This window comes from Streptomyces tendae (assembly GCF_014650435.1).
Classification (GTDB): domain Bacteria; phylum Actinomycetota; class Actinomycetes; order Streptomycetales; family Streptomycetaceae; genus Streptomyces; species Streptomyces tendae.
The window spans coordinates 1-56448 of the sequence record NZ_BMUY01000007.1; the positions used below are offsets into that span (position 1 = coordinate 1).

Annotated in this window: 55 protein-coding genes and 1 pseudogene (1 of these 56 only partly in view); 30 read left to right on the forward strand and 26 right to left on the reverse strand. The window is 72.2% G+C overall.

The window, feature by feature from the left end:
* Window positions 1-273, reverse strand: a 273-nt coding sequence (locus IE258_RS19125) for a glycerophosphodiester phosphodiesterase (protein WP_268256332.1), incomplete at its 3' end; no start/stop codon positions are given.
* A gap of 170 nt (window positions 274-443) precedes the next feature.
* Window positions 444-647: a hypothetical protein gene (locus tag IE258_RS19130; protein ID WP_159330721.1), complete on the reverse strand. Its 204-nt coding sequence runs from the start codon at window positions 645-647 to the stop codon at window positions 444-446.
* A gap of 293 nt (window positions 648-940) precedes the next feature.
* On the opposite strand from IE258_RS19130, the gene IE258_RS19135 reads away from it, so the two are divergent.
* Entirely contained in the window at window positions 941-1903 is a 963-nt protein-coding gene (locus tag IE258_RS19135; RefSeq protein WP_189745074.1) for a zinc-binding dehydrogenase, read from the forward strand.
* Window positions 1904-1953: 50 nt separating this feature from the next.
* On the opposite strand, the gene IE258_RS19140 is transcribed toward IE258_RS19135, so the two are convergent.
* Complete coding sequence (locus IE258_RS19140) at window positions 1954-2796, reverse strand: class I SAM-dependent methyltransferase (RefSeq protein ID WP_189745076.1); 843 nt, start codon at window positions 2794-2796, stop codon at window positions 1954-1956.
* Between the two features lie 45 nt (window positions 2797-2841).
* Between IE258_RS19140 and IE258_RS19145 the strand changes: the two genes are divergently transcribed.
* Window positions 2842-3237: a YunG family protein gene (locus IE258_RS19145; RefSeq protein WP_189745078.1), complete on the forward strand. Its 396-nt coding sequence runs from the start codon at window positions 2842-2844 to the stop codon at window positions 3235-3237.
* A gap of 72 nt (window positions 3238-3309) precedes the next feature.
* Here the strand turns inward: IE258_RS19145 and IE258_RS19150 are convergent, their stop codons facing one another.
* Window positions 3310-4323, reverse strand: a complete 1014-nt coding sequence (locus tag IE258_RS19150; RefSeq protein WP_189745080.1) for a LacI family DNA-binding transcriptional regulator — start codon at window positions 4321-4323, stop codon at window positions 3310-3312.
* Window positions 4324-4650: 327 nt separating this feature from the next.
* On the opposite strand from IE258_RS19150, the gene IE258_RS19155 reads away from it, so the two are divergent.
* The 4 genes from IE258_RS19155 (at window position 4651) to IE258_RS19170 (ending at window position 9493) form a co-directional block, all read left to right on the forward strand.
* Complete coding sequence (locus IE258_RS19155; RefSeq protein ID WP_159330725.1) at window positions 4651-5961, forward strand: ABC transporter substrate-binding protein; 1311 nt, start codon at window positions 4651-4653, stop codon at window positions 5959-5961.
* Window positions 5962-6065: 104 nt separating this feature from the next.
* Window positions 6066-7061, forward strand: coding sequence for a carbohydrate ABC transporter permease (locus IE258_RS19160; protein ID WP_127895067.1), 996 nt, complete (start codon window positions 6066-6068; stop codon window positions 7059-7061).
* Between the two features lie 22 nt (window positions 7062-7083).
* Window positions 7084-8007, forward strand: coding sequence for a carbohydrate ABC transporter permease (locus IE258_RS19165; RefSeq protein ID WP_189745082.1), 924 nt, complete (start codon window positions 7084-7086; stop codon window positions 8005-8007).
* A 46-nt stretch (window positions 8008-8053) separates the two neighbouring features.
* Window positions 8054-9493 carry a GH1 family beta-glucosidase gene (locus IE258_RS19170; RefSeq protein ID WP_189745084.1) on the forward strand — a complete coding sequence of 480 codons (1440 nt, stop codon included), beginning with the start codon at window positions 8054-8056 and terminating at the stop codon, window positions 9491-9493.
* 77 nt (window positions 9494-9570) lie between these two features.
* On the opposite strand, the gene IE258_RS19175 is transcribed toward IE258_RS19170, so the two are convergent.
* Window positions 9571-10767, reverse strand: a complete 1197-nt coding sequence (locus IE258_RS19175; protein WP_189745086.1) for a glycoside hydrolase family 64 protein — start codon at window positions 10765-10767, stop codon at window positions 9571-9573.
* Between the two features lie 217 nt (window positions 10768-10984).
* The gene (locus tag IE258_RS19180) at window positions 10985-11404 is read right to left on the reverse strand and encodes a hypothetical protein (RefSeq protein ID WP_229892243.1); all 420 of its coding nucleotides are present in this window, start codon (window positions 11402-11404) and stop codon (window positions 10985-10987) included.
* Between IE258_RS19180 and IE258_RS19185 the strand changes: the two genes are divergently transcribed.
* Together IE258_RS19185 and IE258_RS19190 are read left to right on the forward strand one after the other, a co-directional pair.
* Window positions 11391-12029, forward strand: coding sequence for an MBL fold metallo-hydrolase (locus tag IE258_RS19185; protein ID WP_229892245.1), 639 nt, complete (start codon window positions 11391-11393; stop codon window positions 12027-12029). The genes IE258_RS19180 and IE258_RS19185 overlap by 14 nt on opposite strands.
* Window positions 12026-12844: a CocE/NonD family hydrolase C-terminal non-catalytic domain-containing protein gene (locus IE258_RS19190; protein ID WP_229892247.1), complete on the forward strand. Its 819-nt coding sequence runs from the start codon at window positions 12026-12028 to the stop codon at window positions 12842-12844. Before IE258_RS19185 ends, IE258_RS19190 begins: the two co-directional genes overlap by 4 nt.
* Here the strand turns inward: IE258_RS19190 and IE258_RS19195 are convergent.
* From IE258_RS19195 to IE258_RS19205, 3 genes are read right to left on the reverse strand one after another with little or no spacing between them, the layout of a single operon-like run.
* Window positions 12778-13311, reverse strand: coding sequence for a nucleotide triphosphate diphosphatase NUDT15 (locus IE258_RS19195; protein WP_189745088.1), 534 nt, complete (start codon window positions 13309-13311; stop codon window positions 12778-12780). The two genes, IE258_RS19190 and IE258_RS19195, sit on opposite strands and share 67 nt — an antisense overlap.
* 4 nt (window positions 13312-13315) lie before the next feature.
* Window positions 13316-14377: a serine hydrolase domain-containing protein gene (locus IE258_RS19200; protein ID WP_189745090.1), complete on the reverse strand. Its 1062-nt coding sequence runs from the start codon at window positions 14375-14377 to the stop codon at window positions 13316-13318.
* On the reverse strand, window positions 14374-15210 hold the full coding sequence (locus IE258_RS19205) for an IclR family transcriptional regulator (protein ID WP_189745092.1): 837 nt from the start codon (window positions 15208-15210) through the stop codon (window positions 14374-14376). The genes IE258_RS19200 and IE258_RS19205 overlap by 4 nt, the downstream gene beginning before the upstream one ends.
* Window positions 15211-15264: 54 nt before the next feature.
* Here IE258_RS19205 and IE258_RS19210 point away from each other — a divergent pair, with 54 nt between their 5' ends.
* Genes IE258_RS19210 through IE258_RS19230 form a run of 5 tightly spaced genes read left to right on the forward strand, consistent with a single transcriptional unit; the run spans window position 15265 to window position 20555 of the window.
* Window positions 15265-16842 (forward strand): ABC transporter substrate-binding protein, encoded by a 1578-nt coding sequence (locus IE258_RS19210; protein ID WP_189745094.1) that lies wholly within the window; start codon window positions 15265-15267, stop codon window positions 16840-16842.
* Window positions 16839-17831: an ABC transporter permease gene (locus tag IE258_RS19215; RefSeq protein WP_159330690.1), complete on the forward strand. Its 993-nt coding sequence runs from the start codon at window positions 16839-16841 to the stop codon at window positions 17829-17831. The genes IE258_RS19210 and IE258_RS19215 overlap by 4 nt, the downstream gene beginning before the upstream one ends.
* Window positions 17828-18742: an ABC transporter permease gene (locus IE258_RS19220; RefSeq protein WP_189745096.1), complete on the forward strand. Its 915-nt coding sequence runs from the start codon at window positions 17828-17830 to the stop codon at window positions 18740-18742. The genes IE258_RS19215 and IE258_RS19220 overlap by 4 nt, the downstream gene beginning before the upstream one ends.
* Window positions 18739-19605 carry an ATP-binding cassette domain-containing protein gene (locus tag IE258_RS19225; RefSeq protein WP_189745098.1) on the forward strand — a complete coding sequence of 289 codons (867 nt, stop codon included), beginning with the start codon at window positions 18739-18741 and terminating at the stop codon, window positions 19603-19605. Before IE258_RS19220 ends, IE258_RS19225 begins: the two co-directional genes overlap by 4 nt.
* On the forward strand, window positions 19602-20555 hold the full coding sequence (locus IE258_RS19230; RefSeq protein WP_229892249.1) for an ATP-binding cassette domain-containing protein: 954 nt from the start codon (window positions 19602-19604) through the stop codon (window positions 20553-20555). The genes IE258_RS19225 and IE258_RS19230 overlap by 4 nt, the downstream gene beginning before the upstream one ends.
* Window positions 20556-20566: 11 nt before the next feature.
* On the opposite strand, the gene IE258_RS19235 is transcribed toward IE258_RS19230, so the two are convergent.
* Window positions 20567-21505 (reverse strand): ROK family protein, encoded by a 939-nt coding sequence (locus IE258_RS19235; RefSeq protein ID WP_189745750.1) that lies wholly within the window; start codon window positions 21503-21505, stop codon window positions 20567-20569.
* Window positions 21506-21567: 62 nt separating this feature from the next.
* Between IE258_RS19235 and IE258_RS19240 the strand changes: the two genes are divergently transcribed.
* The 4 genes from IE258_RS19240 (at window position 21568) to IE258_RS19255 (ending at window position 26917) form a co-directional block, all read left to right on the forward strand.
* On the forward strand, window positions 21568-22344 hold the full coding sequence (locus IE258_RS19240) for a creatininase family protein (RefSeq protein ID WP_189745100.1): 777 nt from the start codon (window positions 21568-21570) through the stop codon (window positions 22342-22344).
* A gap of 23 nt (window positions 22345-22367) precedes the next feature.
* Window positions 22368-23495: a mandelate racemase/muconate lactonizing enzyme family protein gene (locus IE258_RS19245; protein ID WP_189745102.1), complete on the forward strand. Its 1128-nt coding sequence runs from the start codon at window positions 22368-22370 to the stop codon at window positions 23493-23495.
* Window positions 23492-23899, forward strand: coding sequence for a RidA family protein (locus IE258_RS19250; protein WP_189745104.1), 408 nt, complete (start codon window positions 23492-23494; stop codon window positions 23897-23899). Before IE258_RS19245 ends, IE258_RS19250 begins: the two co-directional genes overlap by 4 nt.
* Window positions 23900-23992: 93 nt before the next feature.
* Window positions 23993-26917: an FAD-binding and (Fe-S)-binding domain-containing protein gene (locus IE258_RS19255; protein WP_189745106.1), complete on the forward strand. Its 2925-nt coding sequence runs from the start codon at window positions 23993-23995 to the stop codon at window positions 26915-26917.
* A 4-nt stretch (window positions 26918-26921) separates the two neighbouring features.
* On the opposite strand, the gene IE258_RS19260 is transcribed toward IE258_RS19255, so the two are convergent.
* The 3 genes from IE258_RS19260 to IE258_RS19270 form a co-directional block, all read right to left on the reverse strand.
* Window positions 26922-27779, reverse strand: a complete 858-nt coding sequence (locus tag IE258_RS19260; protein WP_189745108.1) for a glycerophosphodiester phosphodiesterase — start codon at window positions 27777-27779, stop codon at window positions 26922-26924.
* A complete protein-coding gene (locus IE258_RS19265) occupies window positions 27776-30016 on the reverse strand; it encodes an alpha-N-acetylglucosaminidase (RefSeq protein ID WP_189745110.1) in 2241 nt (746 codons plus the stop codon). The genes IE258_RS19260 and IE258_RS19265 overlap by 4 nt, the downstream gene beginning before the upstream one ends.
* A 91-nt stretch (window positions 30017-30107) precedes the next feature.
* Window positions 30108-30452: an STAS domain-containing protein gene (locus IE258_RS19270; RefSeq protein ID WP_127894647.1), complete on the reverse strand. Its 345-nt coding sequence runs from the start codon at window positions 30450-30452 to the stop codon at window positions 30108-30110.
* Window positions 30453-30566: 114 nt separating this feature from the next.
* Here IE258_RS19270 and IE258_RS19275 point away from each other — a divergent pair, with 114 nt between their 5' ends.
* Both IE258_RS19275 and IE258_RS19280 read left to right on the forward strand, forming a co-directional pair.
* The gene (locus IE258_RS19275; protein ID WP_127894649.1) at window positions 30567-31118 is read left to right on the forward strand and encodes a YciI family protein; all 552 of its coding nucleotides are present in this window, start codon (window positions 30567-30569) and stop codon (window positions 31116-31118) included.
* A gap of 150 nt (window positions 31119-31268) precedes the next feature.
* Complete coding sequence (locus tag IE258_RS19280) at window positions 31269-31415, forward strand: hypothetical protein (RefSeq protein ID WP_189745112.1); 147 nt, start codon at window positions 31269-31271, stop codon at window positions 31413-31415.
* 101 nt (window positions 31416-31516) lie between these two features.
* Here IE258_RS19280 and IE258_RS19285 read toward each other — a convergent pair whose 3' ends face one another.
* On the reverse strand, window positions 31517-32374 hold the full coding sequence (locus IE258_RS19285) for a glycoside hydrolase family 16 protein (protein ID WP_189745115.1): 858 nt from the start codon (window positions 32372-32374) through the stop codon (window positions 31517-31519).
* A 100-nt stretch (window positions 32375-32474) separates the two neighbouring features.
* Window positions 32475-33668, reverse strand: a complete 1194-nt coding sequence (locus IE258_RS19290; protein WP_189745117.1) for a glycoside hydrolase family 64 protein — start codon at window positions 33666-33668, stop codon at window positions 32475-32477.
* 254 nt (window positions 33669-33922) lie between these two features.
* Here IE258_RS19290 and IE258_RS19295 point away from each other — a divergent pair, with 254 nt between their 5' ends.
* Entirely contained in the window at window positions 33923-35032 is a 1110-nt protein-coding gene (locus IE258_RS19295) for a glycoside hydrolase family 43 protein (RefSeq protein WP_189745119.1), read from the forward strand.
* A 31-nt stretch (window positions 35033-35063) separates the two neighbouring features.
* On the opposite strand, the gene IE258_RS19300 is transcribed toward IE258_RS19295, so the two are convergent.
* Window positions 35064-35534, reverse strand: a complete 471-nt coding sequence (locus tag IE258_RS19300; RefSeq protein WP_189745121.1) for a hypothetical protein — start codon at window positions 35532-35534, stop codon at window positions 35064-35066.
* 290 nt (window positions 35535-35824) lie between these two features.
* On the opposite strand from IE258_RS19300, the gene IE258_RS19305 reads away from it, so the two are divergent.
* The gene (locus tag IE258_RS19305; protein ID WP_189745123.1) at window positions 35825-36700 is read left to right on the forward strand and encodes a Sco1979 family transcriptional regulator; all 876 of its coding nucleotides are present in this window, start codon (window positions 35825-35827) and stop codon (window positions 36698-36700) included.
* A gap of 44 nt (window positions 36701-36744) precedes the next feature.
* Window positions 36745-37560, forward strand: coding sequence for an SAM-dependent methyltransferase (locus IE258_RS19310; protein ID WP_189745124.1), 816 nt, complete (start codon window positions 36745-36747; stop codon window positions 37558-37560).
* A gap of 30 nt (window positions 37561-37590) precedes the next feature.
* Here the strand turns inward: IE258_RS19310 and IE258_RS19315 are convergent, their stop codons facing one another.
* The 4 genes from IE258_RS19315 to IE258_RS19330 form a co-directional block, all read right to left on the reverse strand.
* Window positions 37591-39225, reverse strand: a complete 1635-nt coding sequence (locus IE258_RS19315) for a VWA domain-containing protein (protein WP_373309779.1) — start codon at window positions 39223-39225, stop codon at window positions 37591-37593.
* Between the two features lie 20 nt (window positions 39226-39245).
* Window positions 39246-40463, reverse strand: a complete 1218-nt coding sequence (locus IE258_RS19320) for an AAA family ATPase (protein ID WP_189745126.1) — start codon at window positions 40461-40463, stop codon at window positions 39246-39248.
* Window positions 40464-40542: 79 nt separating this feature from the next.
* Complete coding sequence (locus IE258_RS19325; RefSeq protein ID WP_159326711.1) at window positions 40543-41115, reverse strand: TetR/AcrR family transcriptional regulator; 573 nt, start codon at window positions 41113-41115, stop codon at window positions 40543-40545.
* An 82-nt stretch (window positions 41116-41197) separates the two neighbouring features.
* Window positions 41198-41563: a MerR family transcriptional regulator gene (locus IE258_RS19330; protein ID WP_189745129.1), complete on the reverse strand. Its 366-nt coding sequence runs from the start codon at window positions 41561-41563 to the stop codon at window positions 41198-41200.
* 93 nt (window positions 41564-41656) lie between these two features.
* Between IE258_RS19330 and IE258_RS19335 the strand changes: the two are divergent.
* Window positions 41657-41992, forward strand: a pseudogene (locus IE258_RS19335) (alkene reductase); the annotation flags it as partial.
* Between the two features lie 177 nt (window positions 41993-42169).
* A complete protein-coding gene (locus tag IE258_RS19340) occupies window positions 42170-43459 on the forward strand; it encodes a phosphatase PAP2 family protein (RefSeq protein WP_189745754.1) in 1290 nt (429 codons plus the stop codon).
* A 14-nt stretch (window positions 43460-43473) separates the two neighbouring features.
* Here IE258_RS19340 and IE258_RS19345 read toward each other — a convergent pair whose 3' ends face one another.
* The 3 genes from IE258_RS19345 to IE258_RS19355 form a co-directional block, all read right to left on the reverse strand.
* A complete protein-coding gene (locus IE258_RS19345) occupies window positions 43474-44394 on the reverse strand; it encodes an SDR family oxidoreductase (protein WP_189745131.1) in 921 nt (306 codons plus the stop codon).
* 145 nt (window positions 44395-44539) lie between these two features.
* Window positions 44540-45289 (reverse strand): hypothetical protein, encoded by a 750-nt coding sequence (locus IE258_RS19350; RefSeq protein WP_189745132.1) that lies wholly within the window; start codon window positions 45287-45289, stop codon window positions 44540-44542.
* A 188-nt stretch (window positions 45290-45477) separates the two neighbouring features.
* A complete protein-coding gene (locus IE258_RS19355; RefSeq protein ID WP_189745135.1) occupies window positions 45478-46998 on the reverse strand; it encodes a catalase in 1521 nt (506 codons plus the stop codon).
* Between the two features lie 714 nt (window positions 46999-47712).
* On the opposite strand from IE258_RS19355, the gene IE258_RS19360 reads away from it, so the two are divergent.
* Complete coding sequence (locus IE258_RS19360; RefSeq protein WP_189745137.1) at window positions 47713-48672, forward strand: DUF1152 domain-containing protein; 960 nt, start codon at window positions 47713-47715, stop codon at window positions 48670-48672.
* A 15-nt stretch (window positions 48673-48687) separates the two neighbouring features.
* On the opposite strand, the gene IE258_RS19365 is transcribed toward IE258_RS19360, so the two are convergent.
* A complete protein-coding gene (locus tag IE258_RS19365) occupies window positions 48688-49650 on the reverse strand; it encodes a LysR family transcriptional regulator (RefSeq protein ID WP_189745139.1) in 963 nt (320 codons plus the stop codon).
* A gap of 112 nt (window positions 49651-49762) precedes the next feature.
* On the opposite strand from IE258_RS19365, the gene IE258_RS19370 reads away from it, so the two are divergent.
* Both IE258_RS19370 and IE258_RS19375 read left to right on the forward strand, forming a co-directional pair.
* A complete protein-coding gene (locus tag IE258_RS19370; protein ID WP_189745141.1) occupies window positions 49763-50656 on the forward strand; it encodes an NAD(P)H-binding protein in 894 nt (297 codons plus the stop codon).
* Between the two features lie 68 nt (window positions 50657-50724).
* Complete coding sequence (locus tag IE258_RS19375; protein ID WP_189745143.1) at window positions 50725-51090, forward strand: darcynin family protein; 366 nt, start codon at window positions 50725-50727, stop codon at window positions 51088-51090.
* 2 nt (window positions 51091-51092) lie between these two features.
* On the opposite strand, the gene IE258_RS19380 is transcribed toward IE258_RS19375, so the two are convergent.
* Both IE258_RS19380 and otnK read right to left on the reverse strand, forming a co-directional pair.
* Window positions 51093-51737, reverse strand: a complete 645-nt coding sequence (locus tag IE258_RS19380) for a class II aldolase/adducin family protein (RefSeq protein WP_189745144.1) — start codon at window positions 51735-51737, stop codon at window positions 51093-51095.
* On the reverse strand, window positions 51734-53044 hold the full coding sequence (gene otnK / locus IE258_RS19385; protein WP_189745145.1) for a 3-oxo-tetronate kinase: 1311 nt from the start codon (window positions 53042-53044) through the stop codon (window positions 51734-51736). The genes IE258_RS19380 and otnK overlap by 4 nt, the downstream gene beginning before the upstream one ends.
* Before the next feature lie 218 nt (window positions 53045-53262).
* On the opposite strand from otnK, the gene IE258_RS19390 reads away from it, so the two are divergent.
* The 3 genes from IE258_RS19390 to IE258_RS19400 form a co-directional block, all read left to right on the forward strand.
* Complete coding sequence (locus IE258_RS19390; protein WP_189745146.1) at window positions 53263-54675, forward strand: homoserine dehydrogenase; 1413 nt, start codon at window positions 53263-53265, stop codon at window positions 54673-54675.
* Window positions 54672-56030 carry a GntT/GntP/DsdX family permease gene (locus IE258_RS19395; protein ID WP_189745147.1) on the forward strand — a complete coding sequence of 453 codons (1359 nt, stop codon included), beginning with the start codon at window positions 54672-54674 and terminating at the stop codon, window positions 56028-56030. The genes IE258_RS19390 and IE258_RS19395 overlap by 4 nt, the downstream gene beginning before the upstream one ends.
* Window positions 56031-56111: 81 nt before the next feature.
* On the forward strand, window positions 56112-56448 hold the 5' portion of the coding sequence (locus IE258_RS19400; RefSeq protein ID WP_030400431.1) for a DeoR/GlpR family DNA-binding transcription regulator. 458 nt of this gene lie beyond the right edge of the window; the window shows 337 of its 795 coding nt (coding positions 1-337); the start codon lies at window positions 56112-56114; its stop codon lies beyond the right edge, outside the window.

The following is a 56448-nucleotide window of genomic DNA, read 5'->3' on the forward strand; positions in this document are numbered from 1 at the left end:
GATGTCGGTGGTGCGTTGCATGGTGCAGTCGTGGAAGTTGACGAGTTTGCCGTCCTTGGTGCGTTGGACGTCGATTTCGACGTAGTCGGCGCGTTGGCGGACGGCGAGGTCGATGGCGGCGGCGGTGTTCTCGGGTGCCATGCCCGAGGAGCCGCGGTGGGCGATGACGTCGGGGCCGGTGGCGGCGTGTGCCGTCGTGGAGGTCGCGGCCAGTGCCAGACCACTGAGCACCGCCACGACCACACCGGCACGCCTCTTGCTCGCGAACTTCACTGGAGCCTCCCGCGTTTCGAATGACTTCCTGGAGGCTCCCGGACCGCGGTTACGGGAAGCCTGCCGCGGTCTGGCGGGCCCGGGAGGCGCCGGTGGAGCGGAACGCCGAACCGGTCATCGCAGGCGCAGGGGGTGATTGCGCGCAATCACCCCCTCCCGCCCCGTGCGTTTCACCTGCCGAGGAGGCCCTGGGGGAGGAGCGACTGCGGAGAGGTGGCCGGATGCCCCACCTCCAGCGATCCGAGGAGACCGTCCAGGAGCGGACCACCGGGGACACCGGCGGACGGGCCGGGCTCGGGGGCCGCCTCGGCGACGGGAGCGGAGAGCAGCAGAGCGGTGGCCATGACGGAGACACAGGCGAGCTTCTTGATCATGCCCGTCCCAACGAACGGGGACCAGGGGGGAAACGCTCGCCGGGCCCGGACTGGGCCAGTCGGGTTCACCCGGGCGCCAACCGTGGTACCGACGGCAGCGGAGCGTGCTCGGACGACGCGCGAAGCCGGCGCGCAGGCCGTCGGCGGGGAACAGCGCGCGAGGAGTGAGGCAAATGATCGGTCACCACTCTCACTTTGCCGAAGCGGACGGGGGCGTCCGTTAGCGTCCGAGGAGCACGGCCCCGGATCGCGGAGGCGCGACGGCACGGGCTTCGGCGAGCGAGGAGTGGCACATGAAGGCAGTGGTGATCCGGAGGTTCGGCGGACCCGAGGGACTGGAGGTCGTCGACCTTCCGGCCCCCACGCCCGCCGCGGGACAGGTGCTGGTCGCGACGGAGGCGATCGGCGTGAGCGGTGCCGACGTCGCCATCCGCAGCGGTGCGCTCGCCTCCTACGGCTTCCAGGAGGGCCATGTCCCCGGCGGCGAGGTGGTGGGCACCGTGACGGCGGTCGGCGAGGGCGTCGACGCCTCCTGGACCGGCCGGCGCGTGTGGGCGCAGACCGGCGTGGGAGGAGGTTGCGCCGAACAGGCGATCGCCCCTGCCGACGACATCCTCCCGCTTCCGGCGGGGTTGTCCGCCCCGGACGCGGTGACGCTCGGCAGCGCCGGGGTGGTGGCGCACTTCGGGCTCGCCCACGCCCGCTTCGCCGCCGGCGAGAACGTGCTGGTGCGGGGCGCGTCCGGCAGCATCGGCATCATGACGGTCCAGCTCGCGTCGCGTGGCGGTGCCGCGGCGGTGGCGGTCACGACGTCGTCGGCCGCGCGTGGCGAGCGCCTGCGCGCGCTCGGCGCGACCCACGTCCTGGACCGTTCCGGCGAGGGCGGCCCGGACACTCCCGGGGACTTCGACGTCATCGTGGACGTCGTCGCCGGAGCCGGACTGCCCTCCTTCTTCACCAGGCTCGCGCCGAACGGCAGGATGGTGGTCGTCGGCGCCGTGGCGGGACAGCCACCCGCGGACTTCGGCACGCACCTGATGGCGTCCTTCCAGAAGTCGATGTCGTTCGCCACCTTCAGTGCCGCCACCGTCCCGGCAGCCGACCTGCGGGCCGTGCGGGCCGAGCAGTTCGCTGCCGCGGGCCGCGGGGAGATCGAGACCGTCGTGCACGAGGTGCTGCCCCTGGAGCAGGCGGCCACGGCGCACCGGAAGATGGACGCGGGTGAGGTCTTCGGACGGATCGTGCTGAGCCCGTAGGCCCAGGGCCGTGCCGTCCCCGGCGCCCGGAGCGGCGCCGGGCCACCCGCTCAGTCCGCCCCGCGCGGCCAGACGAACACCTCGGTGCCCGGTTGGCGCTCGGAGAAGCGGCCGGACGGCGAGGCGTCCCGCAGCAGCCGGCGGAGATCCGCCTCGAAGGCGGCGAGCCGGTCGCCGAACAGGTGCGGGGCCGAGAACGACATGGAGAACACTTCGGCGACGACGTCGTCCCAGGTGCGCACCATCGCCTGCCCACCGGGCACGACATGGCGGTACGGGCCGGCGAACCCCACGCCTGCCAGTACCGCGTCCTCACCGGAGGGCGTCCCGCGCGGCAGCAGCCCCCGGCCCGCCCGGCGGACCGGGCCCAGACAGCCCCTGACGAGCCCGTCGATCGCCGCCCGCGGAACCGGCGGGTACGGCAGCCCGTCGACGGCCCGGGACTCTCCCTTGAGGTCCGAGATGTGCACCAGTGCGCCACCCGGCCGCAGCATGCCCCGGACCGTCGCCGCCACCCGCTCGCGGTCCATCCAGTGGAACGACTGGGCGAGCGTGACGACCGTGAAGCCACCGAGCCCGGCGGGGAGTTCCTCGGCCCGGGCCCGCACCCACCGCACCTTGTCCGCCACCTCCAGCTCGGCGGCCCCGCGAGCCGCCTCCGCGAGCATCCCCGGGTCCGGATCCACTCCGACCACTTCGTCGAAGAGCCCGGCCAGCCGCAGGGCGACCGTCCCCGGTCCGCAGCCCAGGTCGAGCAGCCGGCCCCGCCCGTCCAGGTCCAGCACCCCGGCGAGCAGGTCCGCCAGGCCGGGAGCGTACGGGAGCCTCCCGCGCCGGTAGAAGGCCGCGGTGCCGGAGAACAGCGTCTCGTCCCACTCCCAGCCGGCTTCCATGCCGTCCGCCACCTCCTGTCAGTGCCCGCCGACACAATGGACCGCATGAGACCCTTGCTTCTCGCCGACATCGAGTATGCCGTCCGCAGCAGCTGGAGCGCCGAGACGGCGACCCCCGAGTTCCGGCAGCAGTGGACCGAGGAAAACCCCGCCAGGGACCAGTGCGGTGTGACCGCCATGGTGCTCAACGACCTGCTGGGTGGCGAGCTGATCCGTGGAGAGGTGCACGTCGCGGGCGAGCGGGTCGACTACCACTGGTGGAACCGGCTGGGCGCGGGCCTGGAGATCGACCTCACCCGGGAGCAGTTCGGCCCGCACGAGACCGTCGTCGGCGGCACCGTCGTCCCCCGGCCGTCCGAGATACGCCGACTGCGTGCGGAGTACGAACTGCTGCGCCGACGCGTCCTGGAGCGGCTGGAGCGGCAGCGGGCCGCCTCGTGACCGGCCGATAGGGGGCCGATCGGGGCTCCGGCCGCCGGCCGCCCGGTCGCGCACCCGGCGGAGGGATCGGCGCTACGACGACTCGCGCACCACCAGCTCCGTCGGCAGCGTCAGCTGCTGCCGGGGCGCGCCGTGCTGCGTGATGTCGGTGAGGATGCGGGCCATGGTCCGGCCCAGTTCCTCCACGGGCTGACGCACCGTCGTCAGCGGCGGGTTGGTGTGGCGGGCCAGGACGGAGTCCTCGAAACCCACGACGGCGACATCCTTGGGCACCTGCCGTTTCTGCCGCCGCAGTTCGGCCAGGGCGCCGACCGCCATGAGGTCGGACGCGGCGAAGACGGCGTCCAGATCGGGGGCGCGTTCAAGAAGCAAACGCATGGCGCACGACCCGCCCTCCTCGGTGAAGTCCCCTGCCTCGACGAGCATTTCCTCCGCGGGCACCCCCGCCTCCCGGTGCGCGGCGTGCCAGCCGGCGAGCCTGCTGCGGCCGACGTCCATGTCCAGCGGCCCGGTGATGGTGGCGACCCGGCGCCGTCCGCCGCCCAGCAGATGCCGCACCGCGGCGGCCGCCCCGCCGGCGTTGTCGGAGTTGACGTAGCTCAGCCGCTCGCCCGCGTCGCGGCGGCCGGCGAGCACCGTGGGCAGGCCCATCTCCTCGAGCATGCCGGGCAGCCGGTCCTCGGAGTGCACCGAGACCAGCAGCACGCCGTCCACCCGGCGGGTCGCGACCGACTCGGTCAGCTGGTCCCGCTCGGCCTGGTCGCGGACCAGCATCAGCTGCAACTGGGTGCGGCTCTCGGCCAGGGCGCCGCTGACCCCGCGGATGAGCGCGGCGAAGAACGGCTCCGAGCCGAGCCGGCTCTCCGACTCCGGGATCACCAGGGCCACGGCGTTGGTGCGGTTGGTCACCAGGCCGCGGGCGACCGAGTTGGGAACGTAGTTCAGTTCTTTGATCGCCGCAAGCACCCTCTCCCGTGCATCGGCGCTGACCAGCTCCGAGCCGTTGACGACACGGGAGACCGTGGTGCGGCCGACGCCGGCGCGGGCGGCGACCGTTTTGATCGTTGGACGGCGGTTGCCGGTCATGAACTCCCCCCTCGGCGGCCGCGGCGGCGCTGCCTGCCGCGGAGGTGACCTGCGGCAATTCTTGCAGACACCGCCGTCGGCGCAGCACCCCCCGGCCCGCGCGGGGCGAACGCCGGGCACGGCCGTGCGCGACAAGTTGCTTTCAAGTTATTGACAGACCGGCCCCGTTCCCACGAGTCTTCGATGCGCCGGTGGGAACGTGCCCACCAAATTGGGCACGTTCCCAACTCACGTTCGAGCCGCTGTCTTTCATCGCTGTAGCCATCGCAGTAGTCATCGCAGAACTCGTCACTCCGATGTGTCAGCGCCGTCGCTAGGAGGAGATCCATGGGCACTCTCGGTTCGTTGCGCAGAAAGACGGTGGCGACGGCCGCGGCCGTCGGCGCGCTCGCGCTCGTCGTCGGCTGCAGCAGCGGTGACGACTCGGCCACCGGCGGTGGCAAGAAGGACGGCAAGGTCACCATCACCATGGGCATGTACGGGGTGATGGGCATCAAGGAGACCGGCCTTCTCGAGCAGTACGAGAAGGAGAACCCCAATGTCGACATCAAGGCCGAGATAGCCGGTGACGAGCAGACCTACTACACCGCCCTGCAGACCAGGCTCGCCGCGGGCAAGGGCCTGAAGGACATCCAGGGCATCGAGATCGGCCGGGCCAAGGAGATCACCGAGACCCAGGCGGACAAGTTCGCGGACTTCTCCGACGTGCCGGGCACCGACCACTTCCTGCCGTGGAAGGAGTCCCAGATCAGCACCAAGGACGGCAAGGTGCTGGGCCTGGGCACCGACATCGGCCCGATGGCCGTCTGCTACCGCAAGGACTACTTCGAGAAGGCGGGCCTGCCCACCGACCGCGAAGAGGTCGCCAAGCTGTGGGCGGACGACTGGAAGAAGTACGTCGAGGTCGGCCGCGACTTCAAGAAGGGCTTCAAGGGCGGTGACGTGGCCTACATGGACGCGGCCAGCGGCCTGTTCAACGCCATGGTCTACGGCTACCCCGAGCAGTACTACGACGAGAACGGCGAGCTGATCTACAACACCAACCCCGCCGTCAAGGAGGCGTGGAACCTCTCCGCCGACGCGGCGGAGGACGGGCTGACCGCCAAGCTCCGCCAGTTCCAGCCGGGTTGGGACCCGGGCCTGGCCAACGGCACCTTCGCCACCGCGGTGTGCCCGGCGTGGATGCTCAGCCACATCAGTGAGAAGGCCGGCGACGCCAACAAGGGCAAATGGGACGTGGCCAAGGCCCCCAAGGGCGCGAACTGGGGTGGTTCCTTCCTCGGCGTGGTCGAGCAGAGCCCGGTGAAGGAGGAGGCCAAGAAGCTCGTCGCCTGGCTCACCGCGCCCGAGCAGCAGGCCCACATCTTCAAGGAGATCGGGAACATCCCCTCCTCCCGTACGGCGCTGGACAGCCCCGACGTGAAGAACGCCAAGTCCGAGTACTTCAGCGGCGCCCCGATCGGCCAGATCTTCGGCGCGGCCGCCCAGGAGATCCCGGACAAGCAGGTCCTCGGCCGTAAGGACGGGACGATCAAGGACACCTTCTCCCAGGGCCTGGCCCTGATCGAGCAGGGAGACGCCACGCGCGACGAGGCGTGGAAGACCACCGGGGAGCGCATCGAGAAGGCGGTCGGCTGACCGCACGCTCCCGAGGCCGACCGGGCCCGCCCGCGTCCAGGATCAGGTCCTGGCCGGCGGGCCCGGCGCCAGGCCCACACATCCGCTCTCAGGAAGGAAGACCGGTGGCCACCTCCACCACCAAGGCGCTGACCGGGGACGAGCCTCCGCGTCCGACCCCCCGGCCGGGCGGCGAGGGCACCGCCCGGCGGCGCGGCGCGCTCTGGCACCGGCTCGACATCAAGGGCGCCCCGTACGCGTTCGTCGCGCCGTTCTTCATCATCTTCGCCGCGTTCAGCTTCTACCCCCTGATCTACACCTCGTGGATCTCCCTGCACGACGTGGAGCTGGCCACCCTCGATGTCATGGAGTGGGTGGCGTTCGACAACTACGTCGAGCTGTGGGGCGATTCGCGGTTCTGGAACGCCCTGCAGAACACGATCACCATCGGCGTCATCTCCACGGTGCCGCAGCTGATGATGGCGCTCGGCATGGCCCACCTGCTCAACTACCGGATGCGCGCCTCGCTGTTCTTCCGGGTCGCCTCCCTGGTGCCCTACGCCACCTCGGTCGCCGCGGCCGCCCTCGTCTTCACCATGATCTTCGAGCGCGACTTCGGCATGATCAACTGGGCGCTCGGCTCGGTCGGGATCGACCCGGTGGACTGGGAGGCCGACAAGTGGCCCGCCCAGGTCGCGATCTCCACCATCGTGATCTGGCGCTGGACCGGTTACAACGCGCTGCTCTACCTGGCCGCGATGCAGGCCATCCCCGCCGACCGGTACGAGGCGGCCTCCCTCGACGGCGCCTCCCGGTGGCAGCAGTTCATCCACGTCACCGTCCCCGGGATCCGCTCCACCATCGTCTTCACCATCGTGCTCTCCACGATCGGGGCCACCCAGCTCTTCGGTGAGCCGCTGATCTTCGGCCAGGGGCCCAACGGGGTCACCGGCGGCGCGGACAACCAGTACCAGACGCTGGGCCTGCTGCTGTACGAGGAGGGCTGGAAGAACTACCAGATGGGCCGCTCGGCGACCGTCGCGTGGGCGATGTTCATGCTGCTGGTCCTCGTCTTCGTCGTGCAGCGCGTCATCAAGCGCCTGCGCTCCCGCACGTCCTGACACGTCCTGACCTGGAGCCGTCATGACCACCCAAAGTCTCCCGGCCCGGACCGACGCCCCGGCCCGGACCCCCGGCGCGAAGGCGAGCGGCCGCGGCGGCCGCCGGCTGCTGCGTCAGCGCGCCGGCCGCCAGCACCACGCCGGTCCCCTCGCCTACGTACTGCTCGCCATCATGGCGATCCTGTCGATCTTCCCGCTGTACTGGACCATGGTGGCCGCGTCCACCGACAACACCCGGGTCAGCCAGACGCCGCCCCCGTTCCTGCCCGGCCCGAACCTGTTCAGCAACCTCGCCCGGGCCTGGGACGAGGCGGCGATGGGCAAGGCCATGGTCAACAGTCTCATCGTGGCCGGGGTGATCGCCCTGTCCACGGTGCTGTTCGCCACCCTCGCCGGGTTCGCCTTCGCCAAGCTGCGGTTCAAGGGACGCAACGCCCTGCTCATGCTGGTGATCGGCACCATGATGGTGCCGCCGCAGCTCGCCGTCGTACCGCTGTTCATGATGATGGCCGACCTGGGCTGGTCGCAGCAGCTGCCCGCCGTCATCTTCCCGACGCTGGTGAGCGCGGTCGGCGTGTTCTTCATGCGGCAGTACCTGACCGAGGCGCTGCCGGACGAGCTCGTCGAGGCCGGGCGCGTGGACGGGGCGCACTCGCTGCGGATCTTCTTCAGCATCGTGCTGCCCATCGCGCGGCCCGCGATGGCCGTCCTGTTCATGATCACGTTCGTGCACGCCTGGAACGACTTCTTCTGGCCGTTCGTGGTCCTCGACATGACCAACCCGACCGTCCCCGTCGCGCTCACCCAGCTCAGCGCGGGCTACGTCCGCGACCAGTCGCTCATCATGGCCGGCGCGCTGCTCGGCACGCTGCCGCTGCTGGCGATGTTCATCGTCTTCGGCCGCCAGATCGTCAGCGGCATCATGGCGGGCGCCGTCAAGGGCTGACCCACCACCTCCGCCGTACCAAGCACCCCCACCCGAAAGGACTTACGTGGTCACCGCAGCACACCAGACCGCCTCCGCCCCGGACGCCGCCCGCACCTTCCCCAAGGGCTTCCTCTGGGGTTCGGCGACCGCCTCCTACCAGATCGAGGGGGCCGCGGCGGAGGACGGCCGCACGCCGTCCATCTGGGACACCTACGCCCGTACCCCCGGCCGGGTCCGCAACGGCGACACCGGTGACGTCGCCACCGACCACTACCACCGGCGGAGCGAGGACGTCGCCCTCATGGCCGAACTCGGTCTGGGCGCCTACCGCTTCTCCCTCGCCTGGCCCCGGATCCAGCCGACCGGCCGCGGCCCTGCCGTACAGAAGGGCCTGGACTTCTACCGGCGGCTGGTGGACGAGCTGCTGGAGAAGGGCATCCAGCCCGTCGCCACCCTCTACCACTGGGACCTGCCCCAGGAGTTGGAGGACGCCGGCGGCTGGCCCGAGCGTGCCACGGCCGAACGCTTCGCCGAGTACGCGGCCCTGGCCGCCGACGCCCTGGGCGACCGGGTGAAGACCTGGACCACCCTGAACGAGCCCTGGTGCAGCGCCTTCCTCGGCTACGGCTCCGGTGTGCACGCCCCGGGCCGCACCGACCCGGTCGCCGCCCTGCGCGCCGCCCACCACCTCAACCTGGCGCACGGCCTGGCCGTCCAGGCGCTGCGCGAACGGGTCCGCGCAGACTCCCAGGTGTCCGTCACCCTCAACGTCCACCACGTCCGTCCGCTCACCGGCAGCGACGGCGACGCGGACGCGGCCCGCCGGATCGACGCGCTGGCCAACCGGGTCTTCACCGGCCCGATGCTGACCGGCGCCTACCCGGAGGACCTGCTCAAGGACACCGCCGAGCTGACCGACTGGTCCTTCGTCCGGGACGGCGACCTGCGCCAGGCCCACCAGCCGCTGGACTTCCTCGGCGTCAACTACTACACGCCCACCGTCGTCTCCGAGACCGACGGCAGCGGCGCCCACACCTCCGACGGGCACGGCAACAGTGCCCACAGCCCCTGGCCGGGAGCCGACCGGGTCGCCTTCCACCAGCCGCCCGGCGACACCACGGCCATGGGCTGGGCCGTGGACCCCACCGGCCTGTACGACCTGCTGCGCCGGCTGGCCGCCGACTTCCCGAGGCTGCCGCTGGTCATCACCGAGAACGGCGCCGCCTTCGACGACTACGCCGACCCCCAGGGTCGGGTCGAGGACCCCGCGCGGATCGCCTATGTGCGCGGCCACCTGGCCGCCGTCCACCAGGCCATCCTGGACGGCGCGGACGTACGCGGCTACTTCCTGTGGTCCCTGCTGGACAACTTCGAGTGGGCCCACGGCTACAGCAAGCGCTTCGGCGCCGTCTACGTCGACTACCCGACCGGCACCCGCATCCCCAAGGCGAGTGCCCGCTGGTACTCCGAGGTCGCCCGCACCGGCGTACTCCCCGGCGCCTGACCAGGCATCCGCCCCCGTCCTCCACCGCGCCGACGGCAGCGGCGGGGGACGGGGGCGGACACGTGCCCGCCGCCGGTTCAGTCGAGCGGGGCGAGGGTGAGCCTGGCCTCGGCCGGGTTGCCGTCGTGCACCAGCGACTCGTGGTTGCCGACGTCGTCGAAGGCGAACGCGTACGCCTTCCCGTCCGCCATGCGCTCGTGGATGATCCGGGCGTAGTGGTTGGTCACGGAGTCCCGGTAGAAGTTCGCCGCCGAGGGATCGGGCTGGTTGGGGTTGCTCAGCAGCGTGGAGCGGTTGAAGCCGGCGCACAGCGTGCGCGAGATCGGCCCGCGCACCTGGTCGTTGGGCGCGTCCAGGAGCCGGTGGCAGCCGAAGACGCTGGAGGCGTCGGGCTTCTGGAAGCTGGTGACGACCGCGCCGGAGGTGTTGGTGAAGTTCATGACGTTGCCCGAGACGCGGCCGAAGTACTTGGTGTCCGGCCGGTCCCCGAAGGGCGTGACGGTCAGCGTGGTCGTCGCGTACTTCTGCCAGACCCGGTTGATGTAGTCGTCCATGACCGACGCGGGCAGCGCGCCGGTCTCCACCCCGTACAGCGGCGCCAGCGCCCGCAGTACGGTGCCGTCGGGCCGGGTCTGGATCAGCCCGCCCCAGCCCGGCTGGGCCCGTAGCGCGTCGAACACCCCGCGGTAGCCACCGGACTTGAGCTGTCCGGCGCTGGTGACGCCGCCGTCGGCCCGCTGCACGCCGACGGAGTAGGGCGCGGAGAACATGTCGACCTGGGTGCTGTTCAGCCACAGCCCGCCGTCGTTGAGCGTGTACTCGGACCAGTTGAAGAGGATGTTGCGGTTGGGGTCGCTCGGGTTCTGGACGGCGGGCTGGACCAGGCCGCCGGTGGTCAGCCGGAAGTCGAGCTTCTGGCCGTAGGAGAAGTAGATGCGTCCCGACAGCTTCGGGATCCGGATGGTCTTGGTCTGTCCCGCGGCCGGTCCGGGGATGGACGCGTCCGGTGCGGGAGTGGGGGGATTGCCGCCGGCGGGCCAGGCGTGGAAGGTGCCGTCGGCGTCGGCCCAGCCCTGCTGGCCGGTCGTCAGCGAGGTGCCCAGGTTGTAGATGTGGACGGCGTCGCCGCGGGCGGAGTTGTTGGTGATCTTCAGGGGGATGGTGGCGGGCACCGCGGCGTCCGCGGGCGGTGCGGCACCGAACGTGAGCAGGGCGCCGGTCAGGCCTGCGGCCGCGGCCACGGCGAGCAGACGGTGTCTGAGTCGGGAGAGCACTCTCCACCTCCGTGCGAGTGTGGGGGAATTGGTCCGTACCGATTCTGAGAGCGCTCTCAGCGTTGCGCCGGGGCGCGTTCATGTCAATGCATGTGGAGCGACACGGCCAGCCCGTTCCCGTCCCGGACGCCGCGGGCGGGCACCGGTCGTGGTGACCGGTGCCCGCCCGTGCGGAGCCGCCCGAGGGCTTCCGCGGCTGCTGCGGTGCCCGCGTCGGCTACCCGGCGAGCGCCGACTCCGGGCTGCCGTCGCGGTCCGGCGGCACCGGCGCGGCACCACCGCTCGGCGCGGAACGGTGCGAGCGGATGCCGATCATGCCGAAGGCGGTCAGTGCCGCGGCGACCGCAGCCGCCACCCCGCAGACGAGGAACGCGGTGCCGAAGCCGCTGCCCAGGGCGTCCAGGGCCAGTCCGTGCGCCGCGGAGCCCGGGGCCCCGGGCGGCAGGCTGTTGACGGCGACGGGCCCGCCGGCCTCGGCGACCGCGCGGGCGGCCGCCGCCTGGCCGGCCGGCAGATCGGCGCCGGACAGGCTCACCGTGAAGTCCGACCCCGCGTTGCTCAGGGCGACCGCGCCGACGACGACCGGTCCGAGGGCGAAGCCGAGGTCGCGCAGCATGTTGGTGGTGGCGCTCGCCACCGATCCCGAGGGCGCGGCGAAGGTGACCGGCGCCGCGAACGCCGTCATCTCCGGCGAGATGGAACCCAGCCTGCTCGTCCGGGGCGGCGAGACCCTCTCCCTCGGCGGCGGTGTCACCGTCTCGGTGCACGCGATACCGGGCCACACACCCGGGTCGGTCGCCTACGTCGTGGACGGACAGTGCTCGGTGTTCGTCGGCGACTCCGTCCAGGTCCACGGCGCCGCCAACCACTTCCCCGGGTACACGGACCCGGTCGCCTACCGCGCGAGCCTCAAGCGCCTGCGCGACGAGATCCGCCCGCGCCGCCTCTACCTGGGCCACCCCTACCGCCGCGCCGACGGCACACCGTACGGCGTCGAACTGGACGAGACGCAGGCCGAGGAGGCCATCGCCCAGAGCCTCGACATCGAGGCGCGCGTCGCCTCGGCCGCCCGCGGCTGCCTGGAGGCGGGCCCGCGCGAGACGGAGTCGCCGTACTCCCCGTTCGCCCGCGTGGCCGAGGAGCTCGGCTACACCGGCGATCCCGCACTGGAGCCGTCGCCGTTCTTCACCACCATGGCCGGCTACCGCACGCACTTCGCACAGCACGTGCGGACACAGGAGCACAGGAGCCACCCCTCATGACCGACCTTCGTACGATCCGTGCGGGCGAGCAGTCCATCGCCGTCCGCAAGGATCTCCGTGTGCCGATGCGCGACGGCGTCACGCTGGCCGCCGACACCTACAGCGGCGCCGCCGACGAGCCGCGCCCCGCGCTGGTGGCCCTCAGCCCGTACGGCAAGGAACTGCAGGCCCTCGCGCAGTGGCCGCCGAAGGACGTCGAGCACCGCTCCCTCTACCTCCGTCCGCGCCGGGCGCTCTCCTTCGAGCCGGAGCTGATGGGAGCGGAGCACGCCGCCCCCGACGGCTTCTACCAGGCGCCGCTGACGGTCACCGACAAGGTGGAGATCCTCAGCTGGAGCACCGCCCCGTTCACCGAACCCACCGAGATGATCGGCCAGGGTGCCGCCCATCTCTTCGCCGAGATCGACCAGAGCGACACCAACTTCATCCTGCGCCTGTGGGACGAGGCGCCGGGCGGGAAGCGGCAGCTCATCACGACCGCCTACCTCAAGGCATCGCACCGCGAGCTGGACGAGGAGCGCACCACCGAGGGCGACCCGCACCACCCGCACACCCGGGCGGTGCCCGTGGAACCGGGGCGGATCGAGGAGTACGTGCTGCGCGTCTACCCGTTCGCGGCGACCTTCCTGCCGGGGCACCGGCTGGTCGCGGAACTCTCCAACGACGAGCCGCTCGCCGACGAGCACAACGCGCTGCTGCCGCCGGACGCCTTCCACCTGCCGGTGGGCCGCCCGGTCACGCACAAGATCTACCGCGACGCGGCGCACCCGTCCCGGCTCGTGCTGCCGTTCACGACGGGCCCGGCCACCGCGTAGCGCCGGACCCCGTCCGCGCCCCGCCGCTTCGCCCCGGGCCACAGGCAGTCCAGGACCGAGGCGGACGGCGGGAAGAGCGCGGCCGGGACCGCCTCGCGGGTGAACCACTCCCAGCGCTCGATCTTGTCGGGCTCGGTGACCCGGGGCGTCCCGGCCGCCTGCTCGGTGACGGCCGCGGCGGTCACCCGGGTCAGCCCGGCCACGCCGTCGACGAGCACGGCCAGCACCCGCACGTGGGCGGGGACCGCCACGAGCCCGGTCTCCTCCGCCAGCTCCCGGACGGCGGCCGCCTCGAAGTCCTCGCCCGCGTCGACCTTGCCGCCGGGCAGCTCCCAGCGTCCGTCGTGACCCAGCCCGAGCAGGACGCGGCCCGCGGGATCGAGGACGGCGAGGCCGACACCGGTGAGGCTCTGAGCGGCGGGGCGGGCGCGTTCGGGGCGCTCGGCGCCCGGTGCGGAGGAGTTCACCGGCTCATTCCACACCGTGGGGAGCCTCGGCGGCCACCGGGGGCATCGCGGCGGCCGCGTCGTGGAACGCCCGGCGCAGGGCGACGATCCCGTCGCCCGTCCTCGTCGGGTGCACCCGGTTGGTGAGCAGCACGGCGTACCGTCGCGTGGCCGGGTCGACCCACAGGCTGGTGCCGGTGAAGCCCGTGTGCCCGTACGAGTCCGGGCCGAACACCTCCCCGGCGGGGGAGCCGACCGGGTCGCGTCCCTGCCAGGCCAGAGCGCGCCGCAGCTCCAGGTCGTCCGTGTGGGCCGCCGTCATCAGGGCGAAGGTGTCGGGGCGCAGCAGGCCCCGGCCGCCGGCGGCGAGGGTGGCGCCCAGCCGTTCCATGTCCGCGAGCGTGGAGAACAGCCCGGCGTGGCCGCCGACCCCGCCGAGCACCACCGCGTTCTCGTCGTGGACCTCGCCCACGACCGGGCGGCCGCGCCAGGGGCAGTCCTCGGTGGCGACCGCGCGCGCCCGGCGGTCGGCGTCCGGGCAAAAGACGGTGTCGCGCAGGCCGAGCGGCGCGCACACCAGCCGCTCCACCAGCGCGTCCAGCGGCTCCCCGGCCGCCGCCTCGGCGAGCAGACCGAGGACGATGAACCCCTGCGAGGAGTACTGGACGCGGGTGCCGGGCTCCGCGGTCAACGGCAGCAGCCGCACCGCCTCCAGCAGCGCCGCACGGGTGGGGTGATCGCGGTACAGCGGGACCTGGCCGGGTATCCCCGAGGTGTGCGTGAGCAGTTGGCGCACCGTCAGCTCCGCCTTGTCGCCGCCCCGGTAGTCCGGGAGGTACGCGCCCACGGTGTCGTCGAGCCCGAGTGCGCCGCGCTCGACGAGCGCCATGACCGCGAGCCCGGCGATCGGTTTGGTCACCGAGGCGAGGTCCCACACGTCGTCGCCGTCCAGCGCCGCTCCACCCCGGCTGCGGGTGCCGGTCCAGCCCCGCTCCAGCGGCCCCGCCGGGCCCCCGACGGACCAGGCGGCGCCGGAGTAGATCCGCTGCTCCCGTCCCCCGGCGAGCAGTTCGGCCAGGGCGCTCACGCCTCCTCACCCCCGCGAGCCGTGTCCACCACGCCGAGGCCGGGCGCGGGTGCGCCGAGTCCGGCGGAGACCGTGCGCGCGGCGGCCCGCACCATCGGCCCGAACACCTCCACACTGCCGGGGTCGAGGGTGAAGGTCAGTCCGGCGATGCCGATCGCACCCACCGGCCGGCCCTCCGCGTCCAGCACCGGAGCCGCCACCGACCTGACGTCCGGCTCGTCGTACTCGTCGTCCACGGCGTAGCCGCACAGCGCCGCCCGCGCGAGCACCGCCCGCAGCGCGGCCGGGTCGGTGGGGGTGTTCGGCGTGCGCGCCTCCAGGTCCGGTGCGTCCAGGACCGCCGCGACCTCCTCGGCGGGCAGCGCGGAGAGCATGGCGAGCCCCACGCCGCAGGTGTACAGCGGCGACCGGTGGCCGGGCCGGGTGCTCATCCGGTACTCACGGGCCGGTTCCGACTGCTCCAGGTACACGGCGTCGGACGCGTGGCGCACCGCGTAGAACGCCACGTGACCGGTGCGCCGGCGCAGGTCGGCGAGGGCGGGCCCGGCCAGTTCCAGAACCCGGTTGTCGTTCAGGGCGGCCGCCGCCAGGCCCAGCAGCCGGGGCCCCGGACGGTAGCTGCCGCCCTCGGCGGGTTCGGCGAAGCCGTACTCCGCCATGGTCCGCAGATGCCGGTGGACGGTGGGCTTGGTCAGCCCCGTGCGGCGCGCGATCTCCCCCAACCGGTGGGGGCCACCGGGCTGGACGAGCGCATCGAGCACCTCCATCGCCTTGTCGACGGGGCCCTTCACGAGTTCCTGGTCGACCGACCGGGTGTTGACCGCTTTCACCATGTCGCTTAGCTTAACCCAACCGCATTCCATCTGACGGAACGGAGGTGTTGTTCAATGGAACGAATTCTTCAGGGGCGCACGATGGACCGCAGCCGTCCCAGCCGACGCCACGTTCTGCGGACCGGCGGTCTGCTGCTCGGAGCCCTCAGCGCTCCCGCGCTCCTGAGCGCGTGCGGCACGACGGCCGCCGCGGACCGGGCCGGCAACGTCCTGCGGGTCTCCCAGCCTGGCGACCCGAAGACCCTGGACCCGCAGAAGCAGGGCGACATGGTCTCCATGAACGTCCTGATCAACATGTTCGACACCCTCACCACCCGCGGCCGGGACAACCGGCTGCACCCGAGGCTCGCCCTGACCTGGAAGGCCACCGACGCGCGGACCTGGCGCTTCACCCTCCGCCCCGGTGTGACCTTCCACAACGGCGAGGTGTGCGACGCGCGGGCCGTCGCCTTCAGCATCGAGCGCCTGCTCGACCCCGCCACCAAGTCACCCATCGTCGAGCTGCGTTTCGTCAAGGGCGTCACCGTCGTCGACCGGCTCACCGTCGACTTCCACACCACCGTGCACGACCCCATCCTGCCCGCCAAACTCTCCCTGTTCGGCGGCGTCGTCGTACCGCCCCGCCACCTCGCCGAGGTGGGCGACGCGGCCTTCGCCGACCACCCCGTCGGCACCGGCCCCTTCACCTTCGAGAGCTGGCAGCGCGACCACGAACTGCGGATGCGCGCCTACGCCGACCACTGGAACGGACGCCCGGCCGTCGACGGCCTCGTCTTCAGCCCCGCCCCCAACGCCTCGTCCTCCCTGGCCGCCCTGCAGAGCGGCGGCGTCGACCTCGTCGCCGGACTCACCCCCGACGCCGCCCAGCAACTGGAGGGCTACGGCGGCGTCAGCATCGACGGCCACACCGGCATCCGCACCGCCTACCTGTCCCTGAACACCCTGGAACGCGGCCCGCTCCAGGACCGCCGGGTACGCCAGGCGCTCAACCACGCCATCGACGTGCCGCTGCTCATCAAGGCCGTGCTCGGCGGCAAGGCCACCGAGACACCCGCACTCGTCCCGCGCGGCTCCTTCGGCTTCGACCCCACCGTCAAGCCCTTCACCCGCTCCGTCGACACCGCACGGCGGCTGCTCGCCGAAGCCGGTCACCCCCACGGCTTCTCCACCACGCTCACCGCCTCCAACGTCGACGCCAACGTCGCCGAGGCCCTGTCCGGGCTCCTCGCCAGGGCCGGAGTGGACGCCCGCGTCAATCTGCTCGACCCCGGTACCTACTCCGCCCGCCTCACCTCCGACAACCGCGGTGCGCTCGGCCCCATCTACCTCGCGGCCAGCACCGTGTGGACGATGGACGGCGCGAGCATCGTCCAGTCCAACGTGCGCAGCGACCGCCGCCAGAGCCGCTGGCACTCCGCCGAGGCCGACCGCCTCATCGACGCCGAGGAACTCTCCGAGGACCCCGCGCGGCGCGAAGCGGCCTTCTCGGACCTGCAACGGCTGATGCGCCGGGAAGCACCCTTCGTCTTCCTCTACCAGATCGACAACATCTACGCCCGCAACGACCGGCCCCGCTGGACGCCGGGAGCCGCGGGGGTCCTCGCCATGGAGAGCGCGGAGGTGTCCCGATGAGCGCCCTCACCCTCGACGAACCACCCGTCCCCACGGCCGCCCCGTCGCGTCGGCCGGACCGGACGGGACTGCTCCTCGGGGTGGCCAAGCGCCTGGCCACCGCAGTGTTCGTACTGCTGTGCACGGCGACCGTCGCCTTCTTCCTCGTCCGCCTGTCCGGCGACCCGGTGAAGATCCTGCTGCCGCCGGACGCCACCGCCGAACAGGAACAGGTGCTGCGCCACTCACTGGGCCTGGACCAGTCCCTGTTCGCCCAGTACCTCGACTACCTCCGGGGACTGCTGCACCTCGACTTCGGCGACTCCCTCGTCTACGGCCAGCCCGTGAGCGAGATCCTCGCCGACCGGCTGCCGGCCACGCTCGAACTGGCCGCCGCCGCCCTCGCGGTGACCCTCGTCATCGCGATCCCGGCCGGCATCGTCGCCGCCATGCGCCGGGGCCGGGGCACCGACAACACCGTGATGACCGGCGTCCTGCTCGGCCAGTCCACCCCGCCGTTCTGGGTCGGCATCCTGCTCATCCTCGTCTTCGCCGTCTGGCTGCGCGCCCTGCCAGCCTCCGGCTACGGCACCCTCGCCAACCTGGTCCTGCCCGCCGTCACCCTCGCGGTGTACTCCGTCGCCGTCGTCGCCCGCCTGCTGCGTTCCTCGCTGATCGACGTCCTGTCCTCCGACCACATCCGCAGCGCCCGCGCCAAGGGATTCGGGCCGCTGCAGGTGGTGCTCAGGCACGGACTGCGCAACGCCTCGCTGCCGGTGGTGACCGTCGTCGGCCTGGAGGTCGGCAACCTGCTCGGCGGTGCCATCCTCACCGAACGGGTCTTCTCCTGGCCCGGGGTGGGCCAGCTGACCGTCGAGGCGATCTCCAACCGCGACTTCCCGCTCGTCCAGGCCACCGTCCTGTTCTTCGCCGCCACCTTCGTCGTGGTGAACCTGCTCGTCGACCTCTCCTACAGCTTCCTCGACCCGAGGGTGAGGACGTCCCGATGACCGTCATGTCACCGGCCGCGACCGACGCGGGCCCGCAGCCCAAGCCGTCCGGCGGCTCCGGCTCCGTCGTCCTGCGCGGCCTGCTGCGCAACAAGCTCGCCGCAGTGGCCCTCGCCGTGCTCGTACTGCTGCTGGTCGCCGCGGTGTTCGCGCCCCTGCTCGCTCCCTACGACCCCAACACCCAGAACCTCCTGCTGCGACTGCGGCCGCCCGCCTGGCAGGACGGCGGCAGCGGCGCCCACCTCCTCGGCACTGACCAGCTCGGCCGCGACATGCTCTCGCGCGTCGTCTACGGCACCCGGGTCTCCCTGCTCGTCGGCGCCGGCGCCGCGCTGCTGGCCGGCGTCATCGGCACCGTCGTGGGCCTCGCCTCCGGATACTTCGGCGGCTGGGCCGACCGCACCCTCATGCGGCTCGCCGACGTCCAACTCGCCTTCCCCTCGCTGCTGCTGGCCCTCGCCGTCGTCGGCTTCCTCGGCTCCGGCCTGTGGGTCGTGATCGTGGTGCTCGGCTTCACCGGCTGGGTCTCCTACGCCCGCGTCGTGCGCTCCGAGGTGATGTCGCTGCGCACCCGGGACTTCGTCACCGAAGCCCGCGCGATCGGCGTCACCGACGTCACCATCATGCGCCGCCACCTGCTGCCCAACGTGATGGCGCCGCTGGCCACCATCGGCACCCTGCACGTGGCCGCCGCCATCGTCGCCGAGGCATCCCTCAGCTACCTCGGCCTGGGCGTCCCCAAGGAGACGGTCACCTGGGGCGGCATGCTCTCCGACGGCCAGCTCTACCTGGGAACCTCCTGGTGGGTCGCCGTCTTCCCCGGCATCGCGCTGATGCTGACCTCCCTCGCCATCAACATCACCGGCGACGCCCTGCGGGACGTCGCGGACCCGAAGGCATACCGCCGATGAGCAACGACCGACCGACCACCGGCCCCGACCGACCGACGGCCGACACGCCTCCGCGGCCCGCCGACCGGCAACCGCTCCTCGAGATCGACGGCCTCAGCGTCGACTTCCGCCTGGCGGACTCCGTCGTCCACGCCGTCCAGGACGTCTCCCTCCACGTCCGGGCCGGCGAGACCCTCGCCGTGGTGGGGGAGTCCGGCAGCGGCAAGAGCGCCACCGCGCTGTCCGTGCTCCGCCTCAACCCGAGCCCGCCGTGCGTCTACGCGAGCGGCGAGATCCGCTTCGACGGACGCGACCTGCTGCGCCTGTCCGAGAAGGAACTCGGCCGGGTCCGGGGCCGCGACATCGCCATGGTCTTCCAGGACCCGATGACCTGCCTCGACCCGCTCCAGCGCGTCGGCGCCCAGGTGGCCGAGGTGCTCAGGCACCACACCGGCATGTCCCGCGCCGAGGCCAAGGAGGCCGCGCTGGCGGCCCTCGACGAGGTCGGCATCCCCGACCCGGCCCTGCGCTACCGCCAGTACCCGCACGAACTCTCCGGCGGCCTGCGCCAGCGCGTGATGATCGCGACGGCCCTGGTGGCCCGGCCCCGCGTCCTCATCGCCGACGAGCCGACCACCGCCCTGGACGTCACCGTGCAGCGCCAGATCCTCGACCTGCTGGTCACCCTCCAGCACAAGCACGACATGGCCGTCGTGCTGATCACCCACGACCTCGCGGTCGTCGCGGAGACCGCCGACCGCGTCGTGGTCATGAACAAGGGCAAGGTCGTCGAGACCGGCGACGTCCTCGACGTGTTCGACCGCCCGGCCGACCCCTACACCCGCAAGCTGCTGGCGGCCACCCCGCGACTGGAGGCGGCATGAGCACCGACGCGACCGACACCACCCCCGCCACCACGCCCACGCCCACGCACGCCGGGCCCCTCCTCGAACTGGACGGCCTGCGCAAGGAGTTCGGCGGGCGGCGCCCGAACGTCGCCGTCGACGACGTGTCGCTCGACGTCCACGAGGGCGAGACCCTGGCCCTGGTCGGCGAGTCCGGCTGTGGCAAGACCACCCTCACCCGGCTGCTCCTCGGACTCCTCGAACCCACCGCCGGCAGCGTGCGCTTCGACGGACGTGACCTCGCCGCCCTCACCGCGTCCGAACTGCGCGGCGTACGACGGCAGATGCAGGTAGTCCTCCAGGACCCCTACTCCAGCATGAACCCGCGCATGCGCATCACCGACATCGTCGCCGAACCCCTGGTCACCCACGACCCCGAGGCCCGCGGACGGCGCGCACGAGCCCGCAACCGGGAACGGGTCGGGGAACTCCTCGAAGCGGTCGGCCTGGACGCCGGCATCCAGGACCGCTACCCGCACGAGTTCTCCGGCGGCCAGCGCCAGCGCGTCTCCATCGCCCGGGCCCTGGCGCTCCACCCCCGGCTGCTGGTGCTCGACGAGCCGACCAGCGCCCTGGACGTCTCCGTGCAGGCGACCGTCCTCGACCTCCTGGCGGACCTGCAACGGCGGCTGGGCCTCACCTACGTCTTCGTCTCGCACAACCTCGCCGTGGTGGCGCAGGTGGCCGACCGGGTCGCCGTGATGAGCCGCGGGAGGCTGGTCGAGGTCGGTGAGGCGGCGTCGGTCCTGCGCACCCCACGGCACCCCTACACCCGACAGCTGCTCGACGCCGTACCGGTCCTCGACCCGCGCCGGGGCCGCCGGGCCGCGGCACGCACGTCCGCCCAGACGGACGCCCCGACGGACGCCCCGGCGGGCGAAGCGGCGGGCGAACCGACGGCCGAACCCACGGACGAAGCGGGCCGATGAACCGCCCCACGCTAGAGGTGCGACAGCACCAGACCCGCCCCGCCGAGCAGCGCCACGTCGTCGACCGCGGCGGCGCCGACCAGCACCCGTGGCTGCTCGGCCCCCGCGAAGGCGACCGCGTCCCGCAGCCGCTCCTCCACCACGGTGCGGAAGCGCTCACCGCCGTCACGCGCCTCACCGTGCAGGATGAACAGGCCCGGGGCGAAGAGCTGCTGCACGTTCACCAGCCCCAGGGCGAGGTTGTGCGCGTACTCCTCCACCACCCGCCCGGCGAGCGCGTCCCCACTGCCGACCAGCTCGGCCAGCGACACCGCAGCCCCGAGCCCCGCGGCACGCGCCCGGGACCGCAGCCAGCCGGTCGTGGCCAGGGTCTTCCAGCAGCCCCGGTTCCCGCACGTGCAGCGCTCGCCGCTGGCCGACACGGTCATGTGCGCGCCGCTGCGGCCGCCGGGCGGCGCCATCACCTCACCGTCGTAGAGGACACCCACTCCGAGCACCTCGCCGGTCGAGACCGAGGCGAAGGTGCGCCGCCCGCGGCCCGCGCCGAACCAGCGGTCGCCCAGCACCTGCAGCCGCGCCCGGTGCTCCAGGTGCACCCCGGCCCCGGTGAGGGCGCCCAGCCGCTCCGTCACCGGGTAGCCGTGCAGCGCCGGTACGTCGTTGACCTCGAGGATCAGTCCGGTGAGGGGGTCCACGAGGCCCGCGGCGGCCACCCCGATCCCCTGGACCTCCCCGTCGGCGAAGACCCCGGCCACCCCGGCCAGCGCCGCGTCGATGTCCGCGGGGGTCGCGGTGGCCGCGTCGTACGAGGACTCGGTGCGGTCGAGCACCTGCCCGGCCATGGACAGCACGGCCGCCCTGACCCGGCCGGGGACCAGCTCGACGGCCCCCAGCCGCCGCGGTGCCGCGGGAGCGAGCGGTTGCTCCGCGGCATCCGGGACCAGTCGCAACGGAGAACTTTTGTGGACCATGCGCCGACTCTGCCACGGCCCCGTTTCGGAGAGGTAGCACCGTGAGCCAATCGAGACTGACCGAACTCACCTGGCGGGAGGTCCGCCGGGCCGGCGAGCAGGGCATCGCAGTGCTGCCCATCGGCTCGCAGGAGCAGCACGCCGGGCACCTGCCGATGGGCACCGACACGCTCCTGGTGGAGGAGGTCCTGGACCGGGCGCTGGCCGTGCTCGGCCAAGAGCCCTCCGCACCCGAGGTCGTGCGGCTGCCCGCCCTGCCTTTCGGACACAGCCCGCACCACCTGTTCGCGGCGGCCGTCTCCCTCTCCGCCGCGACCCTGGGCGCCGTACTCGACGACGTCCTCGACTCGCTCGTGACCAGCGGGTACCGCCGCGTCATGGTCGTCAACGGGCACGGCGGCAACGACGAGATCATGCGGCTCGCCGTGAAGCGGTTCGCGCTGCGTGCCCGGGTCACGGTCGCCGCCTGCTCCTACTGGACAGTCACGGCCGACGAGGACGAGGACGAGGGCGAGGCCGGACGGCCGGACGTCACCCCGGGACACGCCGGATGGTTCGAGACGTCCCTCATGCTGGCGGCCCGTCCCGAGCTGGTGCGCACCCCCGTGCCCGCCCGCACCCCCGTCGAACCGCCCCCGCTGTTCGACCACCCGCCCCACCCCGGCCTGACCGTCGAACGCCACGGCGAGTGGGAGCGGGTCGACGGCTCCACCGACGACGCCTCCGGTGCCGACGCCGACCGGGGCGGCCGGCTCCTGGACGACCGGGTGCGAGGACTGGCCCGCGCCATCCGGGCCTTCGACGCGGCGAGCCGGTGACCCCCCTGATGCGAGGAGAAGAAATGAAGATCACCGACGTCGACGTGTGGGTCGTCAACCTCCCACTCGTCAATCCCTTCACCAGTTCCTTCGAGACCAAGACCGGGGAGACCCGCACCGTCGTCCGGGTGCGCACCGACTTGGGCGTCGAGGGCTGGGGCGAGACGATGTGGGGAGCGCCGGTCGCCGCGATCGTGCGCCAGATGGTGCCGGACCTGATCGGGACCAGCCCGTTCGCGCTGGAGGGCTTCCACCGCAAGCAGCACATGGTGCCCTTCTTCTACGGCTACCTCGGCTACGCGGCGATCGCCGCCGTCGACGTCGCCTGCTGGGACGCGATGGGCAAGGCCACCGGCCAGTCCGTCACCGACCTGCTGGGCGGCGCCGTCCGCGACGAGGTCCCGATCACCGCGCTGATCACCCGCGCCGACGCGCCGGGAGCGACGCCGGCCGACCTGCCGAAGGCCATGGCCGAGCACGCGGTGTGGGTCGTCGAGGAGGGTGGCTTCGACGCCGTCAAGCTCAAGGGCACCAAGGACTGCGCGGGCGACGTCGCCATCCTGCGCGCGGTCCGCGAGGCGCTGCCCGGCGTGAACCTGCGCGTCGACCCGAACGCGGCCTGGTCCGTCCCCGACTCGGTCCGGGCCGGCATCGCCCTGGAGGAACTCGACCTGGAGTACCTGGAGGACCCCTGCGTCGGCATCGAGGGCATGGCCCAGGTGAAGGCGAAGGTCCGCATCCCGCTGTGCACCAACATGTGCGTCGTGCGCTTCGAGGACTTCGCCCCAGCCATGCGGCTGAACGCGGTCGACGTCATCCACGGCGACGTCTACAAGTGGGGCGGCATCGCCGCGACCAAGGCGCTCGCCGCGCACTGCGAGACCTTCGGCCTGGGCATGAACCTGCACAGCGGCGGCGAACTCGGCATCGCCACGGCCGCGCACCTCGCCGTCGTGTCGAGCACCCCCGTCCTCTCCCGGGCCATCGACAGCATGTACTACCTGCACGCGGACGACATCATCGAGCCGCTGCACCTGGAGAGCGGCCGGCTGCGGGTGCCGTCGGGACCGGGCCTGGGCGTGAGCGTGGACGAGGACAAGCTCCGCCACTACGCGGGCGTCAACGAGCGGGACGGTGACCTGACCGGATGAGCGAGCCGACCGGCAAGCAGGCCGTGCGCACGTCCGGGGCTCCCCGTCCCGCGGGCGCCTACTCCCAGGGGGTGGTGGCCGGCGGGCTCCTGTTCACGGCCGGATTCGGGCCCCAGGACCCCGTCACCGGCGCCGTGCCGGAGGGCGTCGCGGCGCAGACGGCGCAGGTGCTGCGCAACGTCGACGCGGTCCTCGCCGCGCGGGGCCTGACCCTGCGGGACGTCGTGAAGGTCACGGCACACCTGCAACACCTCAAGCGGGACTTCGCCGCGTACGACGAGGCGTACCGCGCCTTCTTCGAGGAACCCTGCCCGGTGCGCACCACGGTCGGGTCGGACCTGATGGACATCCTCGTCGAGATCGACGTGGTGGCCCTCCTGCCCGGCCCGGACCCGGCCGGGTGACCCTTTCCGGGCTCGTCGGCCCCGCCCGGGCCGGCGAGCCCGGCAGTCGTACGCTGATCAGCACCGATCGAGACCGTGTGGGAGTCGAACGTCATGCCCCTCCTGGAGCCCAAGCCGGAGAGCCTCCGCCCCGGCACGGCCCGCGTCGCGTCCGCCGACCGGGTGCCCGACGGGGGTGCCACGGGCACCCCCGAGCCGCTGCGCGCCGGCCTGACCGCGCTGCTGGGCCGGGACAAGGTCCGGTGGAAGATCTCCGACCTCGTGAAGTACGCCTCCGACGCCAGCCCCTACCGGTTCGTGCCGCAGGTCGTCGTACTCCCCGAGACCGTCGAGGACGTGGCCGCGGTGCTGGCGTACGCGCGCGACCACGGCCGTCAGGTCGTCTTCCGCGCGGCCGGCACCAGCCTGAACGGCCAGGCACAGGGTGAGGACATCCTCGTCGACGTGCGCCGTCACTTCACCGGCATCGAGGTCCTGGACGACGGCGCTCGGGCCCGCGTCCGCCCCGGCACCACGGTCGTGCGGGCCAACGCGACCCTCGCCCGGTACGGCAGGATCCTGGGGCCCGACCCGGCCAGCGCCATCGCCTGCACGGTCGGCGGGGTGGTCGCCAACAACGCCTCCGGCATGACCGCGGGCACCACCCGCAACTCGTACCGCACCCTCGCCTCACTGACCTTCGTACTGCCGAGCGGCACCGTCGTCGACACCGCCGACCCGCACGCGGACGAGACACTGGCGCGGGCCGAGCCGGAGCTGTGCGCGGGGCTGCTGGCGCTCAAGGCCGAGATCGAGTCGGACCCGGAGCTCGTCGCCCGCGTCCGCGCCAAGTACGAGATCAAGAACACCAACGGCTACCGGCTGGACGCCTTCCTGGACGGCGCCACGCCCGTCGAGATCCTGCGCGGGCTCATGGTCGGCTCCGAGGGCACCTTCGGCTTCATCTCCGACGTCGTCTTCGACACCCTGCCGCTGGACCGCCGGGTCTCCAGCGGCCTGCTCTTCTTCCCCTCGCTGACCGCCGCCGCGGCGGCCGTCCCCCTGTTCAACGAGGCCGGGGCGATCGCCGTCGAGCTGATGGACGGCAACACGCTGCGCGCCTCGGTGAGCGTGCGGGGCGTACCGGCCGACTGGGCCGGTCTGCCGCGGGAGACGGCGGCGCTGCTGGTGGAGTTCCGGGCCCCCGACGAGACGGGGCAGGCAGCCTTCGAGCGAGCGGCGGCCCGGGTCGTGGAACGCCTCGAACTGGTCGCGCCGGTCGACTCGGTGACCAACGAGTTCACCCGCGACGCCAAGGTGATCTCCGGCTACTGGAAGGCCCGCAAGGCATTCGTCACGGCGGTCGGCGGCTCCCGCCCGGCGGGCACCACCCTGATCACGGAGGACTTCGCGGTCCCGCCGTCCCGACTGGCCGACGCCTGCGAGGAACTGCTCGGGCTCCAGGCGGAGCACGGCTTCGACGCCGCAGTCGCCGGTCACGCCGCCCACGGCAACCTGCACTTCCTGCTCGCATTCGACGCGTCGAAGCCCTCCGACGTCGACCGGTACGCCGCGTTCATGGACGACTTCTGCCGGATGACCGTGGAACGGTTCGACGGGTCGCTGAAGGCGGAGCACGCCACCGGACGCAACATCGCCCCGTTCCTGGAGCTGGAATGGGAGCCCAGGGCGACCGAGTTGATGTGGCGCGTCAAACGGGTCATCGACCCCGAGGGTGTACTGGCGCCCCGGGTCGTGCTCGACCGCGATCCGAAGGCCCATCTGCGCGGACTGAAGACGATCCCCGGGATCGAGCCGGTCGCCGATCCCTGCATCGAGTGCGGCTTCTGCGAACCCACCTGCCCCAGCCACGACCTGACCACCACCCCGCGCCAACGCATCGTGCTGCGCAGGGAGATGCTTCGGCAGCCGGACGGATCACCCGTGGAGGAACAACTCCTCGCCTCCTACGGCTACGACGCCGTCGACACCTGCGCGGGCGACTCCACCTGCGCGATCGCCTGCCCGGTCGGCATCGACACCGGTGCCATGATGAAGGACTTCCGCCACCGGAGGCACTCGCCGCGCGAGGAGCGGATCGCCGCACTCACCGCCAAGCGGTTCAGGACCGTCGAGGCGTCGGCCCGCCTCGCGGTCGGCGCGGCCGAGAAGATCGGCGACCGGCTGCTGGAGGCCGCAACCGGCCTCGCCCGCAAGGCCGTACGCCCCGATCTGGTGCCCGAGTGGCTGCCGGAGATCCCGGGCGCCGCCGCCCGCACCGCGCCGCCCACCTCCCGGGCGGGAGCGAGCGCCGTCTACTACCCGGCCTGCGTCAACCGGATCTTCGGCGGACCCGAGGACGACGGCACTGCCTCGCTGCAGCAGGCCGTGGTCGACGTCTCGGCCCGGGCCGGCCGGCCGGTGTGGATCCCCGACGACGTCGCGGGGACCTGCTGCTCGACGATCTGGCACTCCAAGGGGTACGCGGACGCCAACTCCGTGATGGCCAACCGCGTCGTCGAGGCCGCCTGGGCCTGGACCGACGGCGGGCGCATCCCGCTCGTCGTGGACGCCTCGTCCTGCACGCTCGGCATCCGGCACGAGGTCGTTCCCTACCTCACCCACGCCAACCGGGAACTGCACGGGCGCCTGGAGGTGATCGACTCCGTCGTGTGGGCCGCCGAGGAACTGCTGCCGCGGCTGACGATCCGCCGTACGACCGGCTCGGCGGTGCTGCACCCGACCTGCTCGATGCAGCACCTCGGAGACGTGGACCAGTTGCGCGCGGTCGCCGACGCGGTCGCAGACGAGGTCGTCGTCCCCGACGACGCCGGATGCTGCGCCTTCGCCGGGGACCGCGGCATGCTGCACAAGGAGCTGACGGCCTCGGCGACGGCGAAGGAGGCCGCCGAGGTGACCTCACGCCCCTACGACGCCCACCTGTCCGCCAACCGCATGTGCGAGATCGGCATGGACCGCGCGACCGGCCGCGCGTACTACTCGGTCCTCGTCGAACTGGACCGGGCCACCCGTCCTTGAGTCGTCACCCCCGTTGGGTGAGGGTCTGGGGGTAGTCGGTGATGATGCCGTCGACGCCGAGGCCGGCCATGGTGCGGATGGCGCCGGGTTCGTCGACGGTCCAGACGTTGATGTCCATGCCGAGTTGGTGGACGCGGTCGACGAGGTTCTGGTCGGTGACGGTGTGCTGGGGGTTGATCTGGTCGGCCCACTGGCTGAGTTCGGTCAGTTCGGTGTCGGTGGGGCGGTCGGCGTCGAGGATGCCGATGGGGATGTCGGGCTGGGCGGTGTGGAAGGTGCGGGCGTCGTCGGTCTGGAAGGACTGGACGGCGAGTCGGTGGCGGGCGAGGGCTTTGGTGACGTAGTCGCGTCTGTTGTCGAGATGGTCGGCGAGGTCGGTGGCGATGGTGGTGCCGTACTGGCTGCAGGGGCTGATTTCGGCGAGGAGTCCGGTGCGGGTGTGCTGGAGGTGGCGGATGACGTCGTCGAGGGTGATGATGGGTTCGCCGGCGTAGTCGTCGTGGAACCAGGTTCCGGCGTCGAGTTGGCGCAGTTCGTTCCAGGTGAAGTCGGAGACGCGGTAGCTGGGGCGGTTGGGGTAGAGGTCTTCGATGTCGGTGGTGCGTTGCATGGTGCAGTCGTGGAAGTTGACGAGTTTGCCGTCCTTGGTGCGTTGGACGTCGATTTCGACGTAGTCGGCGCGTTGGTGGACGGCGAGGTCGATGGCGGCGGCGGTGTTCTCGGGTGCCATGCCCGAGGAGCCGCGGTGGGCGATGGCGTCGGGGCCGGTGGCGGCGTGTGCCGTCGTGGAGGTCGCGGCCAGTGCCAGACCACTGAGCACCGCCACGACCACACCGGCGGCTCGGCCGACGGCGCGCCTCACCGCGCCGCCTCCGATCCGGCCGGCGCCGGTGCGGGCAGCGCGTCGAGCACGGCCGCGGCCGTCGCCACGGGGTCGCCCGAGGGCTTCAGTGGGTAGGAGTCGTGCCGCTGGTTCCAGGCGTTCTCCAGCGCGAACCAGTCGACGGCGGCCGGCGGCCGTCCCGTGACCAGCGCGGTGTCCAGGGAGTCGAGGTACGTCGTCCAGCGCTTCGCGTAGAAGTCGGAGACCAGGCCGGACCACTCCCGGTTGGCGTAGTCCCGCAGGCCGCCCGAGTCGCTGCCGGAGCGGTGGCCCCAGGTGGTGAGGATCGAGCGGGCGTCGAACTCGGCGGCGTCGCGCTCGGCCCCGGTGCGGCCCCAGGACCTCGCGTCCGCCAGCCACGGACCGAGCAGGAAGCGGGTGTCGGTGGCGAGCAGCCGGTCCAGCAGGTCCATGTCGCCCTGCCACTCGGCCGCCCCCGCACGGAACCGGGACAGGTCACCGGCGTCGTAGGCGGACTTGATCTCCGGGAGCAGCGAACGGCTGCGGTTGGCCAGCGCCTGGCGGGCGAGGTCGACCAGGTCGAAGCGGTAGGCGTCGGTCGTCCGCAGTGCGGGGGCGGCCTTCAGCAGTTCGCCCAGCGCCTCGCGCACCGTGTCCGGGTCGTAGCGCATCGCGCCGGGGCTCCAGCTGGCCGCCGAGGTGGCCGTCAGCCGGGGGCGGGCGGTGAACAGGCTGTCCTGGGCCTCGCTCCAGGTGCCGGAGGGCATGCTGTACGGGCCCGTGCGCAGCAGCTCCCAGGCCCGGGCGGCGTGCGGGTCGGTGCGGCCGTAGCGGCGTTCGGCGTAGGCGGCGAACCATGCCTGGTGGTCCACCGGGCCCGTGCGCCAGGCAAGTTCGCTGAAAAGCTCGTAGGCGACCGGATTGCCGCCCGTGCCCTCCGGCAGGTACGCGATGCCCGCGAGCGCGCTGTCCGCCTTGGTGCGCCACTGGTCGAAACGCTCGGCCCACACGGCGGTGTTGGCGCCGACGGTGGTGTGACCGCCGAAGTTGGGGATCGTGCCGAACGCGTAGGGCGCGCCGTGCCAGGCGGTCTCGCGGTCGAGGCCGTCGTAGCGGTCGGACAGGCCGTCGACGATGAGCAACCTGCTCTTGTCGACGGCGTCGACGATCTGCGTCGAGGGGTTGTTCTGCCAGCCGAGCAGGGTCCAGACGGCACCGGGGCGCGCGGTCTGCAGTGCCTTCATCACGGCCTGGGCCGCCTTGCCGATGGGGACGTCGCCGGGCCGTCCGCCCTCGTGCAGGAGATCCATCTTGTACATCGTGGAGTCGCCGAACAGCTCGCGCTGGTGGCGGTAGAACGAGGCGGCGACCCTGGGGAACACGTCGGTGCGCGGGTCCAGCCAGTCGGGCCGCTCGAAGCCGACCCACTGGCCCTGCGGGACGACCGTGCCGCCGGGGTTCCGGTCCGTGAAGCCCGGTGGCACGGTGCCGTAGTAGCCGGGCAGTACGGGGGTCATGCCCAGCTCGCGCAGGCGGTGCGCGATCCTGCGGCCGAGTGCGGCGCGGTCCTGGATCAGCCGCTCGGAGACGGGACCGGCGAAGCCGGACATGTTCTGCATCAGCCACCACGGCTGGTGCGCGGGACCAGGGATCCAGGACCTGAGCTCCTCCTTCGAGTACCCGAACTCCTGGAGCGTCTCGTAGTAGACGGCGTCGGCGCCCATCTGGACGAAGACCTCGTTCGCCCCGTGCAGGGCGAGGAGATCGATCTGCTTCTCGTAGGAGGCCCAGTCGCGGTAGGCGCCGGAGTAGCCGTCGTCCGTGTCGTTGAGCGCGAAGCGGTGCGGCACCGATGCCTGGCGGCGAACGGTGCCCTCGGGGGCGGGCAGGGTGCGCGGGAGCTCAGCCGTGCTGCGCCCGGGCCATCCGATGTCCACCTTGGCCGTGTACTTGAGGTACCAGTTGACGCCGCTGAGGATCACCGCGGGGCTGGTGCCCCGCACCCGGACGTGGCCCGCGTGTCCGGAGACGCTGAACCAGTCGCCGGACGCGGGACGGTTCGCCGCGACGAGGGTGAACTGCGAGACGTGTCGCGGCAGCAGGCGGGCGAGCGCGGCCCTGGCGGAGTGCGTGGTGAAGGCCGGTCCGCCCGGCGGGGGAGCCGCCGCGGGGGCGGAGGAAGCGGTGAGCGTGGAGGTGAGAAGGGCGAGGGCGGCGGCTGCGCAGAGGGCAGCCCAGGGTCTGAGGCTTCTCACGGTCACCTCTGAGGAGTTGTTGACGGGGTGTTGGTGAATATGGGGGTGGGCGGGCAACCAGTCAAGGGCGCCTCGCCCGGAGCTGCCCCCGCTAGGAGGTGCGCCGCGCCTGGTACACGGAGTCGTAGATGGGGAAGACGTGGCGCAGGCCGGTCAGGGCGAAGAGCTGCTTGGTGTTGGCGTCCGTGATGACCAGCTTCAGCTCGCCGTGCACCGACTGGACCCGTTTGAGGGCGCCGACCAGCACGCCCAGACCCATGGAGTCGATGAACGCCACCCCGCGCAGGTCGACGACGAACCGACGGTGCCCGTCCGCCAGCCGCTCGATCATGTACTGCTTGATCGTCGGCACGGTGTACACGTCCACCTCTCCGCGGATCTCCACGATGGTCCAGTCCCCGACGCCGCTGTGGTTGATCTCGATGGGAGGTTCCATACGTACTCAACGGCATGCCCTGGGCAGAGGTGGCGCCGCACATTCGTTCTGCATATGCATGAACGACTGGCCAAAGGATCACCAGAGGTAGCGCCCTTGTCCCAGACTGGGCACATGGAGTTCTTCTGCCACCACCGTGACCGCACCGGCTCCCTGCACCTGCGGGAGGAGCTGGTCGAGGCGCACTGGTCCTACATGGACGGGTACGCCGCGGAGATGATCGCGCGCGGCCCGACCCTCACCGGGGACCGCGAGCTGCCCACGGGCAGTGTGCACGTGCTCGACCTGCCCGGCCCCGCCGCCGCCCGGGCGTTCGCCTTCGACGAGCCCGGCTACCAGGCCGGCGTCTACCGCGACGTGCTGCTGCGCCGGTGGCGCAACACGCTGGGCCGCACCATGTGGGACTTCCCCGGTGGCCGGACCGGGGGAGACCGGTTCCTGGTGCTCGGCCTCGGCACCGGGGAGGCCGCCGACCTGGAGGTGCCACCCGGACGGGACGAGCTGATCGCCTACGGCCCACTGCTGTCCGACGACGGCGACACCTGGCTGGGTACGGCGGCGCTGGTGCGGGCACCGGACCCGGACTCGGCACGGGCCCTGCTGACGGTGGACCGGTACGCCGACGTCGAGGTGCACCCCTGGCAGTTCGGCGGACGTCCGTCCTGAATCAGTACCCCGTCGCCTCGCTTGGAACCGCGGCGGCGGGGTACGGCCCGGCGCCGCGCCGATTCGGCTCCCGTCGTGCGGGTTCCGCCATTCGGGTCCATGCTTGAATCCGGGCCACGAAGCCCACAGACCGACCCACCGGGAGGTCCTGTGATTCTGCTCGCGCTGCTTCTACCAGTCGTGATGATGGCCTTCCTCTTCGCCGCGGACGCGCTCGAAGACCTGATCTTCCCGCCCCCGGCGGTCCCGGACGAGGACGCTCCGGCCGGAGACATCGCCCGGACGACGTCACCCTGAGCGGGTTCGGGCGGCGCGGCGCTCACCCGCGGGCCTGACCGGGACAAGCGGAAGGGGCCGCCACCTCGGTGAGGCGGCGGTCCCCTTCGGGGTCGGGGCCGTCAGCCGTCGCTCGTGGTCACCTTCACCTCGTCGATCACCAGTTGTTGCGGGAAGGTGGTCGAGCCGTCGGGGTCGCCCGGCCAGTAGCCGCCGACCGCGAGGTTCAGGATGAGGAAGAACGGCTTGTCGAAGACCCAGTCCTTGCCGCCCAGGTCGGCCGGCGTACGGGTCTGGTAGACGTTGCCGTCGACCGACCAGGTGATGCTGTCCGGGGCCCAGTCCACCGCGAAGGTGTGGAAGGCGTCCGCGAACGCCTCGCCGTTCGGCAGTGTGTAGACCGCGCCGATGCCGCCCGAGCCGGAGTAGCCGGGGCCGTGGATGGTGCCGTGGACCGTGGACGGCTCGAAGCCGACGTTCTCCATGACGTCGATCTCGCCCGAGTTGGGCCAGCCGACCTCGCCGATGTCCTGGCCGAGCATCCAGAAGGCGGGCCAGATGCCCTGCCCGCGCGGGATCTTCATCCGGGCTTCCACGTGGCCGTAGGTCGCGGTGAACTTGCCCGAGGTGTTCAGCCGCGCGGACGTGTACTCGCACGTGCCGTACCAGCACTGGTAGTTGCCCGGGTTCTCGCGGCGGGCCTCGATCACCAGGTTGCCCTGGCCGTCGAGCTTCGCGTTGTCCGTGCCGGGCGTGTAGTACTGCCGCTCGTGGTTGTTGACGTTGTCGCCGGTCTCGAGTTGCCACTTCGCGGCGTCGACGCCGGATCCGGCGGGTCCGTCGAAGGTGTCGGAGAACGTCACCGCCGCGGCGGACTCTGGCCGGTGCTCAGCCTGGGCGGGGGTCACCGCGGCGGCCGCGACGAGGGTGGCGGACAGGGTGGCGAGGAGGCAACTGCGGAGCAGTCGTGGGGAGGCCATGTCTCTCCCTTTCGTGGGCCCGCTCCCACAAGGCGGGAGCGGGCACGGGGGGTGGGGGGAAGGAGGTGCGTCGGTTCGGGCGCGGGTGGGGCCGGCCCGGTCAGCCGAAGGACTCCAGCGTGATCGCCGCGTCCTTGGGGTCGCCGTCGTGCACCAGCGACTCGTGGTTGCCGACGTCGTCGAAGGCGAAGGCGTACGCCTGGCCGTCCCGCATCTGCGCGTGGACGAGGCGGGCGTAGTGGTTGGTGACGCCGTCCTGGTAGAAGCCCGAGTCGTCGGCGTCGGGCTGCTCGGGGTTGGTGAGCAGCGTGGACCGGTTGTACGCGGCGCACAGGGTCCGCGAGATGGGGCCGCGCACCTGGTCGTTGGGGGCGTCCAGCTTGTTGTAGCAGCCGAAGACCGAGTCGGAGTCCGGCTTCTCGAAGGAGGTCACCACCGCGCCGCTGCCGTCGGTGAAGTCCATCCTGTCGCCGTTGACCCTGCCGTGGAACTTGGTGTCGGGCTGGTCCTTGAACGGCGTCACCGTCAGCGTGTCGGTGGCGTACTTGCTCCAGACACGGTTGATGTAGTCGTCCATCACGTCGGCGGGCAGGTCGCCCGAGCCGATGCCGTGCCCGGGGGCCAGGACGCGCAGCGGCGAGCCGTCGCTCCGCGTCTGGACCAGCCCCTCCCAGCCGCCGCCCTGCTGCGCGAGACCGTCGGCGACCGCCTTGTACCCGCCGGGCTTCAGCGAACCGGTCTGCTTCGTGGAGCCGTCACCCGCCGTCAGGCCGACGGAGTAGGGCGCCGAGAACATGTCCACCTGGGTGGAGTTGATCCACAGACCGGAGTCGTTGAGCGTGTACTCGGTCCAGTTGAACAGCGTGTCGTGGTTGGGGTCGGCCGCGTTCTGGACGGCGGGCTGTACGAGACCGCCCTCGGCGAGCCGGAAGTCGAGCTTCTTGCCGTAGGAGAAGTAGACCCGGCCCGAGAACTTCGGAAGCTGAACGGTCTTTGACCCGCCGTTTGCGGGCCCCTCGAACGAGGCGTCGGGGGCGGGGACCGGCGGGGCGCCACCGGCCGGCCAGGCGTGGAAGGTTCCGCTCTCGTCGGCGTACCCCTGCTTCCCGGAAGCGAGTTCGGTGCCGATCACATAGACGTAGACCTGCTCGGCGTTGCCCGAGTCGTTCTTCAGGGTGAGCGGGATGGTGTCCGGTACCGCCGAAGCCGGTTCGGCCGGCCCGACGACGACGGCGACGGCGCCGATGGACGCCGCGACGGCCAGGGACGCCGTCAGCTTGCGTGGGGAAAGCACACGGTCCTCCTTGGTGTGGGGGGACTTGCAGCGTTGTAGTTCTTCCCTGTGCATGTCAACTAGTTGAACGAGATCAATCGGAAGAAGCCCCTCCAGGTTCGGAAGGTGAAATGAGGGGAAGGTGCTGTGCGCCGGATGCCGTACGTGCCGGACGTGTTGCGGACTGCTGATTGACATGTCCGCTCTCAGTTACGATCCTGGACCCGTTGCCTACTTCCATCGATGTACATCACGGCCCGTGGAAGCGGAGGGACATGCCGCCCCTGACCGGAAGCCCCCCGAGCGGGACCGGGAAGCCGTCCCGCCGTCTGTGCGGGGCCGTCGCCGCCCTGCTGTCCGGCGCCCTCGCCGCCTTCCTGCTCCTGGTGTCCTCCCCGGGGCCCGCGCGGGCGGACCAGACCGCTCTGCGGGCCGCCGACCCGAGCGTGATCCGGGTCGGCGCCACCTATGTCTCGGTCCAGTCCACCGGGGGCGGCATCGCCGTACGCCAGGCCGCCTCCACGGCCGCGCTGGCGGCGGCGCCGGCCCGGCAGGTCTGGTCGGACACCCGGGACCGGGGCGAGGTGTGGGCCCCCGAGATCGTGCGGGACGGTGGCCGCTACTACATCTACTTCACGGCCGGCCGCGGAGCGGCCCACCGGATGTACGTGATCAGCTCCACCACCGCCGACAGCGGGTACACGGCCGAGACGAAGCTGGCACTGCCGGACGACAAGTGGGCCATCGACGGCGCCCTGTTCACCTTCGAGGGGCAGCGCTGGTTCGTCTGGTCGGGCTGGGCCGGCGACACCAACGTGGAGCAGAACCTCTACATCGCGCGGATGAGCAGCCCGACGGCACCGACCGGCGCGCGGTACGTCATCTCGCAGCCGCGCGAGAGCTGGGAGCGGGTGGTGGGCGACCCGTTCATCAACGAGGGCCCCGAGCCGATCAAGGACCCGAACGGGCAGCTGCACATCGCCTATTCGGCCAACGGCAGCTGGAGCGACCAGTACTGCCTGGCCGACCTGAGGCTGCGGGCCGGCGGCGACCCGACGTACGTGTGGGACTGGTACAAGTCCAACGGCTGCCTCTTCGGGTCCCACCGCGCCACGATGATGGCCGGCTGGGATCCCACCCTGTACGTCGACGGGCCCGGTCACCACAGCTTCGTCCTGCTCGACGGCGACATCGCCACGAGTCCGCCCGCCGGACCCAGGTTCCCGCTGATGTTCCACGCGGTAGCGAAGGGGACGCCGTACTCGTGGGAGAACCGGCACTGGTACACCGGCACCTTCTGCTGGTGGGGCGGGACCACCTACAGCCGGGCCAACGTCCCTGGTCCGACCAGTGACACGGGCTGGAGCCTGAAGTTCTTCGAGTGAGGCGATCGCGCCGCCGGCCGGCCCGATCCGTTCAGGGTGCCAGGGACCAGCGCGGCGGCACTCCGGCGAACCGGCAGACGAGGAAGTACAACGGGATGGGCGCGGTGTAGGGCGAGTCCCCGTCGGGGCCGTGGACCAGGCGCGGGCCGGCCGCCCGTCCGCCCGGCCGCGCCCGGGTCCAGGACGGGTCGCCGAGGACGTAGTGGGTGCCGGCGGGCCACGCGACTCCTATGTCGGAACCGGAGGGCACGATCCACCACCAGCGCCCCTCGTCGGCGAACACACAGCCCGCACGCGGGAGTCGGGCCAGAATGCGTTCACCATGGGACGCGGAGGTGCCCACGGCGTCGTGCCCCAGGCCGGCGCGGAGTCCGGCGGGGAGGCTGAGCGGGGCCGGGCCCGGACGGTGCCGGCGAGGCGGACGGGCGGTGCCGGACGGGCACGAGCGGTCACGGACGGTGGCCGCGGACGGACGTGGGTCACGCGGGTGCTGCAGGTCCATGGGGGGTGGGTCCTTTGGCCGCGACGGACGTCAGGAGAACGTTGTCATGCGAGACCGTCCCGCGGAGTGGGGGACGTGTCGCCAACAGGACGGTCCTGGTCATCGATTGGGGGGCTGCTGGTCGAGCAGGGAACGGGGGCGGTGAAGCCACTGTGTCATCCGTCAACAACGGTGCGCAACCGTCAAGTTGAAATTTGCAGCCGTCAGGATGCATGCTCCTGCGGCGGGACGGCGCCCGTGACAGACTGGCGTGTCCGGGCCCGGGCACGGGACGGCGAAGGGGAGATGGCGTGACCGCGGAGACCGACTGGGGCGGTGCCCCCTCCGTGCTGCGGATGATCCTCGGCAGACAGCTGGAGGAGTTGCGCACCCGCGCCGGTCTCACCTTCGAGCAGGCCGGTGAGGCGATCGGGGTGAGCCATTCCACGATCCGCCGGCTGGAGGCGGCGAAGGTGGGCCGGCTGCGCCTGCCGGACGTGGAGAAGCTGCTCCAGGTCTACGGTGTCCGCGACCAGCAGGAGATCGACACCTTCCTGAAGTCGGCGCGCGAGGCGAACAAACGGGGCTGGTGGCACACCTACCGCGACGTCATGCCGGACTGGTTCGCGGCGTACCTGAGCCTGGAACAGGCGGCTCTGCACATCCGGGCCTACGAGGCCGGGTTCGTGCACGGACTGCTGCAGACCCCGGCCTACGCGCGGGCCCTGCTGAGGGCGGGCAATCCGCACGCCTCCTCCGTGGACACCGAGCGGCGGGTGGCCCTGCGCATGCGCCGCCAGGAGATCCTCACCCGGCCCTCGCCGCCGCGCCTGTGGGTGGTGATGGACGAAACGGTCCTGCGCTGGCCCGTCGGCGGCACCGACGTGATGCGGGAGCAGGTGGACCATCTGATCGAGGTGGGCAGGCTGCCCCATGTGACGCTCCAGATCATGCCGTTCGCCCAGGGCCCGCACCCCGCCCTGCGGGCAGGCGCCTTCGACCTCTTCCGGTTCCGGGCCCCGGAACTGCCCGACATCGTCTACCTCGGCGGGCTCGTGGGCGCCGTCTACCTGGACAAGGGCGACGACGTGGTGGTCTACCGCGAGGCCCTGGACCGCCTGGGTGCCCAGGCGGTGCCCGCCCGAGGCACCGAGGAGCTCCTCGGCGCGCTGCGCAAGGAGCTGTGAGGACGTCCACTCGTACCGCACAACCCCATGGAGAGAGGCGAACGATGTCCGACAGCGGATGGCCTGCCGACCGGATCGACACCGAGCACGCGCACTCGGCCCGGATCTACGACTACATCCTGGGCGGAAAGGACTTCTACCCCGCCGACCGGGAGGCGGGTGACGCGATGGTCCAGGAATGGCCCGCGATGCCCGTCCACATGCGCGCCAACCGGGACTGGATGAACCGCGCGGTGCGTTGGCTGGCCGAGGAGGCGGGCATCCGCCAGTTCCTCGACATCGGCACCGGTATCCCCACCTCGCCCAACCTGCACGAGATCGCGCAGTCGGTGGCCCCCGGGTCACGCGTGGTCTACGTGGACAACGACCCGATCGTCCTCACCCTGTCCCAGGGGCTGCTCTCCAGCACACCCGAGGGCCGCACCACGTACATCGAGGCGGACTTCCAGCGCCCCGAAGCCGTCCTCGAGTCCGACGAGTTCCGCAAGACACTGGACCTGGCCGAGCCCGTCGCGCTCACCGTGATCGCGATCGTGCACTTCGTCCTGGACGAGGACGACGCGGTCGGCATCGTCCGTCGCCTCCTGGAACCCCTGCCCGCGGGCAGCTACCTGGCCATGACCATCGGCACCGCCGAGTTCGCCCCCGAGGAGGTGGGCCGGGTCGCACGCGAGTACGCGGCCCGCGACATGCCGATGCGGCTGCGGAGCATCGACGAGGCCCACGAGTTCTTCGAGGGGCTGGAGCTGACCGAGCCGGGCATCGTCCAGGTCCACAAGTGGCGTCCGGACGGCACCGGGGAGCAGGGCATCCGGGACGAGGACATCGCGATGTACGGGGCGGTGGCCCGCAAGCCCTGAGGGTCGCGCGCACGGCTTCGGGCGGCCGGGTCAGATCACGCGGAACAGGTCGGCGGCGGCGTGGACGTCGGTGAAGTCCTCGACGGAACGGAGGTTGTCGCACAGCGCCGCGAGGACCGAGCCGGCCGCCGCGACGCGCGGGGCGCCGATGCCCACGCCGAAGACCCGGAAGCCCAGCCGGCGCTTGGCGTCGTTCCAGTCCCGCATCCACGCCTCGGTGACGCCGCAGTCGTCGTCGGTGAGCATCACGATGTCGCCCCGGGTGCGGGCGGCGTCGTTGAACTCCGCCTCGAGCAGTTCGCCCGCCGCCGACAGCGGCCGCTGGTAGCTGGTGCCGCCGCCGAGGAAGGTCTCCGCGAAGCCGAGGGTGCGGGTGAGGCCGGCGGGCGCGTCGGCCGGGAAGCGGAAGACCTGGAGCTTGTCGGCGGCGGAGAACACGATGCCCACGAAGTCGCGCCCCGCGTGGCGGGCCTGGTCCAGCAGGGCCAGCGCGCACGCCTTCGCCCACGCCTCCCGGGTGATGCCGCCGGGCCCCGCCTCGTACATGGAGTGCGAGGTGTCCACGCAGGCGATGACGGCGCCCCGGCCGGTGGCCTGCTCCCCCTGACTGTCGTAGAGCATCAGCTCCCCGGCGGCGTAGCGCGCGGCGAACACCGCGCGCAGTTCGGGCAGCCCGAGATTGGCCAGCTCCGACGGGATGACCCGGGAGAGGTCGTCGCCGAGCGTGACCCCGATCAGCTCTCCGGTGGCGTTCTCCACCTTGCGGGCCCGTTCACCGGCGGCCATCTGCCGGAAACGGCCGATCAGTTCGGCCCACTCGGCGAGCCGTCCGGCGCGCAGCCGCTCGGCCAGCCGGGCGCGCTCGTCGAAGGGCATCCGCTCAAGCTCGCCGGAACCGACGCCCCACGCCCGCATCAGCGCGGCCTCCTCCCGCGCGGCCGCCGCCGACTTCGCCACCGCACCGCGGGCGGCGGCACGGACGCCGGGCACGGAAACCGCGAGCGAGTGGGCGGCGTCGGAAGCGGCCCGTCTCGCGGCGTCCTGCGCGTCCTCGACCGCCCGCCGTACGGCGTCGGCCGCCGGACCCGGGACACTGCCCTCCGCGTCGGCCCCGTCGGCGGCCTGCCGGAGCGCCTCGGCCACGGCGTCGGCCGCGTCCTCGGCGTCCCGCCCGGCCAGGGCCGCACGTTCGTCCCGGTCGCGGGCGGGGTGGGAGTCGTCCAGCATCCTGCGCAGCGCGGTGCCCTGGGCGAGCACGGCCATGGCGGCGGCGTACGGATCGCCGACCGTCTCCCGGTGCAGCTCGGCGAAGTCCGGGGACTCGAGGAGCGCGGTGACGATGCGGTGGTTGACCAGCCGGGAGGGCGCCATCCCGGTGGGCTCGCGCAGCCGCGGAGCGGCCTTGTACGCGGCCAGGAAGGCGTCGGTGAGGAGGTCGTCGGTGTGCGGGTGGCGCTCGCCCAGTTCGGCGGCCAACTCGCGCAGTGCGGGCGCCTGTTCGTAGGTGTCGCGCCAGGCGATGCGGTCGAAGCGGTCCGCGAGCACGGCCCCGGTGTGCCGTTCGGGGGTGGCCGCGGACCGGGCCAGCCAGCTCCCGGCCAGGTCCGCCAGCGCACCGAGCGGGCTCGCCGCCCCGGCCGCGTCCTCGCCGGTGCCTTCGTCCACGGTGTCGTCCCGCCCGCCGCTCAGAGCTGGGCCTGCACGGTGCTCGCGTCCACGCCCAGGGCCTCGGTGAGCACCCGGGCGCGCACGGCGCGCTGACGGCCGGTGACCCGGTCGATGGCGGTGGTGGAGCGGCCCGCGCCCACCGCCTCCGCGCGCAGTCTCTCCAGCCGCTTGCCCGCCATGGCCAGCTGGTTGTGCGCCTTCTTGATGACCCACTCGCTCAGCGCCTCGCGGGACTGCCCGGCCATCGCGTCGAGCTGGGTCTCCAGCTCCTCGATGGTGTCGGCGAGGTCGAGGGCCTCCTTGGCGTCCGGGTTGACCAGGTGCAGCACTTCCCGCTCGACGGTCGGGCGTTCGGCGGGGGAGTTCCACAGCACGTGGGTCAGCACCGACAGGTCGGTCTCGGCGACCGAGGCGCGTCCGTCGAGGTAGGCGGACGCCTGGAGCAGGCCCACCGCCTGCCGCCAGCGGCGGTCGGAGGCGATCAGCTCCTTGCGGCGCAGGGCGGCCCGCAGGGTGCACACCGCGTCCACGATCGCGTCGGGCACCTCCACGGCGGGGACGGCCTCGGCCACGGCGTGCTGCAGTGCGGCCAGCTCCACGGTGGTCCGCCTCGGCGCCGCCGGGCGGCTGACGGCGGAGCGGACCAGGGCGGCGAAGTTGGAGGGGTCCTCCAGGTAGTTGACCTCGATCCGTACCAGCAGCCGGTCGTAGATCGCGGCCGAGTCCTCGCCGTCGGGCAGTTCGTTGCTCGCGGTGATGGCGCCGATGAGGGGGCAGCGGACGGGTTCGCCGCCGCTCTCGGGGTGGTAGATCCGCTCGTTGAGGTAGCCCAGCGTCTCGTTCAGCGCCGCCGTGGAGCACTTGAAGATCTCGTCGATGAAGGCGACGTGCGCGGTGGTGGCGCGCCCCTCGTAGACCTGGCGGTACTCGCCGCGGGCCAGCGCGGCCACGTCGACGGGCCCGAACATCCGCGTCGGCGCGGTGAACTTGGACAGCAGGATCTCCCAGTAGGACGCCCCCACGATCCGGCCGGTCAGTTCCCGGGCCAGCTCCGACTTGGCCGTTCCCGGCGGACCGAGCACCAGCGAGTGCCGGCCGGCCAGCAGCGTCACCAGCAGGGTCCGCACGACGTCGGCCCGCTCGTAGAAGCGGTCCGACAACTCGTCGCCGATCGCCCTGAGACGCTCGGCCGTGTCCGGTGCGGCCGGTGCCTGGGGCAGGTCCTGTGGGCCCATGGCCGACTCCTCCTGTGGCGCTCCCGTGGCGGTCCCGGGCTGGCGGATCAGAGCCTATCCCGCACGAAGGTCCACTCGGTCAGGACGTGGTCGGCCAGGTCCGCAGCAGGGCGTCCAGCGCGTTGAGGATCTCCGTCCAGCTCTCCTGCGAGTCGGGGGCACTGTGACTGAAGCCGCCCGCGGCCTCCAGGCCGACGTAGCCGCTGAACACGCTGCCCAGCAGGCGTACGGCATGTGTCTGATGCGGTTCGGCGAGGTGGTAGCCGCGCAGGATCGCCCGCGACATCTGGGCGTGCCGCACACCGGCGCCGGCGGCCGCCGCCTCCGCGTCGAGGGGGAACTGGGCGGCGGCGAAGCGGCCCGGGTGCTCGCGGGCGTAGTCGCGGTAGACGTTGGCGAAAGCGGTCAGCGCGTCCTTGCCGGCCCGGCCCGCCACCGCCTCGGAGGCCCGGTCGGCCAGCTCCTCCAGGGCGAACAGCGCGATCCCGGTCTTGAGGTCGTGGGCGTTCTTCACGTGCGAGTACAGGCTCGCCGTCCTGACGCCGAACCGTCGGGCCAGCTCCGTCGGAGTGGTGCGCTCGAAGCCGATCTCGTCGGCGGTCTCCGCCCCGGCCCTGATCAGGGCCTCGGTGGTCAGTCCTACCCGAGCCACAGCCGTCCTCCGCATCGATCACCGGCAGCCGTCGCGTCGATCACCCGGCGGTCGTGGAAGATTATGAGCTTGCCTAACATGATTAGGCAAACTCCGTGTCCCGGTATTCGCGGGCCGCGGTCATCAGGTCGTTGAGCGCGTCGCGGGTGCGGACGAGGTCGGCGATGTGCTCGGAGAGCCGGTCGCGCTCCTGCGCCATACGGTCCAGCGCGGCGTCGGAATTGCCCTCGCTGGGCGCGTCGACGCACGGCAGCAGTTCGGCGATGGTGCGGCTGGACAGGCCCGCCGCGTACAGCCGCTGAAGGAACCTGACCCGCTCGACCTCGTGCTCCGTGTACTGGCGCTGGCCGCCGGCGCTGCGGGTGCTGGCCAGCAGCCCCTGATCCTCGTAGTAGCGCACCGACCGGACGCTGACCCCGGCCCGCGACGCCACCTCTCCGATGCGCATGCCCTGCTCCCTGCTGTGATCCGCGGCACACTTACTTGCCTCTGACGTCAGTGTCAGGTTCTAGCGTAGCCGTCGTGCCCGGGATCCGGGCAGCTGACCGAGCTGTCCCGCCTCGGGATCGCCTACGTCCACATCGAGGCCACGGCCGACGAGGACCTGCTGGTCGAGCTGCGCCGCCGGTGGCCGGGCACGCTCGTCATGAACCCGGTGCTCCCCATGGGTCCCAAGCAGACGGGGCGCGAGGACGCCGACCACTGGCTCGGGCTCGGGGCGGAGCTGATCAGCTTCGGCCGCGGCTTCATCTCCAACCCCGACCTGGTCGAGCGACTGCGCACCGGCCTGCCCGTCGCACCGGTGGACGAGGCCACGTACTACCAGGGCGGTGACGCGGGCTACCTGACCTACCCGGCCTACCAGCACACGGCCTGAGGCCCGGGGCCGGTGCAACGGTGCCGTTAGCATGTTCGAACTCGTGACGATCCGTACGAGCGACCGCTGCGTCCGACCCCTAGTAAACGGGCAAAACAATTGCAAAACCTACCCATACGAATATCCTCGCGAAGAGACCGCGGCCCGCTGCTCGCGGCACTGCGCCGGCCGCGGGTCCTGCTGTGGACCGCGGCCGGTGCGGTGACCCTCGGTTTTCTGATCGCGCTGGAATTCGCCGCGCGCCACTACGGTGTGCGGGGCCCGATCACCGAACAGGCGCGAGAAGTGGTCTTCGCGCCCGACTCGGGGCCGCTGCTGTACGCGGGCCTCGCCCTGACGATGGTGGTGCTGACCTGGCGGCAGCGTCTCGTGGCGGCCGGTGCCGCGATCGGGATCGACGTCGTCTTCTGGCTGGTGCGCTGGGCGGTCGGCGCCGACATGAACTTCGGCAACGGCGCGCTGTGGGTGGTCCTCGGCTGTGCGGTGGTCGCCGTGACGCGGCGCCGGGGCAGCGAGCGTGCCCTGCTGCTCAAGGGTGTGGGGCTGGGGCTGCTCCTGGTGGCCGGGCACAAGACGGGGGACACCTGGCTGCTCATCACGTCGGAGACCCGCAAGGCGGTGCTCGACCCGTACGTGGCCACCGCCGACCAGGCGCTGGGCAACCCCTCGTGGCTGGTCGGCCGGTTCGTCGAGGCCACCGAACCGGTCGGCGGCCACGTGCTCCACCTCGTCTACGGACAGCTGCCCCTGGCAGCCGCCCTCGTCGGGCTGTACCAACTGCGGCACGTGGCCGTCGAGCGGCGGTTCCCGAGCCACCACCTCGTGCGCACCTTCCTCGTCATCGGCCTGCTCGGGCCCGCCGTCTACATGGTCTTCCCGGTCGTCGGGCCGGTCTTCGCCTACGGTGCCGACGGCGGTCAGTGGGCGGTGGCCAACCTGTGGCCGGACACGCTGCCACCGGGCGGCGCCCCGCACGCGATCCCGTTCGACGACATCACCCCGCGCAACTGCATGCCCAGCCTGCACACGGCGTGGGCCACGACGCTGTTCGTCCACTCCCGCAAGGGCTCCCGGGCGATGCGGTTCGCGGGCACGTTCTGGCTGGTCGCCACCCTCACCGCGACGCTCGGCTTCGGCTACCACTACGGCGCCGACCTCGTCGCCGGCGTGGTCTTCGCGCTCACCGTCGAGGCCGCGATGCGCGCGTTCGCGCGGGGCTGGGACGGCGATGCAGTCCGGCTGGTCGCCCACGGCACGACGGTCTTCGCCGTACTGCTGGTGGCGTACCGGTACCTGCCGGTGGAGATGGCCGAGCACCCGTGGGCGGCCGGGCCGCTGCTCCTCCTCGCGATGGCCTCCGTGATCGTCGGCTACCTGCGCACCACCCGTCGGTGGGAGGCGAAGGCCGTGCCGGTGCGGCAGCCGGAACCGCCGCGTCCCGCGGAACCGCAGCCCGAGCTGGTCTGAAGCCGGGGCCGGGGCTACTTGAAGTAGTGGCCCTGCTCCAGGTCCTCGACGAGACCGGGCCGGTCGGGCCGCCACCCCAGGAGCTCACGGGTCAGGACGCTGGACGCCGCGCGGTTGGCCGCGAGGGGGCCGGCCAGCCAGCTGAAGTGGGCGTCCGCGTCCGCTGCCGCAACCGACTCCACCGGCAGGCCCAGCTGCCGGCCGATCACCTCGGCGAGGTCCCGCACGGGCAGGCCCTCCTCCGCGACGGCGTGCAGCGTCGAGCCCGCGGGGGCGTTCTCCAGCGCGAGGCGGAACAGCCGTGCGGAGTCGAGACGGTGCGCGGCCGACCAGCGGTTGGCACCGTCCCCGATGTACCCGGAGACGCCCTTCGCTCGGGCGATCCCGATGAGGGCCGGGACGAATCCGTTGTCCCCCTCCCCGTGGTTGGTCGGCGCCAGCCGCACCACGGAGGAGCGGACCTGGCGGGCGGCGAGGGAGAGGGTCAGTTCGGCGGTGGCGGCCCGCACGTGCTGGGCGTCGCCCCGGGCGGCCGCGGCCGGGTCCGGGTCGTGGCCGTCGCGCTCGGTCGCCACCCGGCCGGGGATCGAGGGGGTCCCGGACGCGATGGTGAAGGGCCGGCCGGAGCCGGCGAGCGCCTCGCCGATCACCTCGACGGCCCGCCGGTCGGCTTCTCCGGCGCCCTTGAAGTCGCCCGAGAACGCGATGTCGTGCTTGAAGGCCAGGTGCACCACCCCGTCCGAGTCGGCGGCGGCGCGCCGCAGGACGTCGAGGTCGTCCAGGGTGCCCCGGACCACCTCGGCCCCCGCCGCGGTGAGGGCGTCGGCCGAGGCGTCCGAACGGGCCAGCCCCACGACCTGATGACCCGCCCCGATCAGCTCGGGAACGACGGCTGAGCCGATCCAGCCGGAGGCGCCGGTGACGAAAACACGCATGAGAATCCTCCAGATATGTCCGTACGTGGCGACTGCCGGTCCACCGGGCGCGGGCGCGAGCGGCGGGCCACGGCGTCGGAACCGTCGATGACAGCCGCTGTCATCGACAGTAACATGCGATGTCAGTCACTGTCGTCGTGTGTCGTCACCGAACGCGCCGCGCTGCCGCGGGACGCATCAGCCCGAGGTCGTCGCCCCAGGCGTCCAGCGTCGCCGCGTGTCCCGCCGCGCGCGCCACCGCCTCGACCCGGCCGAACAGCTCCCGCTGCACGTCCACGTCACCGGTCCCGGTGATCCGTCCGAGCGCGGTCAGCAGCCGGCGCGTGTCCCATCCCGGGAGTGGGAACCGGGCCAGTTCCCACTCCAGGTACTTGTTGTAGGGGCGCGGGCGGCGGTCGAGGGCGAACAGCAGCTCCAGCAGGAAGCCGAGGCTGTCCGCCGCGTCGAGCCGTGCGGCGAGCGGATTCCCGTCCCGGGCGTTCTTCAGCGACCGGTAGTGAGCGTTGGCGTAGGCGTCGAGCCGGGCGGCCGCGACCCGCGACGCCTCCGTGACGCCGAGCCGCCCCTTGGCGGCCACCGTCCTCGTGATCCGGCCACCGAGCCGGTCGAGCAGGACCCGGGCCCGCGCGATCGCGTAGCGCTCCCAGCCGCCGAGCCGGTCGAACTCCGCCGCCGTCACGACGACCAGGTCCAGCCGGGCGGAGCGGAAGCCGTCGAGGGCGGCCAGACCGGTCGCCGTCCCGTCGGCGACCACCACGTACAGGTCGTGGTCGGAGTGGCGGGTGGCCATGCCCTCGTGGGCACGGGACCCCTTGAGGACGAGGCCGACGACGGCGGGATCGGCGGTGGCGCGGGCGACGAACGCCTCGTAGGACATCGGGTGCGGTGCGCACACGTGCGGACCTCCGGACTGCCTGACGGGGAAGATGCCGAGCCGCCCTCGGTGTCCCATCGACAGGAGGGCGGTCACTCCGTCCGCGGCGGCCGAGGCCGCCGCACGGCAGATCAACGCACGGCGCGGACGCTAGCAGCCGGTGCGTGCGCCCCGCGACGTGTTTGTTCCGAGTCCGGGGTGAGCGGGGGTCAGGCCTTGTCCTGCATGGACTGCCGGGCCGGATTGCGCTGCTCGGCCGCCTTGAAGTCCTTCTCGCCCGCCTTGGCCCGCACGCCCTTGGCGATGCGGTCGCCGATGGTCTTGTCGATGTTCGACCAGTACGCGAACGCCCGCTGGAGCACCGGTTCGGTCACCTCGTTGAGGAGGTGGTCCACCACGTTGTCCACCAGCCGGTCCCGGGCCGCGTCGTCCATCACCTCGCGCACCAGGGTGCCCGGCTGCCCCCAGTCGTCGTCCTCGGCGTGACTGACATAGGCGGTACGGGTGATGGACCCGTCCGTCTCCCAGCTGGGCGGCGTGCCGAAGTGCTCGGTGTCGGCGGCCGGACCCCCCTTGGAGTTCGGCGCGTAGACCGGATCGGTGGTCTTCCGGTAGGCCATCGCACCGTCCTTGGAGTAGGTGCGGACGTCGACCACCGGGGCGTTCACCGGAAGCTGCTGGTAGTTCGCGCCGATCCGGTAGCGGTGGGCGTCGGCGTAGGAGAAGAGCCGGGCCAGCAGCATGCGGTCCGGGCTCGGGCCGATGCCGGGGACCAGGTTGTTGGGCTGGAAGGCCGCCTGCTCGATCTCGGCGTGGTTGTCCGTCGGGTTGCGGTCCAGCGTCATGCGGCCGACCGGGATGAGGGGGTAGTCGCCGTGCGGCCACACCTTCGTCAGGTCGAAGGGGTTGAACCGGTAGGCAGCGGCTTCCTCGTACGGCATGACCTGCACGTGCAGCGTCCAGCTCGGGAAGTCGCCGTCGCGGATGTGCTCGAAGAGGTCCCGCATGTGGTAGTCGGTGTCGGCCGCGGCCATCTGGTCGGCCTCGTGCTGGGTGAAGAACTCGATGCCCTGGTCCGTCTTGAAGTGGTACTTCACCCAGAAGCGCTCACCGGAGGCGTTGATCCACATGTAGGTGTGGGAGGTGTAGCCGTTCATGTGGCGCCAGGTGCGCGGGATGCCGCGGTCCCCCATGAGCCACGTGACCTGGTGCGCGGATTCCGGCGAGAGGGTCCAGAAGTCCCACTGCATGTCGTGGTCGCGCAGATTGCTGTCCGCCCGGCGCTTCTGCGACCGGATGAAGTGCTGGAACTTCATCGGGTCCTTGACGAAGAACACCGGCGTGTTGTTGCCGACCATGTCGTAGTTGCCCTGGCTCGTGTAGAACTTCACCGCGAAGCCGCGCGGGTCGCGCCAGGTGTCCGGGCTGCCGCGCTCACCCGCGACGGTCGAGAAGCGGGCGACCAGCTCGGTGCGCGTGCCCGGCTGGAAGACGGCCGCCTTGGTGTAGGCGCTCACGTCGTGGGTCACTTCGAAGTGGCCGAAGGCGCCGCTGCCCTTCGCGTGCGGCTGGCGCTCGGGGATGCGCTCCCGGTTGAACTGCGCCATCTGCTCGATGAGGTAGGCGTCCTGGAGGAGGACCGGACCGGCCGGGCCCGCGGTGAGCGAGTGTTCGTCGCTCTCCGCCGGTGCGCCGGAGTCCGTGGTGGTGGCGGGCGGGGTGTCCGTCATGAGACTGCCTTTCGTCGGGGAGTGGCTGGCGCGCAGGGACCGCGCGGCACGCACACGGGAGACGGGACCCGCTCCGACCTGCCCGGCAGAGCGGTCCCGCCGAGGCCCGAGACATGGCGGGGGCCCCGACCCACGCGGTCTCCGCCGCACGCGTGCCCTGGAGCGGCCACGTCAATCCCGCCCGGGAGCGGACCGGTGGGATCGGACCCGGGGCGGAGCCCGTCGGCCCGTCGGCCGTGCCGCGTCCCGGTGCCGGGACGCACCGCGTGCTCGCCCATCCGTCCAGGACCCTCCGGAGTGCCGTCGTCCGTATCAGTCTCCGCCGCCGCCGGGCCCCCGCAAGCGGAGACGGCGGCGGGGCGGTGACGACGCGGACCGCACGCCGCGCGGGCTGGGCCAGGCCGCCGACCGTGCGCCGGCTCCGTGCGCCGGCTCCGTGCCGCCGGGCGTGCGCCGACTCCGTGCGCCGGCTCCGTGCCGCCGGGCGTGCGCCGACTCCGTGCGCCGACTTCGTGCCGGGCGTGCGCCGACTCCGTGCGCCGACTTCGTGCCGGGCGTGCGCCGGCTCCGTGCGTGCCTCGCGGACGGCGGGCGCGACCTCCCCCGGGCCCCGTCGCCCTACCGCTTGTGGCGCCCGCGGACACACCGCCGTACCGCCGGTCCGCGCCACCCCGCCGGACCCGAGCGCGGGGTGGACCCGCCACAATGATCGACATGACGCCTCTGCACACGAACCCGCTCTTCGGACGGCTCGCGGACGCCGAGCGGATCCTCGTCTCCGGCGCGGGAGGCGGCTTCGACATCTACGCCGGTCTGCCCCTGGCCCTGTCCCTCCTGCACCAGGGGCGGGAGGTGCATCTGGCGAACCTCTCCTTCAGCGCCCTCGCCGGACTGCCCGACGACGCCTGGGCCGCCCCCGACCTCGCCGTCATCACCCCCGAGTCGGCGCCGCACCAGCGCTACTTTCCGGAGCGGACCCTCGCCCAGTGGCTGCGGGGGCACGGCTACCCGGCCGTCGTCCACGCCTTCCCGCAGACCGGCGTCCAGCCGCTGCGCGCCGCCTACGCGGCCCTGATCGCGCGGTACGACATCGACGCAGTGGTCCTGGTCGACGGCGGCACCGACATCCTGCTGCGCGGTGACGAGGCCGGACTCGGGACCCCGGAGGAGGACCTCGCCAGCGTTGCGGCGCTGGCCGCGCTGGAGGGCCCGCGCCACCGCCTCGTGGTCTCGCTCGGATTCGGTGTCGACGCCTACCACGGCGTCAACCACGTGCAGGTCCTGGAGAACATCGCCGCGCTGGAGCGCGAGGGTGCCTACCTGGGTGCCTTCTCCGTTCCGCGCACCACCCGCGAGGGCGCGCTGTACCTCGACGCGGTGTCACACGCCCAGGAGCACACGCCCGAGCACCCCAGCATCGTCAACGGCTCCATCGCCGCGGCCGTCCGGGGTGCGTTCGGCGACGTCCGGTTCACCGACCGCACCCGGGGCAGCGAGTTGTTCGTCAATCCGCTGATGTCCCTGTACTTCGCCTTCGACCTGCCGGGCCTCGCCGCTCGCTGCCTGTACCTGGACCGCATCGAGGACACCCACCTGATGCGCCAAGTGCAGTCCCGGATAGCCGAGTTCAGGGAGGACGTCGTGACCCGCCCGCCCCGCGCCTTCCCGCACTAGGGTCTGTCCGGCGGATCATGCCGCAGACGCGCGGAGCTTGCCCGACAGCACCCGCCGCACGGCGGTGCGCAGCCAGTGGTGCGCCCCGTCGGCGGTGTGCCGGGGGTGCCAGGCCATGCCGATGGCCACCGGCGGCAGCCGCAGCGGGATGTCGAGGAGCCGCAGCCCGAGGACCGAGGCATGCTCGGTCAGGGGGCTCGGCGAGGAGTCCGCGGCGTCCGGCACCGCGGGCACCAGGGCGACGACGTCGGTGCGGGCGGCGAGGGACAGTGCGGCCAGATGCCCCGGGAGGACGACGGCGACCCGACGGCTGAGGCCGTGCTCGGCGAGGGCGGTGTCGACGGGGCCGTCGAACCGGCCGCGGCGGCTGACCGCGACATGCTCGGCGGCGGCGAACCGCACCGGGGTCAGGGGCCCCTCGGCGAGCGGGTGGCCGGCCCGGACGGCCGCCGCCATCCGCAGGGTGACCAGTTGCTCGACCCGGGTCTCGGGGTCCACGTGGTCGATCGCCCCGACCTCCAGGTCCACCCGCCCGTCACGCAGGGCCGGCCCGCCCTCCAGCTCCTCGGCCCGGAACCGCAGCGAGACCCCCGGCGCCTCCTGCCCGGCCAGTGTCAGCAGACCTCCGGCGAGGGCCGCGCCGACCAGGTCGGCCGTCTGGAGGGTGAAGGTGCTGCGCAGCGTGGCCGGGTCGACGCCGGTGGCCGGGGTGAGGAGCGCGCCGAGCCGGCGGACGACCGTGGCGGCCTCGTCCCGCAGGGCCAGCGCCCGCGGCGTCGGCACCATGGCCTGCCCGGCCCGCACCAGCAGGGGGTCCTGGAGGATCCGGCGGAGCCGGCCGAGGGTGCGGCTCATGGCCGCGGGGGAGGTGTGCATACGGGCGGCGGCGCGAGTGACGCTCTGCTCCGTCAGCAGCGCGTCGAGCGCCACGGCGAGGTTGGCGTCGATGACCGGCGCGACCGGATCTGTGCTGTTCACCAGTATTATTCCGTTCCAGGCAACAATCCCTTGCTGAAGTTCCCATTGTGGCAACACCTCGTGGCTTCCCAGGATGAGGGCGTACCGATCCGGCACGACCCACGAGGTTTTCATGATCGTCATTACTGCTCCCACCGGGAACATCGGGCGGCGACTGCTGCCCCTGCTCCTGGAGTCCGCCCCCGCCCACAGTGAGCGACTGCGCGTGATCGTGCGCGATCCCGCCCGCCTGGCCGACCCGGTGCGCGAGCGCGTCGAGGTGGTCACCGGCTCGCACGGTGACCCCGCGGTCGTCGACCGGGCCTTCGACGGCGCCGACGCCGTCTTCTGGCTCGTCCCGCCGGATGCCTCGCGCACTCCGGACGACGCCTACCGGCGCTTCTCCGTGCCGGCCGCGCGGGCGCTCGGCGTGCACGGCGTCGGCCACGTCGTCGGCGTGTCCGCCCTCGGCCGCGGCACCCCGGTCGCGGGCCGCGCCGGACTCGTCACGGCGACCCTCGCCGTGGACGACCTCTTCGCCGAGACCGGTGTCGCCTACCGGGCCCTCGCCAACCCGTCGTTCTTCGAGAACCTCCTGGAGGAGGCCGACTCGATCCGGGAGCGCGGCTGCTTCACCGACGTCCTCGACGCCGACCGCAAGGCGCCCCTCGTGGCCGTCGCCGACATCGCCGCCGTCGCCGCGGGCCTGCTGCTCGACCGGTCCTGGACCGGCACCGGCAGCGTCCCGGTGCTCGGCCCACGGGACCTGTCGCCCAACGACCTGGCCCGCATCATGACCGAGCGGCTCGGCCGCCCCGTCCGCTACGAACGCCAGACGTTCGACGACCTGCGCGCCACCCTGGTCGGCCACGGCCTCGACAAGGAGTTCGTGGACGGCATCGTCGACATGAAGCGGGCCAAGGACGACGGCCTCGACGCGGGCGTGACGCGCACCCCGGAAACGGCCACCCCGACCACCTTCGAGCACTGGGTCGCCCAGACCCTCAGGCCCGCGGTCCTTTCCTGAACACCCAGCCGGAATCCGACACCCGACACCGGAAACCCGAGACCCGACACCCGAAACAAGGAGCAACCATGTCCGACGAGACGACCCGCACTCCGGTCACCGCCTTCATGCTCGTCAAGACCACGCCCGAGTGGCTCGCCAAGACCGTCGAGGAGCGGGTGCACGCCCTGACCACGGAGGTCGTCCCCGTCATCGAGGCCCGGACCACCGGCGTCCGGTCACGCTTCTACGACACCGAGTTCTACTCCGCCCGCGTCACCGACGTCTGGGTCTGGGAGGCCGACGACCACCACGCCTACCAGCTCCTCGTCGACGCCCTGCGCGAAACGCCCTTCTGGGACCGGTACTTCGAGGTCGTCGACCTTCTCGTCGGCACCGAGAACGGCTACGCCCGCACCTACGGAGTCGACGCGGTCACCACCATCTCCACCTGAGCTCAGTGCGCAGGCTCCCAGTAGGTGCCGTACTTCCGGGCCAGCGCCGTCGCCTCGGCCGGCGTGAGATGGCGCACCGGCCGGTCCCCCAGGAGCAGATGGAGCGCGGAGGCCTCCTCGACCTCGACGGCGGCCTCCGTCGCCGCGCGCAGGGACGTGCCCGCCACGACCGGGCCGTGGTTCTGCAGCAGCGCGGCACGGCAGGGGAAGGTGAGCAGCTCCAGGTCCGCGGCCTGCGCGGGGTCGCCGGGCGGGGCGTAGGGGAGCAGCGGTATCTGCCCGACCCGCATGACGAAGTACGGCGTCAGCGGTGGCAGCGCGCTGCGCTCGGACCAGGGCGCGCGGCAGGAGGCCGCGGCGGCGTGCCTCGAGTGCAGGTGGACGACGGCCCGGGTGGCGTCCTCGCGTCGGTAGAAGGCCAGGTGGAGCGGGTACTCCTTCGACGGCGCAGGTCCGTCGAGACGGTTGCCGTCCAGGTCGAGCACCGACAGGTTCTCGGGGTCCAGTGCGGCGAGGTCCGTTCCGGTCGGGGTGACCAGGACGCGGTCGCCGTCCCGGGCGCTGACGTTGCCCGAGGAGCCGGGGCTCAGTCCGAGCCCGGCCAAGTGGGCCGCCGCCGCGACGAGTTCCTGAGCGAGGGCGGTCATACGAGCTGCTCCCATGCCTGCGTGAAGATGTCGGTGCCGCCGAAGTTCCCCGACTTCAGGGCGAGATCGACGGTGTGGGTGGCGTCGGACGGGCACACCTCGGCTCTGGCCCAGGCGACACCCGGGGCGATGGGTGCCCCGATGGCGAGCGTGCGGGCGCGCAGGGCCGAGACGACGGCCCCCGACGTCTCGCCGCCCGCCACCAGCAGCCGCCGTGCCCCGGCGTCCACGAGTGCCCCGGCGCAGGCCGCGAGGGCTCTCTCCACCAGGGTCGACGCCGTCTCCGCGCCTGCCGGGGTGTCGGTCTCAAGGTCCTCGGGCGCCGCGACGGCGTAGATCAGGGGCGGCCGGGCGGGGTCGTGTGCCCACCGGTCGCGCACGAAGGCGGTGAGGTCGGCCACGGCGGTGTCGAAGTCCGCGCGGAGCCGGGTCAGATCGAGCCGCCGGTGCGGCAGCCGCCCCAGGGCGTGGGCGACCTGGGCCCTGGTCGCGGCGGAGGCGCTGCCCGCGAGGACGACCCCGGGGTCCCGGGGGCCGGAGGCGGGACGTGCGCGTGCCTGGTCCGGATGCGGACCGGTCAGTCCCACGGCGAGCCCGGCGGCGCCGGTCACCAGGCCGAAGTCCTCGGTGGCGGCGGCGATGGTGCGCAGGTCCTCGTCGTCGACGGCGTCCACGACCGTCAGCGCGTCGGCGTGGGCCTCGTCGTCCAGCGCGGCGCGCAGGCGGGCCACGCCGGCCCGGACCGTGTCCAGACCGATGCGGGTGACCGGGTGGTCCGTCTGCGGCCGCAGCAGCCGGTCCACCCGGGAGTCGAGCATCGGGGTGAGCGGGTGGTGGCGCATGGGGCTCTCGTCGAGCAGGTCGTCGTGGACGAAGAGCCGCCCCCGGTACACGGTCCGCCCGGTCGCCGGGAAGGAGGGGACCACCACCGTGCGCCGCTCACCGGTCTCCGCCAGCAGTGCGTCGGCCACGGGGCCGATGTTGCCGCGGGGTGTGGAGTCGAACGTCGAGCAGTACTTGAAGTAGAAGCGCCGGCAACCGATGGCCCGCAGCGCGCGCAGCGCACGGCGCGACTCCTCCACCGCCTCCGCCACGGGAGCCGTCCTCGACTTCAGCGCCACCACGACGGCGTCCACGGCCGCCCACCGGTCCGGCACGTCCGGCGCCTCCCGGACATCCGGCTCCGCGGATGGGACGACCGCGTCGGCGCCGACCGCGACCACGGTCCGGAAACCGCGGGCGACCAGCATCGTCGCAAGGTCGGTCGCGCCGGTGAAATCGTCTGCGATGGCCCCGAGGGTCGGCATCAAGTGCTCCTGCGTTGCTGTCCGGGTTGCTGGTGCGGCCGACGGCCACCCGTGATGATCTGTGAAATTATGTTACCAGACTTTACCCAGATGGGATCTGGTGATACACGTTGTTCATTCGCTGCTTCTGAAACGCGCGTCCCCCCGGCACACCGTCGCCCCGTCGACCGCGAGAGAAGCCACTGCCACCACCTTGCGCGCTCATTCAGGAGGGCCTCATGAACCTGCATCACTTGTTCGCCGACAGCGGCGGCCGGACGGTGCGGTACGCACTGACCGGGGCCGGCGGCGGATTCGCGCGCACCCTCCTGGCCCAGAGCCGCCGCATGCCCGGCCTCGTCCCGGCCGTCCTGTGCGACCGCGACCTGCCGAAACTGCGCACGATGCTGGACGACCTCGGGTACGACACCACGCAGCCGGCCGAGTGCCAGGACGCCGAGTCCGTGGCGGACACGGTCGCGCGCGGCGGCATCGCCCTCGTCACCGACGCGGCGCTGCTGACCGCGGCCCCCTGGGACATCCTCGTGGAGGCGACCGGCAGTCCGGCGGACGGCCTCGCCATGGCCGAGGCGGCCCTCGCCGCCGACCGGCACGTCGCGATGGTCAGCAAGGAGGTCGACTCCGTCGCCGGGCTCCACCTCGCCGACCTCGCGGCCGCCCGGGGCCTCGTCTACACCACCGCCGACGGCGACCAGCCCGCCAACCTCATCGGCCTGGTGACCTGGGCCGAGCTGCTCGGCCTCGACATCGTGGCGATCGGCAAGTCCACCGAGTACGACCTGGTCCACGACCCCGAGGCCGGCACCGTCACCCAGCTGGACACCACGGTGCCCGCGCCGGCGCTCTCCGGGCTCCTCGAACTCGGCGACGACGTGCACGCCACCCTCGAGGCCCGCGCCGCGGCCGTGGCCGACCTGCCCACCGGCGCCACCGCCGACTACTGCGAGATGGCCGTCGTCGCCAACAACACGGGCTTTCGCCCGGACACGGAACGCCTGCACTACCCCGTCGCGCGCATCGCCGAACTCGCCGACATCTACCGCCCCCGCGAGGACGGCGGAGTACTGGCCCGCGACGGAGCCGTGGACGTCTTCAGCGCGCTGCGCCTGCCCGGCGAGGCGTCCTTCGCGGGCGGCGTCTTCGTCGTCGTCCGCACCGACGACCCGGTGACCTGGCAGACGCTGCGCGAGAAGGGCCACGTGCTCAGCAAGGACGGCCGGTACGCCGCGATCTACCTGCCGTACCACCTCATGGGCGTCGAGACCCCGGTGAGCCTGCTCTCGGCAGTGCTGCACCGCCGACCGTCCGGCGGCACGGACCCCCGCTCGTACGCCGTGCTCGCCGGCCGCGCCCGCACGGACCTGCCCGCCGGCAGCGCGCTCGCGATGGGCGGCCACCACCACGACGTCACCGGCGTCCAGGCCGTGCTGCTGCGCGGCGAGGACGCGCCCGACGACGTCGCGCCCCTCTACCTCGCCGCCCACGCCACGCTGGCCCGGCCGGTGGCCGCCGGTGAACTGCTCCGCGTGACCGACCTGGCCGACCCCGACCCCGGCCTGCTGCGCGCCTGGCGGGCCGGACGCGCCTCGCGCGGCTGCCCCGACGGCACGGAAGGAGAGCCCACCGCATGAGCACCGACCTCCAGCACCTCCTCCTCGGTGCCGCCGCCGTCGTCGTCCTGGTCCTGCTGATCACCAAGACCAAACTGCACCCCTTCCTGGCCCTCGCCCTGTCCGCGCTCGGCCTCGGCATCGCCTCCGGGATCGCTCCGGTGCGGGCCGTCGAGGCATTCCAGGACGGGTTCGGGGACACCCTCGGCGGCAGCGGTCCCACCATCGGCCTCGGCACCCTGCTGGGCGGCATCCTGCTCGGCTCCGGCGGCGCCGACCGCATCGCCACCGTGTTCATCGGCTCCCGGCCCGTGAAGTGGATCCCGGCGTCCATCACCGCGGCCGCGCTGCTGATCGGCATGCCGCACCTGTTCGACGTCAGCTTCGTCATGCTGGTGCCGCTGGTGTACACCGTCGCCAAGCGCAGCAACACCCACCTGCTGTGGGTCGGACTGCCGATGGCCGCCGGCCTGTACGTGTCGCACGGACTGCTGCCGCCGCACCCCTCGCCGACCCTGGCCGTCTCCGCGTACGGCGCCAACACCGGCCTCACCATCCTGTGGGGCCTGGTCATCGGCATCCCGATGGCCGTGCTCACCGGACCGGTGCTGACGAAGATCATCAGCCGCTGGTTCGGCCCCGCCCCCGACCTCGACCGCGGGCCGGTCCAGTCCGTCAGCACCGAGCCCGAGCACCGCCGCAAGCCGGCCTCGTTCACCCTCGCCCTCATCACTGTGCTGCTCCCGCCCGGCCTCATGCTCATCGGCACCCTGGGCACGGCCAACACGGCCGAGGGCACGCTGCCCTACCAGTTCTTCGACGCCTGCAACTCCTCCGTGCTGTCCCTGCTGGCGGCCGTGGTCTTCGCCTTCTTCGCCCTCGGCGTGCGGTCCGGCTTCGGCCTCGGCCAGCTGCAGAAGATGGCGTCCAAGGGACTCGCCCCGGTCGGCGCGATCATCCTGATCCTGGGCGCGGGCGGCGGCTTCAAGGCGATGCTGACGGAGACCGGGATCGACCAGCTCATCTCCGACTACGCCGTCGACTGGGCGATACCTCCGCTGCTGCTGGGCTGGCTGGTCGCCGCCCTGCTGCGGATCTGCCTCGGTTCGGCGACCGTCGCCACCGCCGCGGCGACCGCCATCGTCGCCCCGCTGCTCAGCGCCTCGCCCGGCACCTCGCCGGAACTGATGGTGCTGGCCACCGCGTCGGGAGCGGTGATGCTCTCGCACGTCAACGACTCCGGGTTCTGGCTGTTCAAGGAGTACTTCCAGCTGTCGGTGGCGCAGACCTTCCGCACCTGGACCCTGATGCTGTCCATCCAGTCGCTCCTCAGCCTCGGCGGCGTGCTGCTGCTCAGCACCGTCGTGCACGGCTGAGAACCCCCGCCGGTGACGGTTCCCGACCGTCACCGGCATGATCATCGGCTAACGTCAACCCGGTCGAAGGGAGACCAGACCATGACCTCGGACGGCGAGCAGCCCCCGCTCATCCCCGACCAGCGCCGCGAACAACTGCTGAAGCACCTCCGGCGCGACGGGGTGCTCAGCGTGCAGCAGATCACCCGGCTGCTCGGCGTCTCCCACATGACGGTGCGACGCGACATCGCCGAACTCGAACGGGGCGGCCTGGTGTTCTCCGTCCCGGGCGGGGTGCGCATCGCCAGCACCATCAGCACCGAACCGGGCTTCCTCGACAAGTCCGAGGTCGAGCAGCCCCAGAAGCGGGCGATGGCCGCCGAGGCCGCCCGCCTGGTCCAGGACGGCATGACCGTCTACCTCGACGCGGGCACCACCC

Bases quoted from the DNA above. Each gene is read 5' to 3' on its own strand.
- IE258_RS19130 (WP_159330721.1), bottom strand. From the start codon at position 647: ATGATCAAGAAGCTCGCCTGTGTCTCCGTCATGGCCACCGCTCTGCTG.
- IE258_RS19135 (WP_189745074.1), top strand. From the start codon at position 941: ATGAAGGCAGTGGTGATCCGGAGGTTCGGCGGACCCGAGGGACTGGAG.
- IE258_RS19140 (WP_189745076.1), bottom strand. From the start codon at position 2,796: ATGGAAGCCGGCTGGGAGTGGGACGAGACGCTGTTCTCCGGCACCGCG.
- IE258_RS19145 (WP_189745078.1), top strand. From the start codon at position 2,842: ATGAGACCCTTGCTTCTCGCCGACATCGAGTATGCCGTCCGCAGCAGC.
- IE258_RS19150 (WP_189745080.1), bottom strand. From the start codon at position 4,323: ATGACCGGCAACCGCCGTCCAACGATCAAAACGGTCGCCGCCCGCGCC.
- IE258_RS19155 (WP_159330725.1), top strand. From the start codon at position 4,651: ATGGGCACTCTCGGTTCGTTGCGCAGAAAGACGGTGGCGACGGCCGCG.
- IE258_RS19165 (WP_189745082.1), top strand. From the start codon at position 7,084: ATGACCACCCAAAGTCTCCCGGCCCGGACCGACGCCCCGGCCCGGACC.
- IE258_RS19190 (WP_229892247.1), top strand. From the start codon at position 12,026: ATGACCGACCTTCGTACGATCCGTGCGGGCGAGCAGTCCATCGCCGTC.
- IE258_RS19205 (WP_189745092.1), bottom strand. From the start codon at position 15,210: ATGGTGAAAGCGGTCAACACCCGGTCGGTCGACCAGGAACTCGTGAAG.
- IE258_RS19210 (WP_189745094.1), top strand. From the start codon at position 15,265: ATGGAACGAATTCTTCAGGGGCGCACGATGGACCGCAGCCGTCCCAGC.
- IE258_RS19215 (WP_159330690.1), top strand. From the start codon at position 16,839: ATGAGCGCCCTCACCCTCGACGAACCACCCGTCCCCACGGCCGCCCCG.
- IE258_RS19220 (WP_189745096.1), top strand. From the start codon at position 17,828: ATGACCGTCATGTCACCGGCCGCGACCGACGCGGGCCCGCAGCCCAAG.
- IE258_RS19225 (WP_189745098.1), top strand. From the start codon at position 18,739: ATGAGCAACGACCGACCGACCACCGGCCCCGACCGACCGACGGCCGAC.
- IE258_RS19230 (WP_229892249.1), top strand. From the start codon at position 19,602: ATGAGCACCGACGCGACCGACACCACCCCCGCCACCACGCCCACGCCC.
- IE258_RS19245 (WP_189745102.1), top strand. From the start codon at position 22,368: ATGAAGATCACCGACGTCGACGTGTGGGTCGTCAACCTCCCACTCGTC.
- IE258_RS19250 (WP_189745104.1), top strand. From the start codon at position 23,492: ATGAGCGAGCCGACCGGCAAGCAGGCCGTGCGCACGTCCGGGGCTCCC.
- IE258_RS19255 (WP_189745106.1), top strand. From the start codon at position 23,993: ATGCCCCTCCTGGAGCCCAAGCCGGAGAGCCTCCGCCCCGGCACGGCC.
- IE258_RS19270 (WP_127894647.1), bottom strand. From the start codon at position 30,452: ATGGAACCTCCCATCGAGATCAACCACAGCGGCGTCGGGGACTGGACC.
- IE258_RS19275 (WP_127894649.1), top strand. From the start codon at position 30,567: ATGGAGTTCTTCTGCCACCACCGTGACCGCACCGGCTCCCTGCACCTG.
- IE258_RS19285 (WP_189745115.1), bottom strand. From the start codon at position 32,374: ATGGCCTCCCCACGACTGCTCCGCAGTTGCCTCCTCGCCACCCTGTCC.
- IE258_RS19295 (WP_189745119.1), top strand. From the start codon at position 33,923: ATGCCGCCCCTGACCGGAAGCCCCCCGAGCGGGACCGGGAAGCCGTCC.
- IE258_RS19300 (WP_189745121.1), bottom strand. From the start codon at position 35,534: ATGGACCTGCAGCACCCGCGTGACCCACGTCCGTCCGCGGCCACCGTC.
- IE258_RS19310 (WP_189745124.1), top strand. From the start codon at position 36,745: ATGTCCGACAGCGGATGGCCTGCCGACCGGATCGACACCGAGCACGCG.
- IE258_RS19320 (WP_189745126.1), bottom strand. From the start codon at position 40,463: ATGGGCCCACAGGACCTGCCCCAGGCACCGGCCGCACCGGACACGGCC.
- IE258_RS19330 (WP_189745129.1), bottom strand. From the start codon at position 41,563: ATGCGCATCGGAGAGGTGGCGTCGCGGGCCGGGGTCAGCGTCCGGTCG.
- IE258_RS19345 (WP_189745131.1), bottom strand. From the start codon at position 44,394: ATGCGTGTTTTCGTCACCGGCGCCTCCGGCTGGATCGGCTCAGCCGTC.
- IE258_RS19355 (WP_189745135.1), bottom strand. From the start codon at position 46,998: ATGACGGACACCCCGCCCGCCACCACCACGGACTCCGGCGCACCGGCG.
- IE258_RS19360 (WP_189745137.1), top strand. From the start codon at position 47,713: ATGACGCCTCTGCACACGAACCCGCTCTTCGGACGGCTCGCGGACGCC.
- IE258_RS19370 (WP_189745141.1), top strand. From the start codon at position 49,763: ATGATCGTCATTACTGCTCCCACCGGGAACATCGGGCGGCGACTGCTG.
- IE258_RS19375 (WP_189745143.1), top strand. From the start codon at position 50,725: ATGTCCGACGAGACGACCCGCACTCCGGTCACCGCCTTCATGCTCGTC.
- IE258_RS19380 (WP_189745144.1), bottom strand. From the start codon at position 51,737: ATGACCGCCCTCGCTCAGGAACTCGTCGCGGCGGCGGCCCACTTGGCC.
- otnK (WP_189745145.1), bottom strand. From the start codon at position 53,044: ATGCCGACCCTCGGGGCCATCGCAGACGATTTCACCGGCGCGACCGAC.
- IE258_RS19390 (WP_189745146.1), top strand. From the start codon at position 53,263: ATGAACCTGCATCACTTGTTCGCCGACAGCGGCGGCCGGACGGTGCGG.
- IE258_RS19395 (WP_189745147.1), top strand. From the start codon at position 54,672: ATGAGCACCGACCTCCAGCACCTCCTCCTCGGTGCCGCCGCCGTCGTC.